Raw genomic sequence first — 41,550 nt, 5'->3', positions numbered from 1 at the left:
CGGACGCCGTCCGAGCGGAGGACGGAGAAGTCCGGCCCGTAGCCGATGGTGATGACCGGGTCGCCGGTCTCCTGCACCTTCGTGTCGTGCAGTTCGCCGGTGGTCTTGCCCGGCGCGGGGTAGGTGAACCGGTGGGCGTACTCGTCGAGGTCGATGCGGTAGAGGTGCGCTCCCGACGCGAGCCGCTCGTGTTCGACGTGTTCCTCGACCGCGTCGAGCTGTTCTTCGACGTCGCGCTCCGCGCGCTCCGCGAGGAAGTCGACCAGCTCCGCGTGGCGGGCCTCGTCGTCGCAGCCGACGTTGAGCACGTCGTTGACGAGCGTCTTGCCCTCGGAGTAGCGGAGCCAGTGGGCGGCGTAGTCGAGCGCCTCGCCGATGTCCAGCAGGTCCTCGCGGTCGTAGCCCGCCTCGGCGGCCAGGTCGACGTAGTCGTCCATCGCCTCGGCCTTCGAGCGGTCCGAGAGCCCGGCGACCGCGGGGACGTGTTCGAGCTCCTCGGTGAGCGACGGGTCGATGAGGCGAGCGAGTTCGACGCACATCATGCCCGTCGTGACGCGGTAGTCCTCGCCGTGGGTGTAGGGGTTGACGTGGGCGTCAAGCAGGGGGTCGACCGCCTCCGGGTCCGGGTGGTGGTGGTCGACGACGGCGATGGGGATGTCGTAGTGCGCGAGGTTCTCGTAGGCGGGCACGTCCTCCTCGGTGGAGCCGTTGTCCAACATCAGCAGGAACGGGAGCTTCTGGCCGTGGCGGGCCTGCCCCTCCAGCGCGAAGTTGAGGTCCCGAGTCACGTCCTCCATCTCGTAGAAGGGGGCCTTGCTCGGCAGGCGCTTGAACAGGTGCCGCGGCGCGTCGGTGTCCTCGTGGACCTCGCTGACGAACGTCTCCAGCGCGAGCTGAACCGGGATGGCGGCGCACATGCCGTCGCCGTCCGCGTGGTGGCGCACGCGGATGGGGCGACCCGAGAGCACCGTGCGGCGGAGCAGCCGCGCGACCTCGCGGAGCTCCTCGTGGATCGGCTCGAACGCCTCCCACTCCACGAGTGGCTCGACGTCGGCCGGCTCGGCGCGTTCGTCGAGCGCCTCCTCGAAGCGTTCGCGGGCCTCCTCGCGGCGGTCGCCCTCCAGCGCAGTCAGCGAGTCGACCTCGATCTGGATCGCGTCCTCGCGCGTCTCGACGGGCCCCGCGACGTGGACCATCTGGCCCACCTCGACCTCGGGGTACGCGCGGACGCCCGCCTCCTCGAAGGCGGCACAGGAGACGACCCCGGTGCCGTCCGCGACCGCGAATATCGTCGGGCCGCCGGTCTGCTTGGCCTGGACGACCTCGCCCTCGACGGTGACCTCGTCGCCGGCGGTGAGCCCGCGAACGCGGGTGATCGTCGGCTCGTGGGCGACCGCGACCGTGCGGTAGTCGTCGAGGTCGACGTCGTCGAAGGCCACGTCGCCGTTCTCCTTCACCTCGGTCAGCTCGACGACCAGTTCGTCGCCGACCGCGTACTCGCCGTCGAGCGAGGACTCGTGGACCAGCCCCGAGACCGCCTCGGAGACGTCGACGAAGATCCCGTAGTCGACCACGCCGTTCACCTCGGCGAGGTAGTACGCGCCCGTCTCCACGTCGGTCAGCGTGCAGTCCGGTGCGAGGTCGTGGACGACGTGATCGCCGTTCGCCGGCGCTTCGTTCTCTGCCGCATCCGTCGTCGCCTCGCCGCCGTCGGCTCGAACCGCGGGACTCGAATCGTCCCGCACGCCGGAACACCCGGCGGAGTTGTCGGTCATGGAACGAGGTAGGTCGGCGGCCGGTGTTAAGCTTTTTATATCGCTTTTGCGGCTCGGTCCGGAACGCGGGCGGTTCGTCGGGGAGTCCGACGGAGGGCGGCGCCGTCGGCCCTTCCGGAACCCTTGTAAGGAGCGCCGACCCACGTCCACGCATGCGCCTGTTCCGGTCGAGCGAACTCCTCGGGATCGCCCGGGAGACGATGGAGTTCGTGCTCGAAGCGTGCGAGGACACCCATCCGAACGAGTACATGGGGTTCCTCCGCGCCGAGGACGCCCGCACGCTCGGCCTCGACCGGGACGGACAGGTGATCACCGACGTGCTCGTCATCCCCGGCACGGAGTCGAGTCCGGTGAGCGCCACCGTGCGGACGAACATGAAGCCGAACGACGCACGCGCCGTGGGGTCGGTCCACTCCCACCCCAACGGCGCCCTCCACCCGAGCGACGCGGACCTCGCGACGTTCGGGCAGGGCGAGGTCCACGTCATCGTCGGCGCGCCCTACGGCTGGGGCGACTGGAAGGCGTTCGACAACGAGGGGGACCCCACGACGCTGGACGTGCTCGACGTGGAACTGCCCGACGACGCCTTCTTCGACTTCACGCAGGCGGACATCGACGCCGAGCTGCGCGAGGAGCGTGAGGACGACCGCGGCGGCATCCTCTCGTGGTTCCGATGACGCGGGTGCTCGCGCAGGGGACCTTCGACATCCTCCACCCCGGCCACGTCCACTACCTCTCGGACGCCGCCGACCGCGGCGACGAGCTGTACGTCATCGTCGCTCGTGGCGACAACGTGACGCACAAGGAGCCGCCGGTCCTGCCGGACCGACAGCGCCGCGACATGGTCGCCGCCCTCGAGGTCGTCGACGAGGCCCGACTCGGCCACGAGTCGGACATCTTCGTCCCGGTCGCGGAGATCGACCCCGACGTGATCGTTCTCGGCTACGACCAGCACCACGACGAGGACGCCATCGCGGCCGCGCTCGACGGCCGCGGGATCGACTGCGAGGTCGCGCGCGCGAGCCCGCGAGACCCCGACTACGAAGGTGAGCTCCTCTCGACCGGTCGGATCGTCGACCGGATTCTGGAGCGGCGCGGCGCGGAGTAGCCGACCGGCGGTCGTCCACGCTGCGTCGCTCCGGCCGTTCGCTTTCCAGCGCGCCGGGAGGAAGCGCGGAACCTATATGGAGCGGTTCCCAACTCCCGACAGTGACTGTCCCCGATCGGTTCCCCGGCCTCCTCGCCGCCGCCGCGATGGGCGTCTACCTGCTGCTCGTGGTGGGGGCGACGACGGCCGTCACGGACGCGGCCGCCGCCTGCGGCGCGTGGCCGGCCTGCGGGTCCGGCTGGGCGCTCCCCGCGGAGTCCGCCGGCTGGGTCGCGCTCGGCCACCGCGTCGTCGCGGCGGTCGTCGGCGCGCTCGTCGTCGCGGCCGCCGCGGCCGCCTGGCTCGGCGACGAGCGCCGCCGCGTCCGCGCCGCCCTCGCGGTCGCCGTCCTGCTGTACCCCGCGCAGGTTGCCCTCGGCGCGGTCGTCGCGGTCGAGGGCGCCTCCGCGGTCGTCTCCGCGGTCCACCTGCTGGCGGGGGTCGTCATCTTCGGCGGCCTCCTCGCGGCGCTGGCGTGGTGGCTGGAGGCGGAGACGGGCGACCCCGACGACGATCCCGCGATGACCGAAGCGGACCTCGAACCGGACTTCGATGACGTACAGGACCACGCGGGCGACGACGGTCCCGGAACGCCGGCCGCGGTCCCGACGGAGCCGTGGCCGCGCGCGAAGGCGACCGCGGCCGCGTACTTCCGCCTGATGAAGCCGCGGCTGATGTGGCTGCTCTGTCTGGTCGCCGCGGCCGCGATGGCGCTGGCTGGCGGCCCCGGATTCACCGTCCGCACGGTGGCGACGACGCTCGTCGCCGGTTCGCTGGCCATCGGCGCCTCGGGGACGTTCAACCACGTCCTCGAGCGCGACGTGGACCGGAAGATGCAGCGCACCTCGGACCGCCCGCTTGCGGTCGACCTCGTGCCGGTCCGGAACGCCGTGGCGTTCGGCCTGACGCTGACCGCCGTCTCCGTCGGCCTGTTCTGGTCGATCAACCCGCTGGCGGCCGCGCTCGGCCTGCTGGCGATCCTGTTCTACAGCGTCGTCTACACGCTCCTGTTGAAGCCGAACACGGTCCAGAACACGGTGATCGGCGGGGCGGCCGGCGCGCTCCCGGCGCTGATCGGCTGGGCGGCGGTGACCGGCGAGGTGGGCGGCGGCGGCCTGCTGCTCGCGGCGCTCATCTTCCTGTGGACCCCGGCGCACTTCTACAACCTCGCGTTGGCCTACCGCGACGACTACGAGGCCGGCGGTTTCCCGATGATGCCGGTGGTCCGCGGCGAGACCGCGACCCACCGCCACATCCTCTGGTACCTCGGCGCGACCTACGTCGCGGCCGCGGTGCTGGCCGCGACCGCGGACGCGCTCGGCCTCCTGTACGTCGGCACGGGCGTGGCGCTCGGTGCGGTGTTCCTCTGGGCGGTCGTCCGCCTCCACTACGAGCGGAGCGAGACGGCCGCCTTCCGCGCGTTCCACGCCTCGAACGCCTACCTCGGGCTGCTGCTTCTGGCCGTGGTCCTCGACTCGCTGGTGATCTGACGTGGCGGGAAGCGACTCCGCGGCGCCGCTCGCGTCGCTCCGCTCGCGTCTCGACGACGGTCCGGTCGGTCTCCGGACGCTCCTGATAGTCGCGCTCGTGCTCAACGCGGAGCTGTTGTTCGTGGTGCTGTACGCCGCCTTCTCGAACGCGACGATCACCGCGCCGCGATACATCCTCTACGGGCTGACGTGGGTGAACGTCGGCGCGCTGGTGCTGTGGCGGGTGCGGCCGCCCGCGGGCTACGACTTCGAGACGCGGCGGCGCGCGCTCGCGGTCGCGGCGGGCTACTTCGCGCTGTTGGCCTTCTTCGGCGGGATGGTGGGCATCGGCGTCCCGCCCGACTTCGTCGACCTCCGGATCGCGTGGCTCCCGCCGGGATGGGGGCCGGCCCTGGTGTGGGCCACGGAGTACCTGACGATCGTGGTGATGCCGGCGTACCTCGTGGGGTACACCGCGCTCGCGTACCTGCTGTACATCACGGCACTGGAGGCCTCCGGGTCGGTCGTCGCCGGCGTGGTTGGGCTGTTCTCATGCGTCTCCTGTACCCTTCCCATCGTCGCCGCACTGGTCTCGTCGTTCCTCGGCGGGACGGGGATCGTCGCAGCGACCGCGCTCGACGCCTCCTACGGCGCCTCGACCGCGGTGTTCCTGGTCACGGTCGCGCTGCTGTACTGGCGGCCGGGCTTCCGGTAGTCGGCTAGACAAGGCGACCGCGGCCGGGACAGAAATAGCCCGGCACAGGGACAGAAATAGTCCGGCATAGGGTCAGAATGGCCTGACGCGAGCGTGCGGAGAACGCGGCCGGCCAGCCCGGTTCGCGGACGCTTATGCCGCTGGCGGCCCAACGCGGGACCATGACCCGAGTCGAGGTCGAGTACTGCGTACCGTGCGGCATGCTGAACCGAGCACAGGACGTGGCGGGCGCCATCCTCCAGCAGTTCGGGGAGGAGGTCGAGGAGGTCTCGCTCGTCACCGGCGACGACGGCGTGTTCGTCGTCCGCGCGGACGGCGAGGTCGTCTTCGACAAGACCGAGGACGAGTTCGACGTGGACGCCATCGTCCGCGGCGTGCGGCCGTACGTCGGCGCGGAGGCGTAGGCTTCGACGCCCGGCGTCCGGATTTTTCTTCAGCGGTCGAGCCGACAGGACAGCAGCGCCCACGCTCCGCCGCCGAGCTCGTCGCCGGTCGTGCGCTCCTCGCGGACCGAGAACCCGGCGTCGCGGAGGTGCTCGCGGGTCGCGTCCAGCGCCGGGAAGCTCCACTCCATCGCGGCGCCGGCGTCGAGCCAGTCGTCGTTGCGGCCGGCCCACGCCTCGCGGCCGGCGGTGACGAGCAGCCGGCCGCCGGGCCGGAGGACGCGCGCGAACTCCCGGTAGATGTCGGGGTGGTCCGCGGTCGGAACGTGGATCACCGAGTGGAACGCGGTGACGGCGTCGACGGCGTCGTCCGCGACCGGGAGGGCCGTCAGGTCGCCCGCGGCGACGGGGGCGTGACGGCGCGCGAGGCGGAGCTGCGCCGCGGACAGGTCCACGCCGACCGCCTCGACCCGGTCCTCGTCCGAAAACTCCTCCAGGACCGCGCGGCCGGCGCCGCAGCCGGCGTCGAGCAGGCTGACCGGCTCCGTCGCGGCGCCGTCGTCGCGGGACGCCGCCTCCTCGACCAGCCGCTCTCGGAGGTCGCTCACGGCCGCGCGCTCGACCGCGTCCGGCTCGCGCGCCGCGTCGTAGGCGTCAGCGAGCGCGTCGTACCCCTCGCGGACCGTCTCCCTATCTGCTTCGGCTGCCCCGTCCGCTCCGCCGGTTCCATCGGCTCCGTCGTCGCTCACGGCCGGGCGTTCAGCCGGTCCCCTCAAGGCTCTTGTCCCTCCGTGCGAGTCGGTTCCACGGCGCCGAAGAGCAACCCTTAGGCGCGCCGCGGGCCGAGTCGGCGTATGAACGAGACGGCGGCCGACGCGTCGGGGGCGACGGGGTCCGGTGGCGCGGCGGGGCCAGCGAGCGGGGACGAGGCCCTCGCCGCGCGGGGCGTCCGCAAGGCGTACGGCGAGACGGTCGCGCTCGACGGCGTCGACCTGTCGGTCGAGCGCGGCGAGGTGTTCGGGCTGATCGGCCCGAACGGGGCGGGCAAGACGACGCTCGTGCGCGCGCTGACGGGGACGACCGACGCGGAGGGTGAGGTCCGCGTGCTCGGCGCGGCGCCGGGCGGCGTCGACCCCGCACGCGTGGGACTGCTCCCGCAGTCGTTCGACCCGCCAGAGCGGCTGACCGCGCGCGAGCTGGTGGACTACTACGGCGGGCTCTACGACGACCCGCGGGACACCGAGGAAGTGCTCGCGGACGTGGGTCTCGCGGACGACGCCGACGCGTGGTACGAGACGCTCTCGGGCGGCCAGAAGCGGCGGACCTGCGTCGCGACCGCGCTCGTCAACGACCCGGAGGTCCTCTTTCTGGACGAGCCGACGACCGGCATCGACCCGGCGGGCCGCCGGAGTCTCCACGCGCTGATCGAGGCGCTCGCCGACGACGGCACGACCGTCTTCCTGACGAGCCACGCGATGGACGAGGTGGAGCGGCTCGCGGACCGCGTCGCCCTGATCCGGGACGGCGCGGTCGTCGCGACCGGAACGCCGGCCGGCCTGATCGCCGACCACGGTGGCGAGCCCCACCTCGACGTGGAACTCGCGGTCGACGGGGACCGCGAGGCGAGCGGTTCCCTCGACTCGGAGGCCGCCCGCGAGCGCGTCCGCGATCGGAGCGGCGACGACCGGCGACTGGCGGTCGAGGCGACCGACCGCGGCCTCCGGTTCTCCGGCGTCGAGCCGGAGGGGATCGCAGCCGTGATCGACGCGCTCGGGGACGCGGGAGTCCCCTTCGAGTCGCTGTCGTGGGCGGAGCCGACGCTGGAGGACGTCTATCTGGAGCTCACCGGCGAGACGTACACACCGCGACCGCCGAACCGCGGGGGCGGCCCGACGAGCCACGGCCAAGACGACCGCGAGGGGGGCGACCGATGAGTCGCCTCGGGCGCGTGCGGGCGGAGGCGACCGCGGCCGCGCGGTCGTTCCTGCGCCGGCGGACGGCCGTCTTCTTCACGTTCTTCTTCCCGGTGATCCTGGTGGTCATCTTCGGCGCGCTAGTGCGGACCCAGCCCACCGGCGGCGGGCTGTTCGCGGAGCCGGCCGGCTACTACCTGCCGGGGTACCTCGCGGTCGTGGTGCTGTTTACGCCCCTGTCGCGCGTCGGCTCGGAGATCGCGCGCCACCGAGACGGCAACCGGTTCGAGAAGCTGGCGACGACCCCGCTGACGCGGACGGAGTGGCTCCTCGCGCACACGGTCGTCAACGTCGCCATCATCGGCGCGGCGAGCCTCCTGATCTTCGGGCTGGTGCTCGCGGTGACGGACGCCACGGTCCGCGTGACGCCCGCGCTCGCGGTCCTTCCGGTGTTCGTCGCGGTCGGCGTGGCGACCTTCTGTGGCCTCGGCGCGCTGCTCGGCGCGATCGCGGACTCACAGGACGGGGTGATCGCCGCGAGCAACACGGTCGCGCTCCCGCTGTTGTTCCTCTCGGAGACGTTCGTCGCGCCGTCGATGCTGCCGGGCTGGTTCCTGCCGCTGGTGAACCTCTCGCCGCTGACCTACTTCGCGCGGGGCGTACGGGCGATCACCTACGACGGCGGGGCGTGGCTCGGCGACCTCGCGGTGCTGTCCGCGCTCGCGGTCGCGCTGCTCGCCACGGGCGCGCTGGCGCTCCCTCGGACCGACTGACCCGGACACCGACGCCCGCAGTTCTCTCCGTTCTCGGGGTTTTTAAGGCCCCACTCGCCTTCGTCGTACTCATGAACGAGACGCTCCAGCGGATCGAGGACTCCGGCGTCGTCGCGGTGTTGCGCGGCGTGCCCGCCGACCAGCTCATCGACATCGCGGACGCGCTGCGCGAGGGCGGCGTGACCGCCATCGAGGTGACCGCGGACACGCCGGGCGTCGTGGACCTGATCGACGAGGTGTCCTCGAGCTTCGCGGACGGCGAGACGACCATCGGGGCCGGGACCGTCATCGACGCGGAGACGGCCCGGAACGTCCAGCTCGCGGGCGCGGAGTTCGTCGTCTCCCCGAGCCTCCACGAGGACGTGATCGAGACGTGCAACCGCTACGGCACCGTCGTCGCGCCGGGCGTCATGACGCCGACCGAGGCGATCACGGCCTACGAAGCGGGCGCGGACTTCGTGAAGGTGTTCCCCGCCGCGACGGTCGGACCGGGCCACGTCTCCGCGATCAAGGGCCCGCTCTCGCAGATCCCCATCATGCCGACCGGCGGCGTCGGGCTGGACAACGCGGGCGAGTTCGTCGACGCGGGCGCGTTCGCGGTCGGCGCCGGCTCCGCGCTCGTCGACTACGACGCCGCCGAGCGCGGCGACTTCGAGTCGATCACCGAGACGGCCCGGCAGTTCACCGAGACGGTGGCTGAACACCGGGACTGAGCGGGCGCTGGCGGACCGGTTTTTCTGAAAAACCTCGGTCGAGAGCCGCTACATCCCCATGTCGGCGGCCGCGTCGGGGACCGGGAGGTCGGCCGGCGCGACGCCCAGCAGCTCCGCGGCGTGGTCCAGCGCCATGTCGAAGCCGTAGTAGCGCTCCAGCTCGTCGCCGTCCGCGGTCGGGCGCACCTTCAGCATCGCGTACCCCTCGACGTTCTGTGCGACCGCCGCGGTCCGCCCGTCGCGCTCGAAGGCGAGCACGCGCTCCCCGTCGCGCACCTCGTAGCGCGCGGTGATCCCCTCCGCGGACGCCGTCGCGGTATCGGTGTCGCTCTCGCTGTCGGCCATACCCGCCGTTCGGGCGTCGGGGTTTCGTAGCTGTCGGTCCCGGTGGCCACGGCGCACCACCCTTATGTCCCCGCCGGTCGCGGTCGGGAACATGGCCGACGGGGACGGCCCTGCGGAGGGCGACGACTGGAGGAGCGTCACCGAGTACGACAAGCTCGTCCGCGACGAGATCCCCCGAATCGTCCGCGAGGACGGGGATGTGCCCGAAACGCACGTCGCGGACGACGCGGAGTACGAGCGGCGACTGCGCGAGAAGCTGGTCGAGGAGGCCGAGGAGTTCGCGGAGTCGGGCGACGCGGCCGAACTCGGAGACGTGCTCGACGTGGTCGATGCGGTGCTCGCGAACGCGGAGTACTCCCGCGAGCAAGTCGAGGCCCTCCGTGCGGAGAAGGCCGCGGCGCGGGGCGGATTCGCGGACCGGATCGTGCTGGACCGCGTGCGCGAGCGGTCGTGACCGCGGGGACTCGGGGGCGCGCCGCGCTACCGCGCTCGGCGCGACCGCTGTGCCTGCGCGTCGATGTAGGAGGTGTAGCCGCCGAAGACGAGGCCGATGCCGACGAGGACGCCGGCGAAGCCGGCCCAGCGGACCAGCCCGACGGTGAACGCCGCGACCGGGAACCCCACGAGGATCGCGAAGACGCCGATGACCGCGAGCAGGGCCGCGAGCAGCGGCGACGGCTGGAGTTCGCCGCAGTGCGGGCAGATCCGCGCGTCCGCGCTGATCGCCTCCTCGCAGTTGATACAGACGACCGTCGAGCCTCGTGACACGGCCGTCGGTTCGAGCCGGTTCGCCTTACCGGTTGCCGTCTCGGCCGGCGGTGGAGGGCCCAGGTCGTCCGGTCTTAGAACTCGTCCAGCGTCGCGGTGCCGTGCTGTTGCCGGTCTTCGGGCGCGACCGTCGTCGCGATCACCTCGTCGACCTCGCCGCGGCTCTCGGCGTCGCTGTTTATCGCTCGCGTGGCGCCCTCGCGGTCGACGTGGAGCCCCGCGTCGTCGTAGGTGTCGTACATGACCCCGCTGTTGGAGAGGACCACGTGAACGCCGCGGTCGCGGAGGGCGAGGACGGTCTCGAGAAGCGCGCGCTGGTCGTCGCGGTCGAAGCCGCCGGCGCTGTACTCGGCGAAGTCAGCGGTCGGGCTCATCGGCTCGTAGGGGGGGTCGAAGTAGACCAGATCCCCCGTCTCCGCGGCGTCGAGCACGTAGTCGTACTCGCCGGCGCGGAGTCCGTCCTCCGGCAGGCGGGAGAGGACGCGGCTCGCGGCGCGGACCTCGTCGGCGCGTACCCAATCGGGATTGGCGTAGCGCCCGACGGGGACGTTGAACTCGCCGTCGCTGTTCTCGCGATAGAGTCCGTTGAAGCAGGTTCGGTTGAGGTACAGCAGTCGAGCGGCCTCGTCGAGGGGATCGAAGGGCTCGCCGTTCGGGCGGCGGTTGAACAGCGCGCGCTGTTGGTAGTAGTAGCCCTCGACGGCCCTGCCGGAGTGGTCCGTCTCCGCGAACTCGAGTCCGGGGTCGGGGTCGCTCTCGGGGTCGTCGAACGCGCGACAGCGCTCGATCAGGTCCTCGGGGCGGTCGCGGACCTGCACGTAGAAGTTGTGGAGCCGGACGTTGCGGTCGTTGACGGTCCCTCGGTGGGGCTCGTGGTCGAAGAAGAGCGCGCCGCTCCCGAGAAACGGCTCGTGGTAGGCGTGCTCCTCGGGGTCGTAGGCAGCCGGAAATCGCGCGTACAGCTCGTCGAGCAGCTGGCGCTTCCCGCCCGCCCACTTGAGGATCGGCGTCGCCATCGGCTACCGGAGCGAAGCGCGGCCGGGCACAAAAAGGGGTCGTCCGCGGTCGGCCGGCCGCGGGGCAACCGGTCGCCGAGCTACTCCGACTCCTCGATGACGACGGTGCCGTTCGCGCGCTGCTCGTCGTTGACGTGGAGCTCGACGGCGTACTCGCCCGGTTCCTCGGGGTTGTCGACGGCGGGGTAGCCGAGCACGACGGCGTCACTCTCCTCGAGGGTGTAGTCGGTGTCGAGCGTCACGTCGTAGGAGTACTCGTTGGTGTTGACGCCGCTGACGTGCGTCTCGTTGAACTCGCGGTCGAGCTCGCCGTCGCCGTCGGTGTCGACGCCGATCAGGATGGCGTCGTGTGCCGCCTCGTCGACGTTGAACCGGTCGCGGGGGTAGGTGGCGCCGACCGAGGTGAGTTCGTCGCCGGCGACGCTCTCGTTGACCGACAGTCGGAGCGTCTGGTTCACGCCGGTCGCGTTCGCCTCGTCGTTCGCGACCGCGACCTCCTCGTCGGGGACCGCGGTGCCCTCGCCGGCGTCGCCGGCACCCGGCAGCCCCGCACAGCCGGCCATCGCGACTATCGACACGAGCGCGAGTACGGTCAGGAGTCGTCTCACACTCGGGCGTGTGGCGCGACGCCGGAAAGGCTGGCGGCGTGGATTTTTCTGTCAGGCGGTCAGACGTAGCCGTTTCCGTCGCGGTTTTCTGTCACGGTGCGACTGCGGTGCTGATGCGGTCGCGGTGCTGATGCGGTCGCGGTGCTGATGCGGTTGTTGAGGTTTGTGGTACCGCGGCGGCGCGAGGGCGCGCAGCGCCCGCAGCGCCGACCGCGGCCCCTTTTTGATCGACATTTTTGACCGGGGGTCGAGCCGCTGCGCTCCGCGCAGCGGCGAGGCTCCCGGTTAAAAAGGTCGAGATGAATGGTTGGACGGGCCGGGATAGCCCGGCGTTCCGACGCGGGGAATCCCGGTTGCCTCCTCCACCCCGCGACCCGACGAGCGACTGGCGTCCGGAGGGGGGCTGCTCGCTTCCGCGCCTGACCCGTTTCCTCCGGCGAACCGCGACGGACCGCTCCTGCGAGCGGGCGCCGCGAACCGCTGTCCCCGTCGGACGAGGCTTCCACGTTGGCTCCCGGGGCCCGTGCCGGTCTGACCGGACACCCCCGGCGTTCGGTCCCCGCTAAAGACTACCTTACGGGCGAGGGGCGGGGCCTAACCGCCCGACCTAGTCCACTCCCTCGTACACGAGTGGCCCATAAGGGCCTTTCGCTCCGCGGGTCGCGAGAGTGCGTGGGGATCGGTGGCGACGCTCGCGGGGGGAAGACGGGCGAGAAAGCCGCTACTCCACGACCGCGCTCGCGTACGCCGCGGCCGCCGCGGCCGGCACGACCGCGAGCGCGGTGGTCAGGGGGGCGTGCCACTCCAGCCAGCGGTACTGCTGCGGGAAGCTGAAGAGGACGGTGTCGTCGATGGCGAGCCACCACGCGGCCGCGAGCGCGAGGGTGCCGACGCCGAGCGCGACCAGCCCGCCGGCCATCGTCACGCGGTCGACGTTCCCCCGCTCCGCGGAGGCGAACGCGACGGCGCCCACGAGTCCGAACAGCGCGATCCCGACCGCGCCCGTCGGCCCGGCCGCGTAGTAGGCGTTCAGCAGTTCCGCCCGCGCGTCGACGAGCACGAACGGCAGCGCGAGCACCAACACCGTCAACAGCGACGCGACGGCGCCGACCGGCGGCGCGACCTTCCGGAGGTTCATGCACGGGGGTTGGGGCGTGGGTGCGTTAAAAAGGGCGATCCGAACCGAGATCGGGATCTGGAGGCCGCTGGCTCGGGTCGGGTACGCGGGCGTACTGCTGTGCCTGATGCGAACGTGCGGAAAGCCCTCGACCGCTCGCTATACGGTGGTTCTGTCTCAGTCAAGCGTTCTGCTGCGTTCACCGCGAACATCCAGAAAGCCCTCGACCGCTCGCTGTACGGTGGTTCTGTCTCAGTCAAGCGTTCTGCTGCGTTCACCGCGAACATCCAGAAAGCCCTCGACCGCTCGCGGCCGCTCAGCGACATACCGGCGCCTCTCCGCAACACCCGGCGCCGATAGGGGTCGGCTGAGCGGCCGCGACCGGCCTCGCCCTTTCAGTCCGCCAGGGCGTGGATTGCGGAGTCGGTTGTCGCGGCCGGTTGCTCGGTGCGTCTCTGGTCCGGCTGTCGAGTCAAGCGTGGCCTCTCGCCTCCCCAGCCTCGGCGGTGGCGCGGCCGCGGAACCGCACAGCACCACAGCGCGGCCGCGCCACCGCCTCCCTCGCGCGGTCGCGGCGACGCGCTCCGCGGTCGCCGCGGCGCGCGCCGGGCGTGGGACAGCCGGCTTGGCGGTCGGGAGTCGAGAACTCCGTTTGTGGTTCCCGCCTTACTCCTCGTCGCTCTCCGTTTCGGTCGCGGGGTCGTGGGTGTCGTACCACTCCGTAACCGCCTCGAGTCGGTGGATCGCGCGGTCGGGGTCGCCGACGTTGTGGTGCTCCTCGGGGTAGACGATCAGCTTCGCGTCGACGCCCGCCTTCTGCGCGGCGAGGTAGAACTGCTCGGACTGCGAGGGCGGGCAGCGCCAGTCCTGCCCGCCGGCGGTGATCAGGACCGGCGTGTCGATGTTGCCGGCGTCGAGGATGGCCGAGGAGGCGTCGATGGCCTCCGGGTTCTCCCACGGCAGGCCGTACTCCGCCTCCATCCAGTTGTGGGAGTCGTCGGTCCCGAACGCCGATCGCAGGTCGTAGATGCCGTGCTCGGGCGCGGCGGCCGCGAAGAGGTCCGGCTCCTGCGTGACGATGAACCCCTGCGTGATCCCGCCGTAGGAGAAGCCGTAGCCGAAGATCCGGTCCCCGTCGGCCCACCCGCGCTCGACGAGCGAGCGCGCGCCCGCGACCACGTCCGCGACCTCGACCGTGCCCCACTGGCCGCGGAGCGTCTCCGCGAACTTCCGCCCCCGCGAACTCCCGCCGCGGTAGTTCGGTCGGAAGACGAGGTAGCCCCGGCTCGTCAGCGCCGCGTGCGCGAACGAGAAGACGGGCTCGTCGTAGGAGATGGGGCCGCCGTGGATGGCGACGACGAGGGGGTGGTCGCCCGCCTCGGGGTCCACGTCCGGGTCGTGATACAGCACGCCGTCGAGGTCCCAGCCGTCCGACTCCCACTCGACGCGCTCGACCTCCGGCATGGAGAACTCCGCGATCAGGTCGTCGTTGACCCCCGAGAGGCGCGTGATCGAGCCCGGCTCTTCGGGGAAGCCCTCAGGGTCGTCCGCGGGGTGGTGCGGCTCGGCCGCCGGCGCGTCGTCCAGGTCCCCCACGTCGACCGCGTACACGTCCGCGCCCTCGCCCGGGTGCGAGAGGACGAACGCGGCCGTCGAGCCGTCCGCGGAGATGTCGAGCGCGGAGACCGCGCGCAGGTTCCCCTGCGCCTCGAAGACGCGGTCGACCTCCTTTTCGGCCGGGTCCGCCCGCACGAGCCGCGTCCGCGAGTGGTCGGCGATCAGGGAGTAGACCGCGCCGTCGGCCCACTGGACGCCGCCCCCGCGTGCGACGGTGCGGTCCAACTCTTCCGTGACCGAGGCGAACGACCCCGCACCCGCGGCGTCCGCGTCGCCGGGGTCGCCGGCGGGCTGCTCCGCGCCCGGTTCGCCGACGTACACCTGCGTCGGGACACACCAGTTGTCGGGGACGCTGGCGACGAAGCCGAGCGTCCCGTCGCCGCGCCACCGCGGGCCGGCACACGCGAGCGTTCCGTCCGTCTGTCTGACCGCCTCGGCGTCGGCCTCGGGCCGGATCGTGTACACGTCCCGCGCGCTCGTGTCGTCGGGGTTCTCGCCGCGGTAGGCGGTGAAGGCGATTCGCCCCTCCTCGCCCCAGTGCGGGTTCATGCCGGAGAGGTCCTGCTGGGCGCCGCCGCCGTAGCCGTCCTCCAGTCTGGTCTCCTCGCCCGTCTCGGCGTCGACGACGAACAGGTACGTCGTCACGTCGTCGGTCCAGCCGACCCCGTCGAGTTTGTGCTGCATCCGGGTGGTCTCGACCGGACCGCCCTCGCGCACCTGGTCGAGGTACTCGGACTCCTCGTCGGTGGGGTCGCGCGCGGCGACGACCAGTCGGTCGCCGTTCGGTCCCCAGTCGAACTCCGAGACGCCCTCCTCGCGGTCGGTCACCTGCTTCGCGTCGCCCCCGAGCGCGAGGTCGAACACCCACACCTGCGATTTCGGCTCGTCGCCGCCGTTCTCGGCGTCGGCGGCCGTGTCGCCCTCCTCGTCGCCGGCCTCCTCGTCGCCGGCGTCTTCCACCTCTCCGCCCGCGCGGTCCTGCCAGCCGACGCGTCGCGCGTCGTCCTCCTCGCGGGCGGCGGTGAACGCGAGGCGGTCCCCGTCGGGGGACCACGCCGGGCTGCCGGCGTCCGAGACACGGGAGAGTCGGTGCGGCTCCCGCGAGCCGTCCCGCGGGACGACGAACAGCGACGTGACCGATTCGTCCTCCGTCTGGTCGTACTCGGTGGCGGTGAAGGCGACGCGGTCGCCGGACGGCGAGACGGCGACCTCGCCGACCTGCGTCAGGTCGTAGTAGGCGTCGAGCGGCAGTTCCGTCATGCACGGACCGAAACGGGGGGTTCGGATATACGTTGGCCAACCGGAACGTCGCGGCGCGTTCGCCCGCCGTCGCCGGCGGTGTGCGGGCGACGACCGCGGACCTCCGGCGGGACGGGCCGCGGGCGAAGCGGCTTAACCGACCCGCGCCGAAGCGGTCGCCATGCAGAGCTATCTCCCCTACTCGCTTTTGGCGCTCGGGGCGTACGCGCTCGTCGCGCCGCTGATGCGCTTTGCGACCTCCGGACAGAACGCGATCCCGAGCAACGTGGCCGCCGCGATATCGAACCTCGTGCTGGTCGCGGCCGCGCTCGGCGTCGTCGCCGCGACCGGACAGCAGGTGACGCCCCACCTCTCCGGGCCGAAGACGCCGTACGTCCTCGCGGCCGGGCTCTGTCTGGCGGTCGGCATTCTCGCGTACTACCGGGCGCTCGCGCTCGGTCCGGTGAGCGTCGTCACGCCCATCTTCGCCACGTTCCTCGTGTTCAGCTCCGTCATCGGGATCGCCGCGCTCGGGGAGTCCCTGACCGCGAAGAAGGCCGTCGGTATCCTGTTCGCGACGCTCGGCGTCTATCTCGTCGCGACGAGCTGATCGTTTCCCGGTCGGGGGTCGGCGTCCCGCCGCCGGCGCGAACCGAACCGCGTTTTACGCCCGGCGCCGACGCGGCGTCCATGAGCGTCCCCCTCGACGACCTCGCGACGGTCGCGGCCCGCGCGGCGCGGGCCGGCGGCGACCTGCTCGCGTCCCGCTTTCGCGACGGCCGGGTCCCCGGCGAGTACAAGGCCGACGACGTGAAGACCGACGCCGACGTGGCGGCCGAGGAGCGCGTCCTCGCGGTGCTCGAGGACGCGTACCCCACCCACGCCACGCACGGCGAGGAGTCGGGCCGCCGCGGCGAAGGCGAGTACGTCTGGATTATCGACCCCCTCGACGGGACCAACAACTTCGCGGCCGGCTTCCCCGCGTTCGCGACCGCGGTCTGCTGTCTGCGCGACGACGAACCGGTCGCCGGCGCCGTCTACGAGCCGCTCCCCGACTCGCTGTTCCGAGTCACCCGCGGCGGCGGCGGGACCGTCGCGCCCGCCGCGGTCGCGACCGACCCGGACCGGCCCGGAGCGGGGACGCCCCTCTCCGCCGACAGCGACGTACCGCTCGACAGCGGGACGGTCTCGTTCGTGCTCGGACTGCCCGCCGTCCGCGATCCCGAGCGCAGCCGGTCCGCGGACGCGATCGCGGACGCGGTCGACGCCGAGTGCAAGCGCGTCCTCCAGTCGTGGTCCCCCTGCGTCGACTGGGGGATGCTCGCGAGCGGCGGCTCCGAGGCGGTCGTCTGTTACTACCCCGATCCCTTCGAGCAGTACGTCGGCTCGCTGCTGGCCGAGGAGAGCGGTGCCGCGGTCCGGGCGAACGACGACCTGGGGCTGTACGTGGCCGCGGCCGACGAGACGGCCGCCGACCACCTCACAACCGTGGCCCGAGACGCCATCGCGGAGTAGCGATCGCGCAGTAGCGATCCGGAAGGGACGCTACCGGCACGGCCGACAGAAAACCGCCGTCCGATCGGCCGATAGAAATTTTTCTCGGAACGCGGAGTCGTCCCATGACCGTCACTCCCCGCGTCGCTGGACCAACTTCGCGACGGCGACCACGCCGACGACGACGGGCGTCCCGAACGCGAGCAGGTACGGGGCGACGTAGGCGGCTCCGACGGCGATCGCCCGCAACGCGGTTCCGACGCCGTCCACGGAGGCGAGGAACGCGGCGACGACGCCGGTGTCGTACCACGCCTGCGGCTCGGTCGAGTCGCCCTCCGGGCGCTCCTCGACGATGTGGACCGTGATGGTGGCGTACGCGACACGGTCCTCCAGCTGACGCTGCTGGGCCTCGAGGCGCTCGATCTCCTCCTGTGTCGCGGAGAGCTCCGACTGCACCGCGAGCACGTCCTCTGTCTCGTTGGCCTCCTCGTACAGCTCGCGGAGCCGGTCGCGCTCGGCGCGCAGGTTCGTCAACCGAGCCTCGACGTCGACCAGCTGGTCGGTCACGTCCTCGGTGTTCGTCGAGGAGTCCTCCACCTCGCCGACCGCGGTGGCGTCCGCGAACGCGTCGTCGAACGACTCGGCGGGGACGCGGAACCGCACCGTGCCGCGGGTCCACGTCTCGTTCCCGACCTCGCGCGAGCGCTGCTCAGTGTCGCTGACGTAGCCGTCGTACGACCCCGCGATCGACCGGACCTCGTCGCTCGCGTCGCCGAAGTGCTCGACGCGTATCGTTGCCTCGCCGGTCCGGATCAACTGCCTGTCGGCGACGGCGTACGCGGACCCGTCCTCCGCTGACCGTGCGCCGTCGCTCCCTGCCTCCTGGGGTGCGTCTCCGCCAGCGTCCATCTCCGCGCCGGCGTCGCCGCCCGAGGGGGCAGCGTCGTTCCCGGCCCCGGCACAGCCCGCGGTCACGAGCAGCAGCGCCACCGCCACCGCGACCACCGCACGTTGTCGGCTCATGGATACGGGGACGCGCCCCGTCGTGGTAAAGCGTCGCAAAGCACAAACGAGCGTTTGTGTCTCGCGGCGCCGGACCAGGTCGTCCGTCTCGCCGGCGTCGACCGTCGCCCGCGCCGGATCAGGTCGCCCTCTCCGACCGTCGGTTCCCCCCACCGGACCTTTGCCCGAAGAGGACCTACTGTCGGCCATGCTCGGCCGCCACCTGCTCGAGATGGAGTGGCGCGACGCGCTGTTTCTCCACTGGCCCGTCAGTCCGGAGACGGTCGCGGCCCGGCTCCCGGAGGGGCTCTCGGTCGCGACGCACGGCGGCGACGCCTACCTCGGCGTCGTCCCGTTCGTGATGGCCGACATCAGCCCCCGAGGGATCCCCTTCGGGCTCTCGTTCCCGGAGGTGAACCTCCGAACCTACGTCGACGGGCCGCGCGGCCGCGGCGTCTACTTCTTCAACCTCGATGCGGCCGACCCGATCGGCGTCCACGTCGCGCGCCGGCTGTTCGCGCTGCCGTACTACCGTGCGGAGATGACGGTGACCGCGGAGGGCGACCGCGCGAGGCCGGTCGCGACCGACCGCCGCGTGACGTTCACGAGCCACCGCACGCACCGCGGCGCCGACCCGGCCCACGTCGACCTCGAGTACGGCCCGGCGGGCGAGGCGTTCGAGGCGGAACCCGGGTCGCTGGCGGCGTTCCTCGTGGAGAACTACCGCTTCTACGCCGAGGGGCGGCGCCTCTACTGCGGCGAGATCGACCACGGGCCGTGGCCGCTCCACGAGGCCGACGCGACGGTTCGGACCAACACCCTCTTCGAGGCCAACGGCTTCGACGCGCCCGGCGGTGCCCCGATCGCGCACTACAGCCCCGCGGTCGACGTGACCGCCGAACGGATCCGGCGGGTCGAGTTCTGAGTCCCGCGGGTCACTCCCCGTCGCGCTCGGCGACCGCGGGACCGTGGCGCCCCACGTCCATGATGAATCCCTCCAGCGCGACGACCGAGCCGTTCTCGTACACCGGTTGCCCGTGCTCGTAGACGCGGACGACCTCGCCGTCCCCGCGCCGGAGCCGATAGGTAAGCTCGAAGGCCTCGTCGCGTTCGAGCGCGGTGGTGACCGTCCCGTCGACGAGCGCACCGTCGCCGTCGAGGATCAGGTCGCCGAGGTTCACGTCACCGTCGACGAGCGCCTCCGGATGGTGGCCGAACACCGCCTCCACCTCCCCGCCGAGGAAGACCATCGGCCACGGCTCCACGGGCTCACACCGGTAGGCGACGCCGGGGAGGTTCGAAACCAGCCGCGAGAGCCGTCGCCTGTTCTCCATGACCGCCTCTCGCGCCCGCAACTGCTCGACGGCGTTCGTGATCCGGTTCGCCAGCACTTCATAGCGCTCGGTTCCGGGCCCCTTCCGCAGGTAGTCCGTCACGCCCGCGGAGATCGCCTCGCTGGCGATATCCTCGCTACCCTTTCCGGTGAACAGGATGAAGGGCATCTCGGGACGCCGGGAGCGGACCGCGTCCAGAAATGCCAGCCCGTCGCGGCCGGGCATGTCGAAGTCGGAGACGACGCAGTCGGTGCCGTCGAGGCGGTCGAGCGCGTCGTCCGTGTCGGTCGCCGTCTCCACGCGGATCCGCTCGTGTCGACCGAGAAATTCCCTCGTGAGGTCCAGAAACGCGTCGTCGTCGTCGACGTGGAGCACCGTGATCGGCGGGCCCGAGAGCGGCTCTCCGGAGTTCGAAAACACCACGCCGCGGTCGTCGATGGGGACGGTCGCCGCGGCGCCGTCCGCCCGGGCGAGGCTGTCGGCCCGCGGCACGTCGAGGCGGTCCCCTCCGGAGTCTCCCCCGGCCTCGCCCGGCGCGTCCTCGGCGCCCGCCCCGTCGTCGGCGGATCTGGCGCTACGTGACCCCATAGTTCGACATCCGCATCGCCGAGGATAAAGCTACCGCGAGGACGAAACACTGGCCGAGCGTCCCGGTCCGAGGACAGTCCCTCGGAGAGTCAGGGGAACAGCCCGCGGTACTCGTGGGCGCGTGCGGTGCGCTCGAGCGCGAGGGTGTACGCGGCGGTTCGGAGGTCGGGGATCGCCCCCTCGTCGTAGCGCTCGATCGTCTCGTCGAACGCGGAGCCGATGCGGCGCTCCAGTTCGGCGTTGACGGTCTCCAGCGGCCACGAGAACTCCTGGGAGTTCTGGACCCACTCGAGGTAGGAGACGATGACGCCGCCGGCGTTCGCGAGGATGTCCGGCACGATCTGGACGTCGCGCTCGGAGAGGATCTCGTCGGCGGCGACCGTGGTCGGTCCGTTGGCGGCCTCGACGATGGCGTTCGCACGGATATCGTCCGCGTTGTCGTTCGTGATCACGCCCTCGACGGCCGCGGGGATGAGCACGTCGACGTCGAGGGTCAGGAGCTCCTCGTTCGAGATGGCCTGCCCCTCGTCCCACCGGGTGCGGTCCTCGACGCGGAGGTCGCCTCGGGTGTACTCCTCGATCAGTCCGCCCGCGTCGACGTGTGCGCCCAGCGTGGACACGTCGAGACCGTCGGGGTCGTAGACGGCGCCGCTCACGTCGGAGGTGGCGACGACTCGCGCGCCCGCGTCGTCGAGCATGCGGGCAGCGTGGGAGCCGACGTTCCCGAAGCCCTGGATCGCGACGCTCGCCTCCGAGAGGTCGTTCTCGAGGTAATCGAAGAGCCGCTCGGTGACGATGGAGACGCCGCGGCCGGTCGCGGCGATTCTCCCCGGCGTGCCACCGAGTTCGAGGGGCTTTCCGGTGACGACCTTCGGGACCGAGTACCCCTCGTACATGGAGTAGGTGTCCATCATCCACGCCATCGTCTGCGGGTTCGTGTTCATGTCCGGGGCCGGCACGTCCGTCTCCGGTCCGATGAGACGGCGGATCCCCTCGGTGTAGCGTCGCGTGAGGTTCTCCAGATCGTTGTCGGTGAGGTCCTTCGGCTCGCAGATGACGCCGCCCTTCGCGCCACCGAACGGCAGGTCGACGAGCGCCGTCTTCCAGGTCATCCACCCCGCGAGCGCCTCGACCTCCTCCTGGGTGACGCTCGGGTGGTAGCGGACGCCGCCCTTGAACGGCCCGCGCGCGCTGTCGAACTGGCAGCGGTACCCTTTGAACACCTCCACGTCGCCGCTGTCGAGTTCGACCGGGAGCGTCACCTTCAGCGTCCGCTCCGGGTGTTTGAGCCGCTCGAAGACGCCGTGGGTCACGTCGGCGAACTCCTCTGCGCGGTCCATCTGCGCGAGCATGTTCTCGAAGGGGTCGTCGTCCGCCATACCCGCCCCTGCGTGGTCCCCCTAATTGTCCCTTTCGGCAGAAATTGCCATTGACACTGCCACACACGATCGTGAACGACCGCGCGCAGTCGGTTCACGGCTCGCCGGTCCGCCGGTCCGCCAGTCCGTCCGCGACAGGGCGGCACGTCCGCGACCGACCGACGCGTCCGCGACGGGGGCGTCCGACGACACTTATGTCCCGCGGGCCACAAGCGCGAGACATGGACTCCGGGACCCGGCCGGACGCGGCCGACGAGGACGCGGGCGAGGAGGACGCTCCCGAGGCCGACGCGGGCGCGAGCGCAGGCGTCGCCTCCGGTGGTGGGGCGGGAGGCCCGGGAGAGCCGACGGAGCCGCGGATCGGCGCCGAGACGACGACTCCGACCGGAACGATGCGGCGGCTCCACCCCCGGATCCGGATCGTGTGGCTCCTCCGGGCCGCGGTGCTGGCCGCCGTCGCCGGCGGCATCGTCTTCGGCGTCGACCGAGCGCTCCCGCTTCCGGTCTCGGTTCCCGGATGGGCGCCCGCGCTCGTCGCCGGCGTCGTCTTTCTGATCGTGGGCGGACACGCCCTGCTGCGGTATCGGTACTGGCGGTTCGAGCTCCGAGAGGACGCCATCTACCTCGAGCGGGGCGTCTTCACGCGCGTGCGGACGGTCGTGCCGTTCGTCCGGATCCAGCACGTCGACTCGCGGCGCGGTCCGCTCGAGCGCGTCGTCGGGCTCGCCTCCTGCGTCGTCTACAGCGCCGGTTCGCGCGGCGCCGACGTGCGGATCCCCGGCCTGCCCCCTGACGGCGCCGACGACCTCCGTGAGGACCTGAAGCGGCTCGCGATCGGTGCCGAGGGGGAGGACGGGGTGTGAAGCTGGCGCCGCTGTCGGTCCCGTACCGCGCGGCCCAGAAGGCCGGGAGCGCGGTCGTTGCGGCGTTTTTCATCTCCGCCGGAGGCGGGGGGACGGTGCTCAGCGACTACGCCCCGCTCCTGGCGGTCGCGGCCGTCCTCCTCGCGCTGGCGTACGAGATCGCCTACTACCGCCGGTTCGAGTACGAACTGACCGAGGACACGTTCGACGTGGTCTCCGGCGTCGTCTCGCGACGGGACCGCGAGATCCCCTACCGCCGGATCCAGAACGTCGACATCAGCCGAGGCGTCGTCCAGCGGCTGCTCGGGCTGGCGGCGGTGGATCTCGAGACGGCGGGCGGCTCCTCGACCGAGGGGTCGATCCGCTACGTCACGCCCGCGGAGGCGGAGCGCCTGCGGACGGAGATCCAGCGACGGAAGGCAGGTGCTGCGGCCGGCGAGCCGGCCGCGGGATCGAGGGCTGCCGCGGGGGCGGACGCGGAGATGGGAGCGGAGGCGGCGGACGCCGCGTCCGGTGCGCCCGCGGAGACGGAGCTGTTCGCCATCTCGCCGTCGGAGCTTGCGCTCGTGGGCGCGCTCTCGTTCGACCCCCGGCTGCTCGGGCTGGTGGCGTTTCTGGCCTCCGGGTCGGTGCCGGTTCTGTCCGGGATCTTCACGAGTACGTCCGCGGTGCTTCTGTCCGTCACCGGGCTGTTCCTCGCGGGCGCGCTGCTTTTCGCCTCGTGGCTCCTCGGCGCCGCGATCGCCGTGACGAACTACTACGGCTTCCGGCTGACGCGGTCGGGCGACGAGCTGCGCTACGAGCGCGGGCTGTTCCGGCGCTACTCCGGGTCGATCCCGACCGAGAAGGTCCAGAGCATCGCCGTGACCGACAACCCCCTCAAGCGACTGTTCGGGTACGCAACGCTCACCATCGAGACGGCCGGCTACGCGCCGGGACAGGGAGGCGACTACGGGAGCCAGGCGGCGGTCCCGCTCGCGAAGACCGGCCGCGTGTACGAGCTCGCACGCGAGGTCGAGGCGTTCGGCGAGCCCGACTTCACGCGACCGCCGGGCCGGATCCGGGTGCGGTACGCCGTTCGGTACGCGACGGTCGTCCTCGCTCTCACGGGGATCGCCTACGGCATCGACCGGGCGCTCGACCTCGCGGCGCCGTGGGGCGCGCCGCTCGCGCTCCTCGCGCTCGTTCCGGTCGCCGCCCACTACAAGTGGGTCCACCGCGGCTACTGGCTCGGTGAGGACCACCTGCTGACGCGGTCCGGGTTCTGGCGCCGGCAGACGCGAGTGGTCCCCTACTACCGGCTCCAGACCGTCATCGACAGCCGGACCCTGTTCCAGCGACGCTGGGGGGTCGCCACCGTCGTCGCGGACACGGCCGGGACCGGCTCGTTCACCGGCGGCGACGCGGTGGCGCCCGACGTGGCCGCGGACGAGGCCGACGCGCTCCGCGAGGGGCTGACCGACCGGCTCCGTCGCGCGCTGGCCGAGCGCCGCGAACGGGACCGGTCCGCGGCCGGACGATCGGTCGACGGCGAGACGGACTCGGAGGCCGAGACCGACGGGCCGACCGACGAGCCGACCGACGCCGACCGGGACGGGTTCGAGTGGCCGTCCGGGGACGCCGGCGGCGGGGACTGACCCGACCGGGGCCGAGCGACGTGCCCGCGGCCGGGTGCGCCACCTCGTTGGCGGTCCCGCGCTGGCTCCGGGGACCTCCGGTCAGACGGAGTGTTCCGGGTCCAGGAAGGTCTGAAACTCGACCGTGCGACCGTCCGGGTCGCGCGCCAGGAACCGGTAGATGTCGTACGTCTTCTCGACGTGAGGGTCCTCGGTCGCGGCCGCGCCGACGCGCTCGTGATAGGCGTCGACGCCGGCGCGGTCGTCCGCGAGGATCGTCACGATCCCCTCGTCGTCCGTTCGGTCGCGGGCGCAGAACCCGACGAGCAGGTTGCCGTGCTTGAGGACGGTACAGTCCGGCTGTTCGAGCCACACGTCGGCGCCGACTGTCTCCACGTAGAAGTCGACGACTGCGTCGTGGTTCTGCGTCGCGAAGAAGACGATCCCCGACATGCGCGTCCGGTCGCACCCCCAACGGAAAAACGGTCCGACGCCGCGAATCCTCGCTCGCGGCGCGGCGGCTCAGTACTCCTCGTAGGCGAGGTTCATCAGCCACTGCGAGAAGGCGTCCGACTGGCCGTCGACCTCCTCCTCGCCGATGAACGGCGAGAGCATGTCGCCGGCCATCAGCAGCGAGAAGTCCAGGTCGCGGGCGGCCGGTTCGAGGTAGAAGGTGTTGTGACCGTCGTAGACGGTATCCTCGCGCTTGATGAGGCCGGACTCCTCCAGCGCTTCCGCGATGCGGCTCCCCTTCCGGGAGGAGACGTCCAGCTCCTTCCAGAAGTCGCTCTGGTGGATGCCGCCCGTCTCGCGGATGAGTTCGAGCCCCGCCTGCTCGTCCTCCGAGAGGTCGGCCTCCAGTTCGGACACGCTCATGTGTGTGTTGGCGCCCGCGATTCGCTTAAACCTGACCTTCCGGGTGACCGTCCCCCTCCGGCGCCGCCCGCGGCCAATCGTCCGGCAGGGGAACGTCCACGTACTCCGTCTCGCAGGGCGGCCCGTCCGCGAACGCGAACCGCGGGGCCGATCCGGTCCCGACGAGCGTGCTCGACCGCGTCCCGTAGCCGTCGCCGTGGACGCAGACGCCCACCTCGTGGTCGGCCATGGCCGTGCCCGCGCGGTCGAGCCACGCGTCCGCGCCGTCGCCCGGTTCGGCGCCGAGGCGGTCGGCGAGTCGGCCGACGCGTTCGATCTGTTCGTCGCCCGCCTCGCGGCGGCGCTCGGGGACCGCGAAGCGGCCGCGGCCGTTGAGCAGTCCGCCGACGTTCGTCAGCACGTGGACGCCGGGGTCGAGCCGCTCGATGGAGAGCCGGCCGTCCCACGAGACGACGAACGCCGCACGGGCGTCCGCGATCGCGAGGTTGAACCCGTCGTAGGAGCGTTCGCGGACTTCCCGCTCGACGCGACGGACCGCCGCCTCCGCGGTCGGGGCGCGCAGGCAGTCGCGAACGAGGAGCCCGCGCGACCGCTCCGCGGGCGGCGCCTCGTCCAGCCACCGGTTCGTGACGGTGGCGTAGCAGCCGTACTCGTTGAGCCCGACCCACGTCCCGCCGGCCTCCGCATCGCGCGGTGCGAGGAACGTCGCGATACCGTCGTCGGTTGCGGCGGCGTCGGTCGCGGCGCCGTTCGGGTCGGCCGGACCGGACGCGCCGGCGTCCTCGTCGACCCCCCACAGCGACGGCGGTTCGGAGGGGCGACCGAGCCCCTCGTCGCGGTTCGCGGCCGCGGCGACCGGCGTCCCCTCGAAGACCCGCCATGCGAGCGCGAGCGTACACACGGGCTCTGGTGGGCGCGGCCCGAACAAAAATCCGCCGTCGCTCGGCGAGCGCGGGCGGCGCTCCTCGCGGCGGCGCCGCGCTTACCGGCAGCGCCGCTCCTTGCGCGGCGGTAGCGGTCGTGCGACAACAGGCGTGACGGCGGAGGCGGGTCGGACGTCTCGACGGCGCGTCGCGACGGTGATGGCTGTCGGCACGGGGACTGGACCCCTGCCGAACCCGCGCCCGCCGACGGGGAGAGAAATTACTCAAAATAGAATAAATCTTTTGGTGGCCCAGGTCCTCGGTCATCGTATGCACGCAATCGCGGTCACCGAGGGCGGGGGCGATCCCGTCCTGATCGAGAAGCCGCGGCCGGAGCCGGCCGCGGGGGAGGCGCTCGTGCGGACGCTCCGCGTGGGCGTCGACGGGACCGACCACGAGGTCATCGCGGGGACTCACGGCGGGTTCCCGGACGGCGAGGACCACCTCGTGTTGGGCCACGAAGCGGTCGGGGTCGTAGTGGAGCCGAACGGAACCGACCTCGAGGAGGGCGACGTGGTCGTCCCGACCGTCCGGCGGGCGCCGAACGGGGGCAACGAGTTCTTCGCGCGCGGCGAACCGGACATGGCGCCCGAGGGGCAGTACCACGAGCGGGGCATCGTCGGCGACCACGGCTTCATGGCCGAGTACTTCACCAGCCCCGCGGAGTGCCTCGTCGAGATCCCGCCCGAACTCGCGGAGTGGGGCTTTCTGGTGGAGCCGATATCGATCACCGAGAAGGCAGTCGAGCACGCGTTCGCCTCGCGGTCGGCCTTCGCGTGGGATCCCGAGAGCGCGCTGGTGCTCGGCAACGGCTCGCTCGGGCTTTTGACGGTCGCGGCGCTCGACGACCGGTTCGACCGGCTCTACTGTCTCGGACGCCGGTACCGGCCGGACCCGACCATCGACATCATCGAGTCGCTGGGCGCGACGTACGTCAACTCCGAGGAGACGGCGGTGCCGGAGGTCCCCGAGGTCCACGAGGCGCCGGACTTCGTCTACGAGGCGACCGGCTACGCGCCGCACGCCTTCGAGACCATCGAGGCGCTCGCGCCGAACGGCGTCGGCGCGCTGCTCGGCGTCCCGAGCGACTGGGAGTTCGAGGTCGACGGGGGCGCGCTCCACCGCGAGTTCGTCCTCCACAACAAGGCGCTCGTCGGGAGCGTCAACTCCGGCGTGGGCCACTTCGAGGCCGCGGCCGACTCGCTGGCCGCCATGGAGGAGTCGTTCCTCGACGACCTGGTCACCGGCGTCCACGGGCTCGACGACTTCGCGCCAGCGTTCGCGGATGACGACACGACTATTAAAACGGCCGTCGAATTCGCCAGCTATGAAGAACGTTGACGACCTGATCGACAGCGCCGCGGAGCTGGCCGAGCGCGGCCTCTCGAAGGGGGAGATCGCCGACGAGCTGAACGTCTCGCGGGAGACGGCGAGCTGGCTCGTCGAGCGCGCCGGCGCGGGCGAGGAGTCGGCAGCCGACGCGCAGGAGGAGCCCGCCGCGACCATGAGCTCCGACATCCACGTCGACTGGAGTGCCATCGGCCGCGACTCCGCCCGGCTCAGCTACGCCGGCAAGGCGATGGCGGACCTGCTCTCGAAGGAGGGCGAGGAGGTCGACCTCACCATCGGCATCGAGAAGGCGGGCGTCCCGCTGGCGACGGTCGTCGCGCGCGCGCTCGACACGGATATGGGCACCTACGCGCCCGCCAAACACCAGTGGGAGGAGGGCGACATCGCCGAGCACGGCGGCGGCTTCTCGCGCAACTTCGCGGGGATCCGCGGCCGCGAGTGCTACGTCGTCGACGACATCGTCACCTCCGGGACGACGATGGCCGAGACCATCGAGGCGATCCGCGAGCAGGGCGGCGAGCCGGTCGGCTGCTGCGTGCTGGCCGACAAGCAGGGCAACGAGGAGATCGAGGGCGTCCCCATCTACTCGCTGGTGGACGTGGTGCGCGTCGACCGCGAGGACTGATACTGCTCCGCGGGAGTTCTCGGAACCCAGAAAGCCCCAGCCGGCTCTCCGGACGACGTTTTTGTAACTGCTGTCGATCCTGCCGATCTGGACAGCACCACCCAGAAAGCCCCAGCCGGCTCTCCGGACGACGTTTTTGTAACTGCTGTCGATCCTGCCGATCTGGACAGCACCACCCAGAAAGCCCCAGCCGGCTCGACCGGCCGCGCCTCGCTGCGCGCTCACGCTTCTCCGCTTGGCGAGACAAACCGCGTCTCGCTAGCCTCCAGCGTGCAGTAGCGCGCTGGAGACACCGCCCAGCGCGAGTGCTTGCGTCGTCGGGGCCGGATCGAGCCGGCTGCCCCTTTCAGTCCCACCCACCGCGACCGCACCGCCCCGCACAGCAGCCTCGCACCTCCCCAGCCTCGGCCGCGGGGCGGGCGCGGGACCGCACCGCATCGCGCCCGCCCCGCGGCCTCCCTCGCGCGCGTTTCTCGCGCGCGCCACCGCCACGATCACGCCACCGCCACGGTCACGCCATCGCCTCGCGGACGACCGACCCGACGGTCGCCGACAGCGCAACCCCTTTTCCCCCGCGCCGCGTACGAGGGGACATGACGTTCACGCCCGAATCCGAGTCCGACGTCGAGGAGATCCGACAGCGCGTCGACGAGGCCATCGCGGACAACGACGTGGTCCTGTTCATGAAGGGCAACCGGCTGATGCCCCAGTGCGGCTACTCGAAGCGCGCGCTGGAGCTGATCGGCCAGCACGTCTCCGAGTTCGAGACGGTCGACGTGCTCCCCGCGCTCGACCAGTACCGCGAGGCCCTCGCCGAGCACAGCGACTGGGAGACGATCCCGCAGACGTACGTCGACGGCGAGTTCGTCGGCGGGAGCGACGTGCTCGCGGAACTCGACGAGCGCGGCGAGCTCGCGGCGTCGCTGAACGCCGAGTAACGCCGGCACGGCTCCAACCGCGAACCGGCCCCGACCGCGAACCGCCCGAAACCCCTTTGACCGACCGACAGCGCGCGTGAGACGCTCCGTCTCCCCACACCGGACCCGCGGAAAGGGCAGCCCCTATAAGGCTCGGTGCCCAAGATGCGGTAGGTACGGTTGCTCCCTCGCCGCGTCCGCCAACCACCAGAACCCCACTCAACCATGTCAGGCCGCGTGTTCCGACTTCACTCGACGCTCGAACTGCCCCTCGAAGACGTAGAAGAGTACTTCGAGAACGACCCCGATCTCCCGACGGAGATCGACGACGTGGACATCACGCGTCGCAACAACACCCTCATCATCAAGGCCGTCTCCTCGGACGAGAACATCAGCAAGTACACGCCGACCGCTCAGCTGAAGGCCTCCGTCAGCGAGACGCGCGTCTACGAGGAGGAGCCGCCGCGCGCCGGCGGCCCCCAGTGGATGGACGACGAGGAGGAGGAGATCCCTTCGGAGCTCGTCGAGTTCGCCTGCTTCAAGGGCGACCGCGAGACCGTCCTCCAGAACTCGGCGCTCCAGTACCCGATGTTCCTCGTCCTCCGCGACATCGCGCTCCAGGCCGAGAAGGGCACGCTCACCGCCATCACCGAGGAGGGCGAGGAGCTGCAGGCGACCCGCATCGTCGAGGGCGAGGAGCGCCCCGCGACCGTCGAGGTCGTCGAGAGCCCGAAGGGTAACGGCGACGGCGAGGGCGGCGTCAACTGGCGCGACAACAAGTTCATAAGCGACTGAGGCGCCGGACGCGCCCGAGGTAGCTGCTCGTCTCACCGCGACGGCCGCGGACCGCTGCCGATTTACCCGCAGCCCCGCTCTCACTCTCCATGAGCGACGACTGGGTCTGCCTCTTCTCCGGCGGCAAGGACTCCTCGTGGGCGCTGTACCGCGCGCTCGCGGAGGGGCTGGACGTGACGCGCCTGCTCACCGTCCACCCCGCCGGCGACTCCTACATGTACCACACGCCCGCGACGCACCTCACCGAACTCGTCGCCGAGAGCGTCGGCATCGACCTCGTCTCCGTCGAACCGGAGGACTTCGACGCCGGGCCGGCCGGGGACGCGGCCGCCGGCGAGCGCGGCGACGCGGAGCTCGAACCGATGGAGGCGGCGCTCCGGGAGATCGCGGCCGAGCAGGGCGTGGACCTCGCGGGCGTCACCGCGGGCGCCGTCGAGAGCGAGTTCCAGACCAGCCGGATCGAGGCGATGTGCGACCGGCTCGGAGTCGACCTGTTCGCGCCGCTGTGGCAGGAGGACCCCGAGGAGCTGGCGACCGCGATGCTCGACGCCGGCTTCGAGATCCTGATCGTCCAGGTGGCGGCGTACGGCCTCGACGAGTCGTGGCTCGGGCGCCCGCTCGACCGGGAGGCGCTCGCGGACCTCCGCGGGCTCAACGAGGAGTACGGCGTCCACCTGCTCGGGGAGGGCGGCGAGTTCGAGACGTTCGTCGTCGACGGCCCGCACATGGACCGCCGGGTCGATCTGGAGTACGAGACGGTGTGGGAGGGCGACCGCGGGCACGTCCGGGTGACGGACGCGCGGCTGGAGTAGCCGGACCGCGGTGGAGCGACGGCCCGCGCGAACGGCCTCCGACGCCTACTCGCCGTTGGTGATCTTCGTGTGCGCGCCGATGAGCGCGCCCGAGAGGTCGAGCCCCTTGAGGTGGGTTCCGCGGTCGATTATCGTGTGACGGACCTCGGCCTCCTCGATGGTGACCTCGGGGAAGACGACGCTGTCGTGGACCGCGGCGTCGCGGACGGTCGCGCCGGGCATGACGTGGACGTTCTCGCCGAGCGTCGCGTTCTCGACGGTCGCGGACTCCGCGACGCGCGTCTCCCCGTCGAGGGTCCACGCGACCGCGTCGAGGTAGCTCTCGGGGGTCCCGATGTCGAACCACGCGCCGTCGAAGGTGAACGCGTGGACCGGCTGGCGGCGCTGGAGCCACTGGATGAACCATCCCGGCTCGTCGGGGTTGTTGCCGTCGTCGAGGTACGTCCGCAGGTCCGGCAGGGTGTCGGCGGGGAACGCGTAGCAGGCGATGGAGACGAGCGTGCTCTTGGGGTCCTCGGGCTTCTCCTGGAAGTCGACCACGCGGTCGCCCTCCAGTTCGACGAGCCCGTAGGACTTCGCCTTCTCCCGTGAGCCCACGTCGTAGGCCGCGATGGCGGCGGTCCCTTTCGTCTCGAAGAAGTCGACGAACTCGGCCACGTCGAAGCTGATCAGGTTGTCGCCCGCCACGACGACGAGGTCCTCCTCGATCCCCTCCCGTTCCACGAGCTGGGCGAGCGCGCCGACGACGCCGAACTTCTCGTCTTCGGCCTCGGTCTCCTCCACGGAGAGCTGCGGCTTCTCGAACTCGCTGTCCGCGAGGTACGACTCGAAGTCCTCCGCGAACCGCTCGTTCGTGGAGACGTACACCTCGCTGATCCGGTCGTCCGCCTCCAGGTCGGCGAAGATCTCGTCGATGACCGTCCCGTCGCCGATGGGGAGGAACATCTTCGGCCGGTCCTTCGTGATCGGCCAGAGGCGCGTCGCGTACCCACCCGCAAGCACTACCGCTTTCATGAGTGCATCTTCCGGTCCGCGGTTATGGTTTTTGTGACTTAGGCCGACCGAAATCCGGTCCCGAACGGGAGTCGAAGACGACCGAGAGCGGCGTTTGGCGGCCGATAGGGGACGCGAGCAGACCTGCCTGCGTCCGGCACCCCAACGCCGCGGGGCTTTTCTCGCCGGCCGGCCAACGCTGGCCATGGAGCCGACCACCCGCCAGCGCATCGCGGACCGGCTGCGCGAGGGGCCCGCGACCGCGAGCGACCTCGCGAGCGCGCTCGAGCTGCCGACGCCGGTCGTCTACGAGCACGTAGAGCACGTCGCGCAGTCGGTCGGTGAGGGCGAGCAGTTCCTCGTCGCGCCGCCCGCGTGCCGCGACTGCGGCTTCGACGGCTTCGACGACCCCGTGAACGAGCCCTCCCGATGCCCCGAGTGCAAGTCCGAGCGCATCGCCGAGCCCGAATTCCTGGTCGACGACACGTAGCCGTCCCGACCGGCGCCGTTCGCGTTCGCGGCTCTCCGAACGGCGGCTTTCGTTCTGTGGTCGCACGCGGTCGGCACCCGCTAGCCGTGCAGCGGCGCCGCCTCGACCGATCCGCGTCGCCACACGCCAGCGAGCAGGGCTGACCAGACGACGCCGATGAAGGAGAACGCGAGGACCGCCGTGAGGACGTTCGGGTCCGAGAACCCTGTCGTCGCGATGAACAACGCGATCGCCGCGTTCCGGGCCGCGGTCGTCGTCGCCAGCACTTCCCGCGTCGCTCGCGCCGGGCCGCCGAGGCCGTAGCCGAACAGTAGCGATGCCCCGACGGCGACCGTAGAGAGCCCGAGCGTTCCCGTGCCGACGAGGGACGCCAGACTGTCGCTGTAGACGACGACCAACAGGACGATCAGTCCGGCGAACGTGTAGTCGGAGAGCCGCTGCACGGGGGGATGGAGCCGGGCCGCGAGCGACGGAACGACGAACGACATCCCGAGCCCGAGCAGTAGCGGAACCAGCTGGATGTTCAGAACCATCCGACCGATCGCGACGGGATCGACGGCGGCGTCGCCGGGAAGCAGCAGCCACAGCGAGACCGGGATCGTCACGACCGAGAGCAGACAGAGGATCGCCATGAGGCCGCTCGCGAACGCCACGTCGCTGTCGGAGAGCTCCGCGAGCTTCGGCCCGAACGGAGCGCCGGGCGACACCGCGAGCAGCACGATCCCGGCCGCGAACCCGGTCTCCACGGGGACCGCGCGAACGAGGAGCGCGGCGAGCAGCGGGACCGCGACGAGGTTCACCGCCAGGGCGTTCGTCAGCAGCCGTCGATCCCGGAGCGCGTCGACGATCCGATCGACGGAGAGTTTCACCCCCATCGAGAACATCGTCGAGAGGACGAAGACGGTCGTCACCGCTTCGACGACCGCCTGTCCGGATGGCACCTCCATTTCTCGTCTCGGTACGCGGTTGGAAGGCCACTCAGTTGTCTGCTCCGGTTTCCGCTGGTGGCCGAATGGCTCGAGGGCGAAACGCTCCGCTGTGCGTCCTGTCAGGAGTAGGCCACCGGTACGGTCGAAAAGTGCGGCCGCGGCGTCCGCGACCGCCGTCGGAAAACGGCCGATTCGCCGCGGTCAGTTGGGCGCGGTCGAACTGCCGATCGTCTGCGAGCTGGAGCCGTCGTTCGAGGTCCAGATGACGCGGACGTCGCTGTCCGCCTCGACGGGGTCGACCTCGGTGGAGTCGCCGGCGGTGATGTCGTTACTGCCGTTCCACGGTTCGGACACCGTCGAACCGTTCCCGTGGGTGTAGCTGATCGCTACCTGATCGCTGGGAATCGAGTCTCCGCCCTCGTGGGTGACGGTTGTAGTGTAGTTGCCGCCGTTTTCCGCGTAATCGAAGCCGAAGCTGGCGCTGGGACTGGACTGTTGGACGCTGTCGCCGAGACCGAGGACGAACGTGCCGATGACGGCCGCGAGGATCACCGTGATCGCGACCATTAGTATGACGCCGATGACCGGCGAGACGGCACGGTCCTCCGTGATGAGTTCCTTCAGATTCATGATTGCCGACACCCCGATCGGGCTGGCGTGTGCCCCGGTGAACCCGGGACGCAGGGAGTGCCCCCACCAGCCCGTCGGTCGAGTGCCTGGCGGGGGATACATGAACTACCCATGTAAATGTGCGGACTCGCTGGTGTGAAAATAATTAACCGGTTGACACGTACCGCCCCGGAAGCGCCCGCGATCGTCGAGAGGTTCGGCCGGGACCGCCCGGACTCCCGGGAGGACGAGCCGGTCCCCCGGTGAGCGATCCGTCCACCTGACCGTCGCCGCGAGCAACAGCGTAATGGTCGCTCGGACGTTTTGACGAGGTGACACGCTCATGGAGGACTCCTGCGGACTCGTGGCGTTCGAGGTCGACGGGTCCAGCGTCCGCGTCCGCGATACGCTACACGAGGAGGCGCTCACGCTCCACGCCGGGCGGGACGTGGATCCGCAGCCGGCGCTGACGGACCTGTTCGTCGCGCCCGTCGACGCCGCGGTGTCGTTCCGAACCGACGGTCTCCGGGTCGGCGCGCACACGGGCGCGATCGTCCGCGACGGCGCCGGCGAACACATCGGGGGGTTCTCCGAGGACTGGGTCGACCATCCGCGCGGCACCTACGTCGTCGACGTCAGCGGGCCGGTGAAGCTGTACGTCCGAATCCCCGACACCGAACTGTCGGGCGGGTACGAGACGACCGAACACGCCGGGGGGAGGCTCCACCTCGATTTCGACGGAACTCGGACGGTGACCGTCGGCGCTCGCTCGCTCCACGAGCGACCGGAGGCACGGATCACTGTGCCGGACGACCCGACCGCGCTCGCGGAGGCGTTCTCCTATCTCGGATCGTCGATCAAGGAGTTCTCCCCCGAGCGCTCCTGGCCGACCCTCCGCGGCTATCCGCCGGCGATCCGTCGCGGGGACGAGCTGCGGATTCCGGACGCGCTCTCGAAGCCGCAAAACGGGGTGACGGTTCGGGTCCCGGCGACGTACGCGGCCCTCTACGAGGTGGCGCCGCTGGCGTTCTACCTCGGTGCCGACATCGAGACCGGGGAGCGCCCGGAGCTGCGTCTCGAGAACGGCTACGTCGAGCCGCTGGAGACGCCGACCGAGCGCCTCGCGGAACGGGCTGACGCGCTGTTGGGCCGCGTGCTGTTGCTGGACTCGCTCGTTCGCGTGGGCGGGTACTTCTCGAACGTTCGCCACGTGTACGACGATATCGCGGGGGATCTCCCGTTTTACCCACCGGAGCTGTACGACGCGTCGCTGTCGGCACAGCTGATGGAGTACCTGGAGGTCTCGCCGTCGCTGCTCGACCCCCACGTCCCGGAGCGGCCGCTCCGGGCGACGCTCCGAGACGACCCGGCCGACGCCGAGCTGATTCCCCACCTGTTGAACGACCTCGCGTCCGTCTCGGTCGACCGGGGCGGCGAGCGCTCCGCGGCCGGGGCCGGCGGCGGATCGACCGCCCGCGACGCGCTCGCCGTCGGGCGGACCAACCGTCCGGTTTCGAGCGGCGAGACGCTCCTCGTGCCCGGTGCCTACGAGGCGGGTCTCGACCGGTCGCCCCGGGAGGTGCCGGACGGTGAGGTGCTGTTCGTCGCGGACGGGGAGCACGCGGCGGAGTGGCGCCGGGTTCGCAACGCGGTGACCGCGGAGCTGGATCCCCCGGTCTCGACCGGGGACCTGCTGGTGGACCCGACCCGCGAGGCGCTCGCAGCCGCCCTCGGCGACGGGTACGACTTCGTCTGCTGTCTGCTTCCGGCGGTCGACGGCGGCGTCGCCTGCGCCGACGGCGTTCTCTCACCGGACGAGGTCGACGCGGTCGACGCGTGGGGACTGCTGCTGGCGGGGCCGGGGGCACCCGACGTCTCGGCGGCGCTCTGTGACCGGGGCGTCGTGACGGCGCTCGCGACGGCCGACCGCCCGACGCCGACGATCGCGCGACGGCTGCTCCGCTGTCTGGTCCGGGGACACGGCTTCGCCGAGGCCGCGCGGTTCGTCGGCGATCGGGAGATCGGCGACCACTGGATCGTGGGCGCACAGCCGCGGCCGGTGTTCCGGCGCGAGGGCGGGTCGGTCCCGATACGGGTCTCGGTCGAGTCGGAGGCGCCGGACAGCTACCGCGTCTCGGTGTGGGCCCACTTCGTCCGGGAGAACCGGATCGGCTCCGTCACCGCCCTCTACGACGACGTCACGCCCGACGCGTTCCAGCTGACCGGAAGCGACGTGACACAGCCCGTTCCCTGCTCGGCGGAGAAGGTCGTCGAGCTCCTCCGCGACCCCGACTACATCGTCCGCCTCGACGGGGAGCCCTACCACGGCGAGCCGGAGCCGACCTCGGAGTTCGTCCGCGAGTCCGCTCGCAATCGCCTCGACGACGAGGCGCGGCGCTGACCGCCCCGGTCACTCCTCGAACGACGCCATCCGCGCCAGCGTCTCGGCCAGCCGCGAGCCCTCCGGGACCGCCTCGCGGAAGGCGTCCGTCCCGAACGCGACCCCGCCGTTGACCGTGAGGAAGCCGAGCTCCTCCGGCGGGCCGTCGATCCCGGTCAGAAACGCCACCTTTCGGGCCGCGGGCACGTCCGCGACGCGACCGCGGCGCTCGACGGAGGCGTACAGCGAGGCGTGTTCGGCGACGTGGTGGACGCAGGCCGGCGTCGGCGCGAACAGCAACAGCAGGTGGACGGCCGGCGAGGTCCGGCCGAGCGTCGGCCGGATCGCGTGGTCGTCGTCGCGGTAGAAGTAGCGCTCCATCCGGCGGTACTGCCGGAGCACCTCGTTGGCCCCGGTCGCGTGCCTGACCGCGGCGTCCGCCTTCAGCTCGACGAGATAGTCGACGCGCTCCGGCGTCCGCGCCCGGACGTGGGCGTCCGCCACGCCGTGGGCCCCCTCCGCGTCGTACGGCTCCTCGAGTCGGACCTCGGCGGGCTCGGGAAGCGCCTCGTAGTGGTCGACGAGCGCGGTCGCCATCTCGTCCTCGCGCATTCGTGCGAACCGCCGACCGCCACGGATAAATCGGTACCCATCGCGCCGCGCGGTCTCGTCGGCCCCGAGCCGGGCGACAGCTTTTGTGGCGCGGACCGCACCACACGATATGGCCGCGATCTGTTTCGACATGTACGGCACGCTGTGTGACACGAGCAGCGTCACGGGAACTCTCGGCCGGGAGCTCGACGCCTCGGCCGCGCTCGTCGCTGAGGTCGACGCGACGTGGCGACGCCGGCAGCTGGAGTACAGCTTCCAGCTCTCGTTGATGGACGAATACCGCACCTTCTGGGAGGTGACCGCGGACGCGCTCGACTACGCGCTGGCCCGATACGGCCTCGATCCCGACCAGGAAACGCGGGAGCGAGCGCTCTCGGCGTACGAGGACCTGACCCCGTATCCGGGCGCGACCGACGCGCTGTCGGCGCTGCGCGAGGCGGGTCACACCGTCGCGGTGCTGTCGAACGGCAACCCCGAGATGCTGGAGACGCTCGCCGAGAACGCGGGGCTCGCGTCCCACCTCGACGAGATCATCAGCGCCGACGCCGTCGAGACGTTCAAGCCCGCGCCCGCGGTGTACGAGAACGCCGCGAACGAGCTGGGCGAGCCCCTCGAGGAGTGCTGGCTCGTCACCAGCAACGCGTGGGACGCCGCGGGCGCCGGAAGCGCCGGCATGCGGACCGGCTGGGTGAACAGGAATCGGGACCCCCACGAACGGATCGGCCCGGCGGCCACCGCGACCGCCCGGGACCTGCCGGGCATCGTGCCCGAGATCCGGTAGCTACTCCTCCGGGCCGGCGCCGGTCGCGCCTTCCTCAGTCCCGTCGTCGCTGTTGTCGTCGTTGTCCGACCGGTCCGCGAGGCGATCGACCGCGGCCGCCGCGCCCGCTCCCCCCGCGATCCCGGCCGCGCCCGCCGCCGCACCGAAGCCCGGCACGCCGCTCTCCGTCGCGTCCTCGCTCCCGGTCGCGGACGCCGCGGTCTCCTCCGTGTCGGTCGGCTCGGGCGTTGCGGTCCCGCCTTCCCCGCTCTCGGCACTTTCGCCGGCGTTGTCCGTCGATACATCCCCGCGCGAGAGGTCGCCGACGGTGACGTACGGGAGCATCGCCGGCGAGTTCGGGGCGTACTCCGAGAGCACCGAAGTGCGGTCGACGCCCTCGGGCGTGACGGCGTCCATGACGCGCGGGTCGTTTTCTCCCGTGCCGCCGCCGATGGTGTGTTCGCCCGCCTCGGCGGCGACGGCGCGGAGACCTCCCTCGCCGAAGCCGTCGAAGGGGCAGACGACCGCGGCGAGCGCGACGCCCGTTCCCTCCGTGTCCCAGCCGATGGGGTCCCGCGGGACGCCAACGGTGATCGTTTTCTCGCCAGATGTCACCGTCACGTCCGTGGTGACGCCGTCGCCGGCGGCGTTCTCGACCGTGGCGCCCGATTCCGGATTCACGTTGATCCGGTAGTTGTACGGCGCCTCGAAGGCGACGTTGGTGCCGGTTCGACCCCGCGTCGTGGCCGGGTCGTCCGTCTCGGGGTCATTTATGTACACCTGCGGGAGCTGGTGGCTGAACCCCACGTCGAACCCCCAGGGGTTCCGCAGGGGCTCGGCGAACTCGTACTCGAAGCGGACGCGGTCGCGCGACTGCCGGACCGTCAGGCCGGCGATGTCCCACGCGCCCTCGTAGTAGTCGCCGCCGGTCGGCGTCTCGTAGGTCCCCGGCCCGGGCGGCGTGCCGGTCGGCGCGTCGAACGTCGCCACCTCCTCGAACGGCGTCACGAGCGGGACATAGCCGACTTCGGCGGGGTCGTCCTCCGCGTAGTCGAGCGCGCTCTCGCGGTCCACGTCGATGTCGACCAGCAGGTCCAAGACGTTCGGATTCGCGTCGTCCTCCCGGCCGCCGCCGAACGCGTGCGCGCCCGCCTCGGCGTTCACCGGCGTGACGCCTCCGGGTGCGTCGGGGTCGTAGCCGAGCAGGAGCGGGACGACGTGGAGGTCACCGACCCCCCGCTCCTCGGCCGCGGCAGCGTCGACGGCCGCCTTCGGCACCGAGGCGACGATCGCGTCCGTGGCGTCGTTGGTGGTGACCTCCCCCTCGGTGACGACGTTCCCCTCGGGGTCCTCCAGCCGCGCCCCCTGTCGACCGTCGACGACGAGGCGACGCCGGTAGGGGGCCGCGAGCGCCGCGTTGACGCCCTCTCGCGCGGCCGTCGTCCCGCCGTCTGCCTCGGGGTCGCGGAGGTACACCTGGAGGTGTTGGTGGGAGAAGCCCGCCGGGTAGTCGCGGGGGTTCGTCAGGTCGCCGTCCACCTGCGCGCGGAACTGGTAGGCGTCGGCGGTCTCGCGCACGTCGAAGGCCACGAGGTCGAACGCGCCGTCGGCGTACTCCTCGTCGGTCGGGTAGGTGTAGCCGCCGGGGCCGTAGTCGGTGTCCGAGGGTGCGTCGAAGGCCGCGACCGCCTCGCCGAGGTCCAACAGGCTCGGCGTCTCCAGCACCGCGACCGTGTCGACCTCGACGGCGGTGGCGTCGGAGGGCGTCTCGACGCTCACGTCGGCGCCGGTGACGAGATCGGTGCCGTCGACCTCGGGTCTGAGGTAGACCGTCGCGGGGCCGTCCTCGAAGTTGATCAGGACGACGACGCGCTCCGGGCCGTCGAGGTCGCGGTCGCCGCGGTCGTCGCGGTCGCTCGCGTCGCGGCCGAACGCCAGCACGTCACCCCGCGCGTTGTGCCACGCGCTCGACAGCGCCGCGCCCGGTTTGAGCGCGTCGAGGTCGTGATACGCGTCGATCAGGTCCCGATAGAAGGCGAGGTGGTCGGCGTCGTACTCGTCCCAGTTCATGAAGGCGCGCTTTCGCCCCTCCGGCGACACGTCGCCGCTTCTGGGGTCGTCCTCGCCCCGGTGGCGGCCCTCGCCGAACTCCGAGATGGCGCGTTCCTGTCCGTAGTAGACGTGTGGTACGCCCGGAAGCGTCACGCCCGCCGCCCACGTCGCGCGCTGGGCCTTCTTCGGATCGCCCCGCGAGCCGTCGAGCGCCTCGTTGAGCGCGCGGAACTCGTCGTGGTTCTCGACGCAGTTCAGGAACAGGGTGTGGTCCGGGAAGCCGCGAGCCGGTCGGTCCCGGACCGCGTCCAGCAGGGTCTCCCCGTCGGCCTCGCCGCGGACGACCGCGTGCGCGCCGGTGGTGAACCGCCCGGTGTCGAAGTGCATGTCGAACTCGTTCTCGGCGAAGGCGGGGTCGTTGGGGATCGCCTCGTCGAGCAGGAGGAACTCCGCGTCGTTGGCCCGACAGACCTCGCGCACGTCCTTCCAAAAGGAGTGCGGGACGCCCCACGCGATGTCACAGCGGAAGCCGTCGACGCCCACCTCGCCCGACCAGAAGTCCGCGACCGCGAGCATGTACTCGCGGAGCGCGACGTTGTCGAAGTTGAAGTTCGGGTGGAGCCGCAGGTTCCAGAAGCCGGTCGGGTGCGGCGCCGGTGCGACCGTCTCGCCGTCGCTCGTCAGCGGCGCGTCGACGCGGTCGAACCAGTCGAACGTGTCGGCATCGGTCGCCCACGACTCGACGGTCGGCCAGAACTCCGGCTCCGTCGACCGGCTCGCGATGGTCCCCTGAAACTCGGGCATCGAGCGCCCGCAGTGGTTGACCACCAGATCGAGAACCACCCGAATGTCGCGCTCGTGGCAGGCGTCGATGAACTCCCTGTAGGCCGCCAGGGGGTCCGTTCCCGCCGGCGCGAGGTCCTCGGCAACCCCGAAGTAGTCGGTGATGTCGTAGCCGTGCGGGCCGCCCCCAGGCAGCTCGCGCTCGGCGCTGACCGCGGGGTGGACCGGCGTGAGCCACACCGCGTCGACGCCGAGCTCGTCGAGGTAGTCGACGCCGCGGGCGGGCGGGGGCTCCTCGCCCTCGCCGACCGCGTCCGGGTCGACGCTCCCGTCGACCAGCGTATCGAACGTCGTCCCGTCCCGGACGCCGGCCCACGAGCGCGTGAAGATCTGGTAGACGACCCCCTCGCGGATCCACTCGGGCGGGCGGTTCGGCAGGTCGACGCTCCCGTCCGGGTGGAGTTCGACGGTGTCCACGACGCTCGTCCGCTCGCCGTCGTGCGCGACCGCGTGGACGCGGGCGGACTCGCCGCCGAGCGCGCTCGTGTCGACGGTCGCGGTCGTTCCCGCGCCCTCCCCCTCCGCGATGACCTCGACGTCGGCCGTGGCGAGCGCGTCGCGGTCGTCCGCGAGGAAGTGCGCCGAGAGGTCGTCGGGCGCCGCGTCGCTATCGGGCGCGAGCTCGGCGTTCGAGTCGACCGTGAACGTCCCCGCGGCGGCGTCGTAGGTCGCACCGAGTTCGACGCGGGGCGGGCCGCCGGCCGCGTCGGAACCGGGCGCCGGCAGCGCCTCGACGGTCAGCCGATGGGTACCGTCCGGCGCGTCGAGTTCGAGGACGTAGGTGCCCGGGGCGTCGGCCTCGAACTCCGCGACGTTGTCCCGTCCCTCGTCGTAGCGCGGCCGGTTCTCGTACAGCGAGGATGCGAAGGTGAGACCGGCGTCTCCCTTCGCCCCACCGTCCGCCTCGCCGCCCGTCTCCGCGCCCGCATCGCTCGCGTCGGGGCGCTCGACCACCGACCACTCGAAGTCGCCGGCGTCGTAGCCGTCGGGATCGCGGGAGGGGGACGGGACCCCCGGCGCGAGGTTGTCGCGGTCGGTGATGTGGTCCGGACCGACCCACGCGCTGTTCCAGAGCTTCTCCCCGACCGTGACGAACCGCGGATGACCGGGATGGAAGGAGTCGGTCCCGGTCGGCGTTCGCGCGGCGGTCTCGGAATCGGCGGCATCGAGACCGCGGGCGTCGTCGTTCCCGGCCGCGGCGGTCGCGCTGGGCACCGCGCCGAACACCCCGAGTCCGGCGATGCCGCCCAGGATCGACCGTCGGCGGACCGCGGTCGCGTCGCCGTCGCTGCGTCCTCGCGCTGTGTCGGTCGGTCGCGTCGCGTCGTCTGTGGATGGGTGCTCGCTCATGGCTGTGAACGCGAGCGCCGTGCCAACGCGTGGCGCGCTCGCGGGATACCTCCCGGTCCCCCGGCACCCGGTTAAATCTTTATGTGATTTTACTTCACGAGTATTCTCTTCCGCCGAGAGTAGACCGACCTTCGTCCGACCGCGAGACGTGTTTCACGGAGGCAAGGCGATCAACAGAAAATGCGGCGACCCGGCCGCGCGCACGACGGTTCGTTTATAAACGATGTACTACCGTCTTGCGAATGTGATCCGTTCGGAAAACGAATGGGCGCTGCAGGCCTTCACCCCTCCGCCATCTGCTATCTTTCTGACTCCAACGTGTGTATCAATCATTCGTTGATCAGCCTCCAACGACGGTCT

At 71.3% G+C, this 41,550-nt stretch carries 41 protein-coding genes and 1 other RNA gene; 22 read left to right on the top strand and 20 right to left on the bottom strand.

Features of this window, described 5'->3' with window-relative positions; genetic code table 11:
- A partial coding sequence (locus AN233_RS02675) for a DHH family phosphoesterase (RefSeq protein WP_058365343.1) occupies nt 1-1,775 on the bottom strand: 1,775 nt, incomplete at its 3' end.
- Between the two features lie 152 nt (nt 1,776-1,927).
- Here AN233_RS02675 and AN233_RS02670 point away from each other — a divergent pair.
- From AN233_RS02670 to AN233_RS02650, 5 genes are all read left to right on the top strand, one after another.
- Nucleotides 1,928-2,452 carry a Mov34/MPN/PAD-1 family protein gene (locus AN233_RS02670; RefSeq protein WP_058365316.1) on the top strand — a complete coding sequence of 175 codons (525 nt, stop codon included), beginning with the start codon at nt 1,928-1,930 and terminating at the stop codon, nt 2,450-2,452.
- Complete coding sequence (locus AN233_RS02665; RefSeq protein WP_058365315.1) at nt 2,449-2,883, top strand: adenylyltransferase/cytidyltransferase family protein; 435 nt, start codon at nt 2,449-2,451, stop codon at nt 2,881-2,883. Before AN233_RS02670 ends, AN233_RS02665 begins: the two co-directional genes overlap by 4 nt.
- A gap of 101 nt (nt 2,884-2,984) precedes the next feature.
- The gene (locus tag AN233_RS02660) at nt 2,985-4,412 is read left to right on the top strand and encodes a heme o synthase (protein WP_058365314.1); all 1,428 of its coding nucleotides are present in this window, start codon (nt 2,985-2,987) and stop codon (nt 4,410-4,412) included.
- A 1-nt stretch (nt 4,413) separates the two neighbouring features.
- Complete coding sequence (locus tag AN233_RS02655) at nt 4,414-5,106, top strand: DUF7546 family protein (RefSeq protein ID WP_218055041.1); 693 nt, start codon at nt 4,414-4,416, stop codon at nt 5,104-5,106.
- 161 nt (nt 5,107-5,267) lie between these two features.
- The gene (locus AN233_RS02650; protein ID WP_058365313.1) at nt 5,268-5,510 is read left to right on the top strand and encodes a SelT/SelW/SelH family protein; all 243 of its coding nucleotides are present in this window, start codon (nt 5,268-5,270) and stop codon (nt 5,508-5,510) included.
- 29 nt (nt 5,511-5,539) lie between these two features.
- On the opposite strand, the gene AN233_RS02645 is transcribed toward AN233_RS02650, so the two are convergent.
- On the bottom strand, nt 5,540-6,238 hold the full coding sequence (locus tag AN233_RS02645; RefSeq protein ID WP_080508307.1) for a class I SAM-dependent methyltransferase: 699 nt from the start codon (nt 6,236-6,238) through the stop codon (nt 5,540-5,542).
- A 105-nt stretch (nt 6,239-6,343) separates the two neighbouring features.
- Here AN233_RS02645 and AN233_RS02640 point away from each other — a divergent pair, with 105 nt between their 5' ends.
- The 3 genes from AN233_RS02640 (at nt 6,344) to AN233_RS02630 (ending at nt 8,888) form a co-directional block, all read left to right on the top strand.
- Complete coding sequence (locus tag AN233_RS02640) at nt 6,344-7,423, top strand: ABC transporter ATP-binding protein (protein ID WP_058365312.1); 1,080 nt, start codon at nt 6,344-6,346, stop codon at nt 7,421-7,423.
- A complete protein-coding gene (locus AN233_RS02635; protein ID WP_058365311.1) occupies nt 7,420-8,175 on the top strand; it encodes an ABC transporter permease in 756 nt (251 codons plus the stop codon). The genes AN233_RS02640 and AN233_RS02635 overlap by 4 nt, the downstream gene beginning before the upstream one ends.
- A gap of 71 nt (nt 8,176-8,246) precedes the next feature.
- A complete protein-coding gene (locus tag AN233_RS02630) occupies nt 8,247-8,888 on the top strand; it encodes a bifunctional 4-hydroxy-2-oxoglutarate aldolase/2-dehydro-3-deoxy-phosphogluconate aldolase (protein WP_058365310.1) in 642 nt (213 codons plus the stop codon).
- A 48-nt stretch (nt 8,889-8,936) separates the two neighbouring features.
- On the opposite strand, the gene AN233_RS02625 is transcribed toward AN233_RS02630, so the two are convergent.
- Nucleotides 8,937-9,233: a DUF7111 family protein gene (locus AN233_RS02625; RefSeq protein WP_058365309.1), complete on the bottom strand. Its 297-nt coding sequence runs from the start codon at nt 9,231-9,233 to the stop codon at nt 8,937-8,939.
- Between the two features lie 91 nt (nt 9,234-9,324).
- On the opposite strand from AN233_RS02625, the gene AN233_RS02620 reads away from it, so the two are divergent.
- The gene (locus AN233_RS02620) at nt 9,325-9,687 is read left to right on the top strand and encodes a nucleoside triphosphate pyrophosphohydrolase (RefSeq protein ID WP_058365308.1); all 363 of its coding nucleotides are present in this window, start codon (nt 9,325-9,327) and stop codon (nt 9,685-9,687) included.
- Between the two features lie 26 nt (nt 9,688-9,713).
- Here AN233_RS02620 and AN233_RS02615 read toward each other — a convergent pair whose 3' ends face one another.
- The 6 genes from AN233_RS02615 to AN233_RS02595 all read right to left on the bottom strand — a co-directional run bounded on the left by AN233_RS02615 (nt 9,714) and on the right by AN233_RS02595 (nt 15,619).
- A complete protein-coding gene (locus tag AN233_RS02615; RefSeq protein WP_058365307.1) occupies nt 9,714-10,001 on the bottom strand; it encodes a zinc ribbon domain-containing protein in 288 nt (95 codons plus the stop codon).
- Nucleotides 10,002-10,075: 74 nt separating this feature from the next.
- Complete coding sequence (locus tag AN233_RS02610) at nt 10,076-11,017, bottom strand: DNA adenine methylase (RefSeq protein WP_058365306.1); 942 nt, start codon at nt 11,015-11,017, stop codon at nt 10,076-10,078.
- 80 nt (nt 11,018-11,097) lie between these two features.
- The gene (locus AN233_RS02605) at nt 11,098-11,625 is read right to left on the bottom strand and encodes a hypothetical protein (protein WP_058365305.1); all 528 of its coding nucleotides are present in this window, start codon (nt 11,623-11,625) and stop codon (nt 11,098-11,100) included.
- Nucleotides 11,626-11,930: 305 nt separating this feature from the next.
- Nucleotides 11,931-12,243: signal recognition particle sRNA (ffs, locus tag AN233_RS16085), an RNA gene on the bottom strand.
- A gap of 103 nt (nt 12,244-12,346) precedes the next feature.
- The gene (locus AN233_RS02600) at nt 12,347-12,763 is read right to left on the bottom strand and encodes a DUF7548 family protein (RefSeq protein WP_058365304.1); all 417 of its coding nucleotides are present in this window, start codon (nt 12,761-12,763) and stop codon (nt 12,347-12,349) included.
- Nucleotides 12,764-13,408: 645 nt separating this feature from the next.
- Nucleotides 13,409-15,619, bottom strand: coding sequence for a S9 family peptidase (locus AN233_RS02595; RefSeq protein ID WP_058365303.1), 2,211 nt, complete (start codon nt 15,617-15,619; stop codon nt 13,409-13,411).
- 160 nt (nt 15,620-15,779) lie between these two features.
- Here AN233_RS02595 and AN233_RS02590 point away from each other — a divergent pair, with 160 nt between their 5' ends.
- Both AN233_RS02590 and AN233_RS02585 read left to right on the top strand, forming a co-directional pair.
- The gene (locus AN233_RS02590) at nt 15,780-16,208 is read left to right on the top strand and encodes an EamA family transporter (protein ID WP_058365302.1); all 429 of its coding nucleotides are present in this window, start codon (nt 15,780-15,782) and stop codon (nt 16,206-16,208) included.
- A gap of 80 nt (nt 16,209-16,288) precedes the next feature.
- Nucleotides 16,289-17,113: an inositol monophosphatase family protein gene (locus AN233_RS02585; RefSeq protein WP_058365301.1), complete on the top strand. Its 825-nt coding sequence runs from the start codon at nt 16,289-16,291 to the stop codon at nt 17,111-17,113.
- A 111-nt stretch (nt 17,114-17,224) separates the two neighbouring features.
- Here AN233_RS02585 and AN233_RS02580 read toward each other — a convergent pair whose 3' ends face one another.
- Nucleotides 17,225-18,115, bottom strand: coding sequence for a DUF4349 domain-containing protein (locus AN233_RS02580; protein WP_176696616.1), 891 nt, complete (start codon nt 18,113-18,115; stop codon nt 17,225-17,227).
- A 187-nt stretch (nt 18,116-18,302) separates the two neighbouring features.
- Between AN233_RS02580 and AN233_RS02575 the strand changes: the two genes are divergently transcribed.
- Complete coding sequence (locus tag AN233_RS02575) at nt 18,303-19,019, top strand: YqjF family protein (protein WP_058365300.1); 717 nt, start codon at nt 18,303-18,305, stop codon at nt 19,017-19,019.
- A gap of 10 nt (nt 19,020-19,029) precedes the next feature.
- Here the strand turns inward: AN233_RS02575 and AN233_RS02570 are convergent, their stop codons facing one another.
- Together AN233_RS02570 and AN233_RS02565 are read right to left on the bottom strand one after the other, a co-directional pair.
- A complete protein-coding gene (locus AN233_RS02570; protein WP_058365299.1) occupies nt 19,030-20,016 on the bottom strand; it encodes a response regulator in 987 nt (328 codons plus the stop codon).
- Between the two features lie 89 nt (nt 20,017-20,105).
- The gene (locus AN233_RS02565; RefSeq protein WP_058365298.1) at nt 20,106-21,395 is read right to left on the bottom strand and encodes a Glu/Leu/Phe/Val family dehydrogenase; all 1,290 of its coding nucleotides are present in this window, start codon (nt 21,393-21,395) and stop codon (nt 20,106-20,108) included.
- A gap of 392 nt (nt 21,396-21,787) precedes the next feature.
- Between AN233_RS02565 and AN233_RS02560 the strand changes: the two genes are divergently transcribed.
- Nucleotides 21,788-22,258 (top strand): PH domain-containing protein, encoded by a 471-nt coding sequence (locus AN233_RS02560; protein ID WP_058365340.1) that lies wholly within the window; start codon nt 21,788-21,790, stop codon nt 22,256-22,258.
- Nucleotides 22,255-23,895 (top strand): PH domain-containing protein, encoded by a 1,641-nt coding sequence (locus AN233_RS02555; RefSeq protein ID WP_058365297.1) that lies wholly within the window; start codon nt 22,255-22,257, stop codon nt 23,893-23,895. Before AN233_RS02560 ends, AN233_RS02555 begins: the two co-directional genes overlap by 4 nt.
- A gap of 81 nt (nt 23,896-23,976) precedes the next feature.
- Here AN233_RS02555 and AN233_RS02550 read toward each other — a convergent pair whose 3' ends face one another.
- The 3 genes from AN233_RS02550 to AN233_RS02540 form a co-directional block, all read right to left on the bottom strand.
- Nucleotides 23,977-24,327 carry a VOC family protein gene (locus tag AN233_RS02550; RefSeq protein ID WP_058365296.1) on the bottom strand — a complete coding sequence of 117 codons (351 nt, stop codon included), beginning with the start codon at nt 24,325-24,327 and terminating at the stop codon, nt 23,977-23,979.
- Between the two features lie 69 nt (nt 24,328-24,396).
- Entirely contained in the window at nt 24,397-24,750 is a 354-nt protein-coding gene (locus AN233_RS02545) for a helix-turn-helix transcriptional regulator (protein WP_058365295.1), read from the bottom strand.
- Between the two features lie 25 nt (nt 24,751-24,775).
- Complete coding sequence (locus AN233_RS02540; RefSeq protein ID WP_058365294.1) at nt 24,776-25,651, bottom strand: NRDE family protein; 876 nt, start codon at nt 25,649-25,651, stop codon at nt 24,776-24,778.
- Between the two features lie 292 nt (nt 25,652-25,943).
- Here AN233_RS02540 and AN233_RS02535 point away from each other — a divergent pair, with 292 nt between their 5' ends.
- The 5 genes from AN233_RS02535 to AN233_RS02515 all read left to right on the top strand — a co-directional run bounded on the left by AN233_RS02535 (nt 25,944) and on the right by AN233_RS02515 (nt 30,172).
- Nucleotides 25,944-27,014 (top strand): glucose 1-dehydrogenase, encoded by a 1,071-nt coding sequence (locus AN233_RS02535; RefSeq protein ID WP_058365293.1) that lies wholly within the window; start codon nt 25,944-25,946, stop codon nt 27,012-27,014.
- The gene (gfcR, locus tag AN233_RS02530) at nt 27,001-27,648 is read left to right on the top strand and encodes a transcriptional regulator GfcR (protein ID WP_058365292.1); all 648 of its coding nucleotides are present in this window, start codon (nt 27,001-27,003) and stop codon (nt 27,646-27,648) included. Before AN233_RS02535 ends, gfcR begins: the two co-directional genes overlap by 14 nt.
- 593 nt (nt 27,649-28,241) lie before the next feature.
- The gene (locus AN233_RS02525; RefSeq protein ID WP_058365291.1) at nt 28,242-28,586 is read left to right on the top strand and encodes a glutaredoxin family protein; all 345 of its coding nucleotides are present in this window, start codon (nt 28,242-28,244) and stop codon (nt 28,584-28,586) included.
- Between the two features lie 204 nt (nt 28,587-28,790).
- Nucleotides 28,791-29,360: a DUF7110 family protein gene (locus tag AN233_RS02520; protein ID WP_058365290.1), complete on the top strand. Its 570-nt coding sequence runs from the start codon at nt 28,791-28,793 to the stop codon at nt 29,358-29,360.
- A gap of 89 nt (nt 29,361-29,449) precedes the next feature.
- Complete coding sequence (locus AN233_RS02515) at nt 29,450-30,172, top strand: diphthine--ammonia ligase (RefSeq protein WP_058365289.1); 723 nt, start codon at nt 29,450-29,452, stop codon at nt 30,170-30,172.
- Between the two features lie 45 nt (nt 30,173-30,217).
- On the opposite strand, the gene AN233_RS02510 is transcribed toward AN233_RS02515, so the two are convergent.
- The gene (locus AN233_RS02510; RefSeq protein WP_058365288.1) at nt 30,218-31,186 is read right to left on the bottom strand and encodes a sugar phosphate nucleotidyltransferase; all 969 of its coding nucleotides are present in this window, start codon (nt 31,184-31,186) and stop codon (nt 30,218-30,220) included.
- A 184-nt stretch (nt 31,187-31,370) separates the two neighbouring features.
- On the opposite strand from AN233_RS02510, the gene AN233_RS02505 reads away from it, so the two are divergent.
- Nucleotides 31,371-31,655 carry a transcriptional regulator gene (locus AN233_RS02505; RefSeq protein WP_058365287.1) on the top strand — a complete coding sequence of 95 codons (285 nt, stop codon included), beginning with the start codon at nt 31,371-31,373 and terminating at the stop codon, nt 31,653-31,655.
- 80 nt (nt 31,656-31,735) lie between these two features.
- Here the strand turns inward: AN233_RS02505 and AN233_RS02500 are convergent, their stop codons facing one another.
- Both AN233_RS02500 and AN233_RS02495 read right to left on the bottom strand, forming a co-directional pair.
- Nucleotides 31,736-32,602 carry a bile acid:sodium symporter family protein gene (locus tag AN233_RS02500; protein WP_058365286.1) on the bottom strand — a complete coding sequence of 289 codons (867 nt, stop codon included), beginning with the start codon at nt 32,600-32,602 and terminating at the stop codon, nt 31,736-31,738.
- 183 nt (nt 32,603-32,785) lie between these two features.
- Complete coding sequence (locus tag AN233_RS02495) at nt 32,786-33,214, bottom strand: type IV pilin (RefSeq protein WP_058365339.1); 429 nt, start codon at nt 33,212-33,214, stop codon at nt 32,786-32,788.
- Between the two features lie 322 nt (nt 33,215-33,536).
- Here AN233_RS02495 and AN233_RS02490 point away from each other — a divergent pair, with 322 nt between their 5' ends.
- A complete protein-coding gene (locus tag AN233_RS02490) occupies nt 33,537-35,594 on the top strand; it encodes a hypothetical protein (protein ID WP_058365285.1) in 2,058 nt (685 codons plus the stop codon).
- 9 nt (nt 35,595-35,603) lie between these two features.
- On the opposite strand, the gene AN233_RS02485 is transcribed toward AN233_RS02490, so the two are convergent.
- A complete protein-coding gene (locus AN233_RS02485) occupies nt 35,604-36,185 on the bottom strand; it encodes a hypothetical protein (protein ID WP_058365284.1) in 582 nt (193 codons plus the stop codon).
- A 109-nt stretch (nt 36,186-36,294) separates the two neighbouring features.
- On the opposite strand from AN233_RS02485, the gene AN233_RS02480 reads away from it, so the two are divergent.
- Nucleotides 36,295-36,966, top strand: a complete 672-nt coding sequence (locus AN233_RS02480) for a haloacid dehalogenase type II (RefSeq protein ID WP_058365283.1) — start codon at nt 36,295-36,297, stop codon at nt 36,964-36,966.
- Here AN233_RS02480 and AN233_RS02475 read toward each other — a convergent pair whose 3' ends face one another.
- Complete coding sequence (locus AN233_RS02475) at nt 36,967-41,190, bottom strand: glucodextranase DOMON-like domain-containing protein (RefSeq protein WP_058365282.1); 4,224 nt, start codon at nt 41,188-41,190, stop codon at nt 36,967-36,969.
- Nucleotides 41,191-41,550: the final 360 nt, after the last annotated feature.

It is taken from the genome of Haloparvum sedimenti, from assembly GCF_001462205.1.
GTDB lineage: Archaea > Halobacteriota > Halobacteria > Halobacteriales > Haloferacaceae > Haloparvum > Haloparvum sedimenti.
This window is presented reverse-complemented; position numbering and strand designations above follow the sequence as displayed.

Excerpts from the sequence above, each read along its gene's own strand:
- AN233_RS02670 (WP_058365316.1), top strand. The coding sequence starts at position 1,928 with ATGCGCCTGTTCCGGTCGAGCGAACTCCTCGGGATCGCCCGGGAGACG.
- AN233_RS02665 (WP_058365315.1), top strand. The coding sequence starts at position 2,449 with ATGACGCGGGTGCTCGCGCAGGGGACCTTCGACATCCTCCACCCCGGC.
- AN233_RS02650 (WP_058365313.1), top strand. The coding sequence starts at position 5,268 with ATGACCCGAGTCGAGGTCGAGTACTGCGTACCGTGCGGCATGCTGAAC.
- AN233_RS02640 (WP_058365312.1), top strand. The coding sequence starts at position 6,344 with ATGAACGAGACGGCGGCCGACGCGTCGGGGGCGACGGGGTCCGGTGGC.
- AN233_RS02635 (WP_058365311.1), top strand. The coding sequence starts at position 7,420 with ATGAGTCGCCTCGGGCGCGTGCGGGCGGAGGCGACCGCGGCCGCGCGG.
- AN233_RS02630 (WP_058365310.1), top strand. The coding sequence starts at position 8,247 with ATGAACGAGACGCTCCAGCGGATCGAGGACTCCGGCGTCGTCGCGGTG.
- AN233_RS02625 (WP_058365309.1), bottom strand. The coding sequence starts at position 9,233 with ATGGCCGACAGCGAGAGCGACACCGATACCGCGACGGCGTCCGCGGAG.
- AN233_RS02620 (WP_058365308.1), top strand. The coding sequence starts at position 9,325 with ATGGCCGACGGGGACGGCCCTGCGGAGGGCGACGACTGGAGGAGCGTC.
- AN233_RS02610 (WP_058365306.1), bottom strand. The coding sequence starts at position 11,017 with ATGGCGACGCCGATCCTCAAGTGGGCGGGCGGGAAGCGCCAGCTGCTC.
- AN233_RS02600 (WP_058365304.1), bottom strand. The coding sequence starts at position 12,763 with ATGAACCTCCGGAAGGTCGCGCCGCCGGTCGGCGCCGTCGCGTCGCTG.
- AN233_RS02595 (WP_058365303.1), bottom strand. The coding sequence starts at position 15,619 with ATGACGGAACTGCCGCTCGACGCCTACTACGACCTGACGCAGGTCGGC.
- AN233_RS02590 (WP_058365302.1), top strand. The coding sequence starts at position 15,780 with ATGCAGAGCTATCTCCCCTACTCGCTTTTGGCGCTCGGGGCGTACGCG.
- AN233_RS02585 (WP_058365301.1), top strand. The coding sequence starts at position 16,289 with ATGAGCGTCCCCCTCGACGACCTCGCGACGGTCGCGGCCCGCGCGGCG.
- AN233_RS02580 (WP_176696616.1), bottom strand. The coding sequence starts at position 18,115 with ATGAGCCGACAACGTGCGGTGGTCGCGGTGGCGGTGGCGCTGCTGCTC.
- AN233_RS02575 (WP_058365300.1), top strand. The coding sequence starts at position 18,303 with ATGCTCGGCCGCCACCTGCTCGAGATGGAGTGGCGCGACGCGCTGTTT.
- AN233_RS02570 (WP_058365299.1), bottom strand. The coding sequence starts at position 20,016 with ATGGGGTCACGTAGCGCCAGATCCGCCGACGACGGGGCGGGCGCCGAG.
- AN233_RS02565 (WP_058365298.1), bottom strand. The coding sequence starts at position 21,395 with ATGGCGGACGACGACCCCTTCGAGAACATGCTCGCGCAGATGGACCGC.
- AN233_RS02560 (WP_058365340.1), top strand. The coding sequence starts at position 21,788 with ATGCGGCGGCTCCACCCCCGGATCCGGATCGTGTGGCTCCTCCGGGCC.
- AN233_RS02550 (WP_058365296.1), bottom strand. The coding sequence starts at position 24,327 with ATGTCGGGGATCGTCTTCTTCGCGACGCAGAACCACGACGCAGTCGTC.
- AN233_RS02545 (WP_058365295.1), bottom strand. The coding sequence starts at position 24,750 with ATGAGCGTGTCCGAACTGGAGGCCGACCTCTCGGAGGACGAGCAGGCG.
- AN233_RS02535 (WP_058365293.1), top strand. The coding sequence starts at position 25,944 with ATGCACGCAATCGCGGTCACCGAGGGCGGGGGCGATCCCGTCCTGATC.
- gfcR (WP_058365292.1), top strand. The coding sequence starts at position 27,001 with ATGAAGAACGTTGACGACCTGATCGACAGCGCCGCGGAGCTGGCCGAG.
- AN233_RS02525 (WP_058365291.1), top strand. The coding sequence starts at position 28,242 with ATGACGTTCACGCCCGAATCCGAGTCCGACGTCGAGGAGATCCGACAG.
- AN233_RS02520 (WP_058365290.1), top strand. The coding sequence starts at position 28,791 with ATGTCAGGCCGCGTGTTCCGACTTCACTCGACGCTCGAACTGCCCCTC.
- AN233_RS02515 (WP_058365289.1), top strand. The coding sequence starts at position 29,450 with ATGAGCGACGACTGGGTCTGCCTCTTCTCCGGCGGCAAGGACTCCTCG.
- AN233_RS02510 (WP_058365288.1), bottom strand. The coding sequence starts at position 31,186 with ATGAAAGCGGTAGTGCTTGCGGGTGGGTACGCGACGCGCCTCTGGCCG.
- AN233_RS02505 (WP_058365287.1), top strand. The coding sequence starts at position 31,371 with ATGGAGCCGACCACCCGCCAGCGCATCGCGGACCGGCTGCGCGAGGGG.
- AN233_RS02500 (WP_058365286.1), bottom strand. The coding sequence starts at position 32,602 with ATGGAGGTGCCATCCGGACAGGCGGTCGTCGAAGCGGTGACGACCGTC.
- AN233_RS02495 (WP_058365339.1), bottom strand. The coding sequence starts at position 33,214 with ATGAATCTGAAGGAACTCATCACGGAGGACCGTGCCGTCTCGCCGGTC.
- AN233_RS02490 (WP_058365285.1), top strand. The coding sequence starts at position 33,537 with ATGGAGGACTCCTGCGGACTCGTGGCGTTCGAGGTCGACGGGTCCAGC.
- AN233_RS02485 (WP_058365284.1), bottom strand. The coding sequence starts at position 36,185 with ATGCGCGAGGACGAGATGGCGACCGCGCTCGTCGACCACTACGAGGCG.
- AN233_RS02480 (WP_058365283.1), top strand. The coding sequence starts at position 36,295 with ATGGCCGCGATCTGTTTCGACATGTACGGCACGCTGTGTGACACGAGC.
- AN233_RS02475 (WP_058365282.1), bottom strand. The coding sequence starts at position 41,190 with ATGAGCGAGCACCCATCCACAGACGACGCGACGCGACCGACCGACACA.